The 43,715-nt window shown below is 59.8% G+C and carries 31 protein-coding genes, 1 tRNA gene and 2 pseudogenes; 12 read left to right on the top strand and 22 right to left on the bottom strand.

Going from position 1 to position 43,715, the window contains the following annotated elements:
• Positions 1–31: 31 nt before the first annotated feature.
• Positions 32–1,456, bottom strand: coding sequence for a Glu/Leu/Phe/Val family dehydrogenase (locus tag ODR01_RS23425; RefSeq protein ID WP_316980138.1), 1,425 nt, complete (start codon positions 1,454–1,456; stop codon positions 32–34).
• A gap of 684 nt (positions 1,457–2,140) precedes the next feature.
• Here ODR01_RS23425 and allB point away from each other — a divergent pair.
• A complete protein-coding gene (gene allB / locus ODR01_RS23420; RefSeq protein WP_316980137.1) occupies positions 2,141–3,553 on the top strand; it encodes an allantoinase AllB in 1,413 nt (470 codons plus the stop codon).
• A 134-nt stretch (positions 3,554–3,687) separates the two neighbouring features.
• Here allB and ODR01_RS23415 read toward each other — a convergent pair whose 3' ends face one another.
• From ODR01_RS23415 to ODR01_RS23395, 5 genes are all read right to left on the bottom strand, one after another.
• Entirely contained in the window at positions 3,688–4,503 is an 816-nt protein-coding gene (locus ODR01_RS23415) for a maleate cis-trans isomerase family protein (RefSeq protein WP_316980136.1), read from the bottom strand.
• A 42-nt stretch (positions 4,504–4,545) separates the two neighbouring features.
• The gene (locus tag ODR01_RS23410; RefSeq protein WP_316980135.1) at positions 4,546–5,832 is read right to left on the bottom strand and encodes a TRAP transporter large permease; all 1,287 of its coding nucleotides are present in this window, start codon (positions 5,830–5,832) and stop codon (positions 4,546–4,548) included.
• 42 nt (positions 5,833–5,874) lie between these two features.
• On the bottom strand, positions 5,875–6,495 hold the full coding sequence (locus tag ODR01_RS23405) for a TRAP transporter small permease subunit (RefSeq protein WP_316980134.1): 621 nt from the start codon (positions 6,493–6,495) through the stop codon (positions 5,875–5,877).
• Between the two features lie 100 nt (positions 6,496–6,595).
• Positions 6,596–7,675, bottom strand: a complete 1,080-nt coding sequence (locus tag ODR01_RS23400; protein ID WP_316980133.1) for a TRAP transporter substrate-binding protein — start codon at positions 7,673–7,675, stop codon at positions 6,596–6,598.
• A gap of 162 nt (positions 7,676–7,837) precedes the next feature.
• Positions 7,838–8,788: a LysR family transcriptional regulator gene (locus tag ODR01_RS23395; RefSeq protein ID WP_316980132.1), complete on the bottom strand. Its 951-nt coding sequence runs from the start codon at positions 8,786–8,788 to the stop codon at positions 7,838–7,840.
• A gap of 127 nt (positions 8,789–8,915) precedes the next feature.
• Between ODR01_RS23395 and ODR01_RS23390 the strand changes: the two genes are divergently transcribed.
• A complete protein-coding gene (locus tag ODR01_RS23390) occupies positions 8,916–9,623 on the top strand; it encodes a ribonuclease activity regulator RraA (protein WP_316980131.1) in 708 nt (235 codons plus the stop codon).
• Between the two features lie 382 nt (positions 9,624–10,005).
• Here ODR01_RS23390 and ODR01_RS23385 read toward each other — a convergent pair whose 3' ends face one another.
• From ODR01_RS23385 to ODR01_RS23365, 5 genes are read right to left on the bottom strand one after another with little or no spacing between them, the layout of a single operon-like run.
• Complete coding sequence (locus ODR01_RS23385; RefSeq protein WP_316980130.1) at positions 10,006–11,262, bottom strand: hydantoinase/carbamoylase family amidase; 1,257 nt, start codon at positions 11,260–11,262, stop codon at positions 10,006–10,008.
• 53 nt (positions 11,263–11,315) lie between these two features.
• Positions 11,316–12,131: a maleate cis-trans isomerase family protein gene (locus ODR01_RS23380; RefSeq protein ID WP_316980129.1), complete on the bottom strand. Its 816-nt coding sequence runs from the start codon at positions 12,129–12,131 to the stop codon at positions 11,316–11,318.
• Positions 12,128–12,919 (bottom strand): HpcH/HpaI aldolase family protein, encoded by a 792-nt coding sequence (locus tag ODR01_RS23375; RefSeq protein WP_316980128.1) that lies wholly within the window; start codon positions 12,917–12,919, stop codon positions 12,128–12,130. The genes ODR01_RS23380 and ODR01_RS23375 overlap by 4 nt, the downstream gene beginning before the upstream one ends.
• Positions 12,920–12,942: 23 nt before the next feature.
• Positions 12,943–13,914 (bottom strand): hydroxyacid dehydrogenase, encoded by a 972-nt coding sequence (locus tag ODR01_RS23370; RefSeq protein WP_316980127.1) that lies wholly within the window; start codon positions 13,912–13,914, stop codon positions 12,943–12,945.
• Complete coding sequence (locus ODR01_RS23365; protein WP_316980126.1) at positions 13,911–14,801, bottom strand: polysaccharide deacetylase family protein; 891 nt, start codon at positions 14,799–14,801, stop codon at positions 13,911–13,913. The genes ODR01_RS23370 and ODR01_RS23365 overlap by 4 nt, the downstream gene beginning before the upstream one ends.
• 489 nt (positions 14,802–15,290) lie before the next feature.
• On the opposite strand from ODR01_RS23365, the gene ODR01_RS23360 reads away from it, so the two are divergent.
• The 4 genes from ODR01_RS23360 (at position 15,291) to ODR01_RS23345 (ending at position 21,977) form a co-directional block, all read left to right on the top strand.
• The gene (locus ODR01_RS23360; protein WP_316980125.1) at positions 15,291–16,943 is read left to right on the top strand and encodes an IS1634 family transposase; all 1,653 of its coding nucleotides are present in this window, start codon (positions 15,291–15,293) and stop codon (positions 16,941–16,943) included.
• 332 nt (positions 16,944–17,275) lie between these two features.
• Positions 17,276–18,241, top strand: coding sequence for a LysR family transcriptional regulator (locus tag ODR01_RS23355; RefSeq protein WP_316980124.1), 966 nt, complete (start codon positions 17,276–17,278; stop codon positions 18,239–18,241).
• Positions 18,242–18,970: 729 nt separating this feature from the next.
• Entirely contained in the window at positions 18,971–19,942 is a 972-nt protein-coding gene (locus ODR01_RS23350; RefSeq protein WP_316980123.1) for a TAXI family TRAP transporter solute-binding subunit, read from the top strand.
• 94 nt (positions 19,943–20,036) lie between these two features.
• Positions 20,037–21,977 (top strand): TRAP transporter permease, encoded by a 1,941-nt coding sequence (locus ODR01_RS23345; RefSeq protein ID WP_316980122.1) that lies wholly within the window; start codon positions 20,037–20,039, stop codon positions 21,975–21,977.
• A gap of 61 nt (positions 21,978–22,038) precedes the next feature.
• On the opposite strand, the pseudogene ODR01_RS23340 reads toward ODR01_RS23345, so the two are convergent.
• The 9 genes and pseudogenes from ODR01_RS23340 to mobF form a co-directional block, all read right to left on the bottom strand.
• Positions 22,039–22,449, bottom strand: a pseudogene (locus tag ODR01_RS23340) (ISL3 family transposase); the annotation flags it as partial.
• A 111-nt stretch (positions 22,450–22,560) separates the two neighbouring features.
• The gene (locus ODR01_RS23335) at positions 22,561–23,478 is read right to left on the bottom strand and encodes a DUF5655 domain-containing protein (protein ID WP_316980121.1); all 918 of its coding nucleotides are present in this window, start codon (positions 23,476–23,478) and stop codon (positions 22,561–22,563) included.
• Positions 23,479–23,536: 58 nt separating this feature from the next.
• Positions 23,537–26,245 carry a DEAD/DEAH box helicase gene (locus ODR01_RS23330; RefSeq protein ID WP_316980120.1) on the bottom strand — a complete coding sequence of 903 codons (2,709 nt, stop codon included), beginning with the start codon at positions 26,243–26,245 and terminating at the stop codon, positions 23,537–23,539.
• Positions 26,242–27,291, bottom strand: a complete 1,050-nt coding sequence (locus ODR01_RS23325; protein WP_316980119.1) for a virulence RhuM family protein — start codon at positions 27,289–27,291, stop codon at positions 26,242–26,244. The genes ODR01_RS23330 and ODR01_RS23325 overlap by 4 nt, the downstream gene beginning before the upstream one ends.
• The gene (locus tag ODR01_RS23320; protein ID WP_316980118.1) at positions 27,288–28,919 is read right to left on the bottom strand and encodes a site-specific DNA-methyltransferase; all 1,632 of its coding nucleotides are present in this window, start codon (positions 28,917–28,919) and stop codon (positions 27,288–27,290) included. The genes ODR01_RS23325 and ODR01_RS23320 overlap by 4 nt, the downstream gene beginning before the upstream one ends.
• 5 nt (positions 28,920–28,924) lie before the next feature.
• Positions 28,925–31,240: an AAA family ATPase gene (locus ODR01_RS23315; RefSeq protein ID WP_316980117.1), complete on the bottom strand. Its 2,316-nt coding sequence runs from the start codon at positions 31,238–31,240 to the stop codon at positions 28,925–28,927.
• The gene (locus ODR01_RS23310; protein ID WP_316980116.1) at positions 31,237–31,422 is read right to left on the bottom strand and encodes a hypothetical protein; all 186 of its coding nucleotides are present in this window, start codon (positions 31,420–31,422) and stop codon (positions 31,237–31,239) included. Before ODR01_RS23310 ends, ODR01_RS23315 begins: the two co-directional genes overlap by 4 nt.
• A complete protein-coding gene (locus ODR01_RS23305; protein ID WP_316980115.1) occupies positions 31,419–34,283 on the bottom strand; it encodes an SNF2-related protein in 2,865 nt (954 codons plus the stop codon). The genes ODR01_RS23310 and ODR01_RS23305 overlap by 4 nt, the downstream gene beginning before the upstream one ends.
• A gap of 171 nt (positions 34,284–34,454) precedes the next feature.
• Positions 34,455–37,100 (bottom strand): MobF family relaxase, encoded by a 2,646-nt coding sequence (gene mobF / locus ODR01_RS23300; RefSeq protein ID WP_316980114.1) that lies wholly within the window; start codon positions 37,098–37,100, stop codon positions 34,455–34,457.
• A 152-nt stretch (positions 37,101–37,252) separates the two neighbouring features.
• Here mobF and ODR01_RS23295 point away from each other — a divergent pair, with 152 nt between their 5' ends.
• The 6 genes and pseudogenes from ODR01_RS23295 to ODR01_RS23270 form a co-directional block, all read left to right on the top strand.
• Positions 37,253–37,720, top strand: a complete 468-nt coding sequence (locus tag ODR01_RS23295; RefSeq protein WP_316980113.1) for a hypothetical protein — start codon at positions 37,253–37,255, stop codon at positions 37,718–37,720.
• Positions 37,721–37,736: 16 nt separating this feature from the next.
• Positions 37,737–38,501, top strand: coding sequence for a hypothetical protein (locus ODR01_RS23290; RefSeq protein ID WP_316980112.1), 765 nt, complete (start codon positions 37,737–37,739; stop codon positions 38,499–38,501).
• Between the two features lie 88 nt (positions 38,502–38,589).
• Positions 38,590–39,396 carry a P-loop NTPase family protein gene (locus ODR01_RS23285; protein WP_316980111.1) on the top strand — a complete coding sequence of 269 codons (807 nt, stop codon included), beginning with the start codon at positions 38,590–38,592 and terminating at the stop codon, positions 39,394–39,396.
• Entirely contained in the window at positions 39,393–40,022 is a 630-nt protein-coding gene (locus tag ODR01_RS23280) for a hypothetical protein (RefSeq protein ID WP_316980110.1), read from the top strand. The genes ODR01_RS23285 and ODR01_RS23280 overlap by 4 nt, the downstream gene beginning before the upstream one ends.
• Positions 40,023–40,025: 3 nt before the next feature.
• Positions 40,026–41,819 (top strand): type IV secretion system DNA-binding domain-containing protein, encoded by a 1,794-nt coding sequence (locus tag ODR01_RS23275; RefSeq protein WP_316980109.1) that lies wholly within the window; start codon positions 40,026–40,028, stop codon positions 41,817–41,819.
• 219 nt (positions 41,820–42,038) lie between these two features.
• Positions 42,039–43,067, top strand: a pseudogene (locus ODR01_RS23270) (recombinase family protein); the annotation flags it as partial.
• 347 nt (positions 43,068–43,414) lie between these two features.
• Here the strand turns inward: ODR01_RS23270 and ODR01_RS23265 are convergent.
• Positions 43,415–43,540: a hypothetical protein gene (locus tag ODR01_RS23265; RefSeq protein ID WP_316980108.1), complete on the bottom strand. Its 126-nt coding sequence runs from the start codon at positions 43,538–43,540 to the stop codon at positions 43,415–43,417.
• A gap of 98 nt (positions 43,541–43,638) precedes the next feature.
• Positions 43,639–43,715 (bottom strand) — tRNA-Met (locus ODR01_RS23260).

Below are 43,715 nucleotides of genomic sequence, written 5' to 3'. Positions count from 1 at the left end.
CTCGAGTCAGAGGGAGGTTTATGTCTGCTGGTTAGATTCCCAAAGCCTTGTAGGCGTCGACCACGCGCTGGATGGCGCTCATGTAGGCGGCGGTGCGGAAATCCCGGACATCGGGACGGCTGTTCATGAGCGTCGTCATCTGGGCATAAGCGGCACGCATCATCTCGTCGAGTCCCGAGCGGATCAGATCCACCTCGCGGCTTCCCTTGACGAAGTCGGCGAGCCTATCGGCGGGAAAAGCCTTTCCCGTCATTTTTTCAAGAATGTCCGCGATCTGTTGGTTACGGGTCTCCTGGCGACGGCGTTCGAGCAGTCCAAATCGCATATGACTGAGATTTTCAACCCATTCGAAATAGCTGACGATTACACCGCCCGCGTTGACGAAAAGGTCCGGCAGAACCGTAATGCCTTTCTCGGCGAGAATCCGGTCCCCATCGAGTGACGTGGGTCCGTTCGCCGCCTCGACCACCAGCGGCGCCGATATCCGCGGCGCATTTTCTGCCGTGATGACATTCTCGATGGCCGCCGGGATAAGAATGTCGCAGCCATCCTCGAGGACAACCGATCCCTTCTCCACGTACTGAGCCCCGGGAAAGCCGGCAATCTTGCCTTTGGCACGGAGGTGTTGGCGCACCTTCTCCACCGGCAGTCCAGTTGCCGAGCGCAGCGCCCCGTCACGCTCGACGATCCCCACAATCAGGCAGCCATCCTCTTCCGACAGGAACTTGGCAGCGTGGTAACCCACATTCCCCAACCCCTGCACGATGACCCGCTTGCCCCTGAGTTCCCCCGAGAGCCCGGTTTTGGCAACGTGGTCAGGGTGACGGAAGAATTCGCGGATGGCGTATTGAACGCCCCGCCCGGTGGCTTCGGTACGACCGTCCACGCCACCGCGCGAGATCGGCTTGCCGGTCACGCAGGCTGCTGCATTGATATCGAGGGGGTTACGCCGGCGGTATTCGTCCGCCATCCAGGCCATCTCGCGCTCGCCGGTCCCCATGTCGGGCGCCGGGACATTCTGGCTGGGGCCGATCAGGTTGCGACGGGCCAGCTCCTGCGTGAAACGCCGGGTGATGCGTTCGAGCTCGTGCTCCTCCCAAGCCGCCGGATCGATCTTGAGAGCCCCCTTCGAACCGCCGAACGGAATGTCCACGAGAGCGCATTTGTAGGTCATGAGCGCCGCCAGGGCCTCGACCTCCTCCTGGTCGACGTCCAGGGCATAGCGGATGCCCCCCTTCACCGGATCGAAATGCTCGCTGTGCACGGCACGCCAGCCGACGAAGCTGTGCATGCAGCCCCGCAGACGCACGCCGAAACGCACCATGTAGACCGAATTGCACTGCCGGATCCGTTCCTGGAGCCCCTCTTCCATCGGACAAAGCGCGGCCGCCCGCGCATACATCCCGTCAACACTCTGCAGAAATGAACTCGACGTCTCTCGTGTCGTGATGGTCACGATTCTTCACCTTTTGGCTTCTTTGTTTGAGGATATACATCAACACACTCGGGCCGGCGGCTCGACAAGCGATCAAATGATCGTTCAGTCAGAATCCATAGCTTCCACAATAAATTTTATTAATTATAATAAAATACAATAATTATTTCCAGCGCCCCCATCTGAGATGCTGCTTTGATTGCTAAGTCATAATACGAAACATCGTTAATCGATTGATTTAGATTTATCACCTTTTCTTTCCATATTGCATCATGTTAAGATTGTGCCAACCAAGATCAATCTAGTCAAATACTATGTTTGCATCGCAGTATAACCAAACGCTTTGGCCGCAGTCCGTCTTGAGGTTGAGGTGATGGCTCGACCCGACAGGCATGGACATGCGGGAGACCACATGGGTGCGCACGTGGAAGAATGGGACGCTGGCGGATGGTCGGCGTCAGCACCTTCCACATTCCTGTCATTTGCGAAATCAATTCAATGGCACCGGTGGAGCAGGGCCCAATTCTTCCACCACTTTCCATAGCGCGACCATGATCGGCTACCTCTTCACCCCGTTCCCACGAAGCGGGACCTTGATAGGTCTAAACAAGAAGTCGGCCGTCGAAAAATGATCCCCCCAATTCAATAACCCTTGTGACGTTACCCGGCGGCCATACCCGCAAATTAGGATAAAGGCAGAAATCAATGAAGAAAGCTGATCTGGTTATCCGTAATGGGATAGTCATATCGCCAAACTCCGCTGTTCAGGCAGACGTGGCAATTCGTGACGGCAGGATCGTCGCCATCGGCGAGGACGATGCATTTCCCAAGGGGCTCACGGAATTGGATGCCGCCGGCAAATACCTGATTCCCGGGGCAATCGACAGCCATGTCCACTTCCGGGACCCCGGCCACACCGACAAGGAGAACTGGGAGACGGGGTCGGCTGCCGCGATAGTGGGAGGTGTGACTACGGTGCTGGACATGCCCAACACCGTCCCCCATACGGGAACCGTGGAGGGCCTGCTGACCAAACGGGAGATAGCGAGCAGCCGATCCTACGCGGACTTTGGTCTTTACGGCCTGTTGGATGAATCGAGCATCGACCATCTCGAGGCCCTCATTGCAGCGGGAGTGCCGGGATTCAAGTGCTTCATGTGCAATACGACCGGCAGCCTGCCCTCGCCAAGCGACGGAGCGATGCTCGAGGGGTTCGAGATCATTGCTCGCCATGGGGTCCGCTGCAGCGTCCATGCGGAGAATGCCTCGATTGTCGAACACCGCAGCAATCGCCTGCGGGCCGCCGGACGCACCGACGCCCTATCCCACCTCGCGGCCCGTCCGGCGGTCTGCGCCATCGAGGCGGTTGGCCGCGCCATCACCTTTGCCGAGTGGACAGGCGCCAGATTGCACATTGCCCATAAGAGCTCGAAGGACGCTCTTCCTCTAATTCGTGACGCTAAGGCGAGGGGTGTCGATATCACCGTCGAGACTTGCCCTCACTACCTCCTCATGGACAGCCGGGACGTCGAGCGGTGGGGAGGCGTGCTACGTGTCAATCCGCCGATCCGCGAGGAAGGACACGCCGCCGCGTTGTGGCAAGCCCTGAAGGACGGCGTGATCGATATGATCTCGACGGACCACGCGCCGCACACGTCGGGTGGGAAAAACGATCCGAACATTTGGAACTGCTGCTGCGGCATTACCGGTGTTGAACTGCAAATGCCACTTATGCTGACCGAGGTGAACCGGGGTCGCATGACCATCAACGATTATGTTCGCTGGTCGGCGGTCAATCCGGCTAAAGCATGGGGCCTCTTCCCGCGCAAGGGCATTCTGCAGGTAGGGTCAGACGCCGATATCGTGGTCGTCGATATGGGGTTGTCGGACGTCATCGACCAAACACGGCTACACTCGAAGCAAAAATTCACGCCGTGGCACGGATCCACGACAACCGGCAAGCCGATCCACACCATTCTGCGCGGGCAGGTGATCGTGCGGAATGGTGAGCTGGTGATGCAGCCTGGATGTGGAAGGGAGGTGCAACCGCGGATGCCCCCTCCCGCGCCGCGCAATCAGGACAAGACCCTAGAGGCGGTTACGAGGGCACCTGTGTAGCGGTCTCGCCTCGGACAGATGCCCGCCTTGGTCGGGTTTCTCCCTCGCGTGGCTCGCCCCCGCGCGACCGTTGGCAGGTCATTCGGCCGGGAACATGCGAGAATACCCCGTGCCGAACTTTCAGGCCGGCGGCCTCAGCATTCCCTCAACAACCGGCCGAAACCTTCGATCCGATCCTTCAGGCCGGCCATTCTGAGGCTCAGCCAGAAGGTTGCCAGATTGCTGCTAACGACCGGCTTGCCGATTTCGGCCTCCAACGCCTCGATCGTCACAACGGTCGGCAGGTTGGTGCAACTCAAAAAAACCAGATCGGCGTCAACGCGATCAACCAGGCGAACCAGGCGGAACAGCGATTCCGGCGGCACCCGCCCGATGCCGCGTCGTTCCTCCTGCGTTTCACCAAGGTTGAGGCCATACTCGCTAACGACCCGAAACCCCTCTTCGGCAAAGCATTTGACCTCGCTTTCGTTCTGGAACCGAACATACGGAGTGCCCATGGCAATCCGTTTCGCCCCCAGCGCCTTGAAGGCCTCGAAGATGGCCGTTGTCGTCGTCAAGGAAGGAATACCGCCCGAGGCTTTCGTGACCATCTCCTCCAATCGGTGGCGCGAAGTCAGGAACGACCCGGACGTGCATCCCCAGGCGATCACGTCGACCTCGGCCGTGCCGAGTTGAGCCGCCGCCTCCGCCGTCTTGTCATGCATCTCATCAAAAGCCTTCTGGGTTGTCTTCCCCAAGGTCAGCAACCGCGCGGTGTGAATCGACACCCCTGCCGGAGCCATCCGGTAGAATTCCGGCTCGTTGGCTGTGTTGGTCGACGGGACGATCAGACCGATCTTCGCCCGATAGCCGTACGGACTGTACATCTGGACGGCCTTCATCGTCGTTCCCGCGATCCGTGCCGGCTCCACGCCGAGTCCTCCAGGCAATCGGGTATTGCGTTGTTTCATGCTCACCTCCGACGAGGACGACGTGGCGTCGTCACTGTTTGCTTAGCGGTAGAACAGCTTGGGGAGATAGAGAGCAATGTCGTCATTGATCAACAGCATCGCAATCATCGCCAGCAAGGCACACAGATACGGTAGGATCCCGATAGTTACGTCGTTCAGCGCCCCCCTCCCGCGGACACCCTGGACAACGTACACATTAATCCCAACGGGTGGGGTGATCAGCGCGGTCTCGCACATCAGCATGACGACCACCCCGAACCACACGGGATCGAATCCCAGCGCAAACACTACTGGGCCGATGACGGGAACGGTCAGGATCATCATGGCAAGGGCGTCCATGAACATGCCCAGCAGCATGTACATGCAGATGATCATGATCATGGTCTGGCCCGGGGACCAGCCTAGGTTGGCGATCATCCGGTTGACGGCGCCCACCAATCCGATTGCCGCCAGGACGAAATTGAGGAAATGGGCCATCAGGATGATGAGAAGGAGCATGCCGGTCGTGCGCATGGTTCCTTTGATCGCCTCTTTGAGCATCGCCAGGCTCAGCTTTCGATAAACATGAGCCAGCACCAGGGCTCCCAGCACCCCGAGCGCCGCCGCCTCGGTCGGGGTTGCCAGCCCCATATAGATCGATCCCACCACCAGCATGAAGATGAACAGTGGGGGCAGAAGATTAACCAAGCTGCGGAACCGGGTCGGCCAGTCAGTGTGTTCGCGCACGCCGCCCCACTCGGGGCGAACCAAACACGCGATCAGGATCACGGCCATGAAGAAAAAAGCGAGGAGGAATCCGGGGATGATCCCCGCGAGGTAGAGTTGCGGAATCGAGGTATCCGTCAGAAACCCATAAATGATCATGTTGATCGATGGCGGAATCAGAATTCCCAGTGTTCCTCCCGCCGCAATACTGCCCAGGAACAGTCTTTCATTGTATTTTCGTTTGAAAATTTCAGGAATGGCCAGCACACTGATCGTCGCCGCGGTAGCGACGCTCGATCCGGAATTTGCGGCGAACATGGTACTGGCACCGATGTTGGCGTGCATCAGGCCGCCGGGAAGCCAGCCCAGCCAATGGGTCATTGCGGCGTACATCCGCGCCGCGATCCCTGAACGGACGAGGACCTCGCCGAGGAAGACGAACAACGGAATGGGAAGCAGGGTAAATGAATGGGCATGCGTCCAAAAGACCTCACCCATCACCTGATAGAATCCGAAGTGGGAATACGATTGATCGAGAATGATCCCCAACCACCCCATCACCGCGCTCACCGGAAGCGCCAGTGCCAGTAAAATTACGATGGCTAGAACGGCAGTACCGAGCATTTCTCCAGACGTCCTTCTTTTCGATAGCCAACCGGCGGGCAGTCAGCTTCTTGCTTGTTCCGCTTCTGCGCGCGCCGTTTCGACATCATCGCGCGTCTCTTCATGGATCGAAGGCGCTGCCGCCATCGCCTCCACCGCCTTCATGTCGCCCCGAAGCAGAGCGAGGACCGAGCGCGTGAGGACGATCCAAATATTGAGCGCGAAAAGCCACAGCCCCATCATCCAAAACACCTGCGGAATCCAGAGCGGCGTGCGCAGCGGCGTGTTGGATTGGGCTCCGATACGGACGGTCTCGGCCAGCACTCCCCAAGCCTGATAGCTCAGCAGGGTGAAAATGATCGCCATCGACAGCAGGGCGACGATATCGAGAATCCGCTGGATGCCGGACGGGAGGTGCAGATAGAGGGCATCGACCCTCACGTGGGCCCGCCTGAATAAAGCGTAAGAAAAGGCCCAGACCGTGAATACGGCAAAAAAGTAGCCCGAGATCTCGTCCACCCCTTGCAGCGATTGGTTAAGAGTCTTGCGAATTACAACCTCGACCGCGACCAGCAGGCAGCACACGATCAGCAATCCGCCCCCAACATAGATCAAGGCAGTCGACAGACGTTCAAGCTGGCACCAGCAGCGGCTCAAAAAGCGATCAAACAATGATTCGGTCATCTCTCAATCTCGGCGGGAACCTCACCGGAAGGGGTCGGGGGGCAGGCGTGCCCCCCGACAGGCCTTCAAGCAAGTTTCATTCCAACCTCTCTCGGGTGGATTATTTCTTTGCCTTGGCCTGCACGCCGAGTGCCTTGCCCGCCGCGGTATTCCAGGCAGACGTACATTCAGCGCCACACCGCTTCGCGAATTCCGGGAGAGCGGCTTCTTCCAGCGCCCGCTTGCGAATTGCATCATCGCTGTCCGTGTACGGCACCAGTTTGATGTTGTAGCGAGTGACGCTTTCCTTGGATCCCCAGGAACAACGGCTGTCTCCGGTCGAACACCAGATTCCCTGATCATCGCTTTCGCGCGCCAGATCCCAGGCCCGGGCGATCATGACATTCTGGATCTTGTCGGTCAGGAAATCCTGGACATTTTTGCCAAGTCGATCCCAAGACTTCTGATTGATGACCACGGTCATCATCGCCCAGCCGAAGTTAATGGGATAGAGGTGACTCGTGACCTCCGGCCACTTGCCGATATTCCCCGACAACAGGCCCGTGACGGCGCAATCGATGACCTTGCGCTGAAGCGACGCCGGAACTTCCGTGGCGGGCATAGTTACCGGCGACCCTCCGAGCGCGACGACGAAATCGGCCTGGGTGGTCGCGAAAACCCGAACCTTCTTACCCTTGAGATCCCCGATGCCCGAGATCGGGGTGCTGCACCAGAGCCCCTGCTGGCCCAACGGGAAATAACCAAGAACGCGGAGTCCCACCCGTTTGAGCATGATGTCGTTGACCACCGGCCCATAAGCGGTGGTTACCGCTCCGAGGGCTTCTACATTGGGGACGGCGCCGGCAAGATCGAAACCGTCGAGTTCGGGGACTTCCCCGGACGCATAGCCCATAACGATGATCCCAAGGTCGGCCACACCCATCTTCAACAGCCGAAAGACCTCGGATCCCGACAAGCCCAACTCGGTAATACTGGCCAAGTCCGGCTGTATGGCTCCGTTCGAGAGCTTCGGCAGTTCTTCGTCCCAGAACGGCTTGACGATCAGGTGCCAAGCCACGCCCCGCGACTGCGGACCGATCACCTTCAGTTTAACATCTGGTAAATTCTGAGCAGAACTTGCGGCACTAAATAGCCAAGCCGCAAATATTGACAGTATAGCTGTCGAAATTTTTGCTTTCATGAGCAACTCCCAATACATATGTACTTCGTCAAGAGATCGACACTTAGAGAATTGTTATAATATATAACATACTATAAACAGTATCAAGACACGACAATCCGATCAAATATTATATCTGTATCCAAGTATAACCAAACGTTTTGCCCCGATCGGCCATCGGCATCACCGGTCTGCGGCATCGCCGCTCAGCCCCACCCGGAACTCGCTCCGCATGCACTCGCAAAACTGATCCGCGAATATGCGCGCCAAGCCGGTCGCCTCGCCGCCCGGTGGAAATAGCGTCGAAAAGGTGTACGGGATGCGGGGCCGGAAACGCCGGCAAACGACCTTGTCATCGGCAAATTCAAGGGCCGTGAATGGATCGACGATGGCGACGCCCATTCCCTGCCCTACCATCGAGCAGGCAGACCACGGATAGCGAACCTGGATCCGCGGCAAGAACCCGGGGCATTCGGCGCACAACACCGACAGGATTTCCATGTGGAGAATACTGTTGGGCCCCAGGACGATAACCGGAAGTTTGCACAGGTCGCTGGCATTCACTTCCTCTCTGGCCGCGAGATCCATGTCGCAGTGGACGATGCAGACCGCTTCGGTTTCTGGAAGCGGCTTAACCTCGATCATCGGTCGCTCGGATCCGACGTAGGCAAAGCCGATGTCGTATTGGTTTTTCTCCACCAGGTCGGCAATCGCCACAGAGGTGTCTGAATGCAGAACAATGCTGACATCGGGATAGCGGTCGAGAAACAACCTGAGGACCCTCGGGATGAATCCCTGTACCAGGCTCGGCATCCCGGCAATCCGCAGATGGTGCGCCCGCTGATTGCGAAGCAATGTGGCGGTTTCGCGGAGGTGGTCACTGGCGGTGAAAAACCGCGCGACCTCGCGGAATACCACCTTCGCCTCCTCGGTGGGGACCACCAGATTCCCCTTCCGATGAAAGAGGGTCAGGCCGATATCCTCTTCGAAAGAACGGACCAGCCGGCTGACCGCCGGTTGCGATATGCACAACAGCGCGCTGGCAGCCGTCATGCCTCCGGTCATCATCACGGCTCGAAATGCCGAGATCTGACGCGGGTTGAGCGGGCGGAGAAAAGTTTCAGCACATTCCATGCCCCGCCCCCTGAATACCCAATAGGCATAAATGCATACGGAAACTCGATTTGACTTTCCGTGAGGACCTCCACCTAGATGACCTCGTGTTCGCACCTAAACAGACGACTAATCCAGGAGAACAACCGTGGATAATTCTCAGACTATCGAAAAGCTGTATGGGATCACGACCGCGACGATCATCGCCGCCCTGATGAAACGCGGAATCCGACGGGCCGTGATGAAGGGAGTCATGCCGATGGTTCCATCGACACAAAAATGCGTCGGCCCCGCCTTCACCATGCGAAACATTCCCATCCGCGAAGACAAGGGGGGCGCGGAAAAGCTTGGAGATCCGAAGTATCCTCAACGGGTTATGCTCGAAACCGCGCCGGCGGGCAGCATCGTGGTCATGGACTGCATGGGCGAACCCGGGAGCGCGATGGCGGGCGACCTGATGGCCGCCCGGCTGAAGGTGCGCGGGATCGCCGGTCTGGTCGGCGACGGCGGCATGCGCGATGTCACCGAAACGGCGACCATCGGGTTCCCAATCTACTGCAAGGGTCCCACCCCCTACCCATCCACCAACGCCTTTCTCGCGCATGAGTTGCAATGTCCGATCGCATGCGGGACCGTCGCCGTCTATCCCGGCGATATCATCGTCGCCGATGGCGATGGCGTAGTCGTCATCCCGGCGCATCTTGCCGCCGAGATCGCCACGGAAAGCGAACGTCAGGAGAAAGTCGAAGCGTTCTGTAAGGAAAAGTTGCTGGAAGGACGCCCGATGCCGGGCACCTACCCGCCGTCCGAGGCAACGATGCGCGAATTCGAGGAATGGCTTAAAGCGGGCCATTGAGTTCACCAAGTTGACCTTACCATTTCTCCAGAACATCCAAAGCCGCCGCTTTGGCCGGTATGCCGACGGGGGAGCGACACTCCATTTCGGCAAATGCCCACTCGCCCGGCACCCGGATCGGTTCCGATCCGGGCCGGCCCAGCGCGGGGATAGGGATTGCCGCCAAGCACCGGCTCACGGCCGCCCCAGGATGACTTGGGGCGGTCGAGGATATGGAGAAATGGGCGTGAGCCGTGTGTTTCTTCCCCCATGAACCTGGCCCGAAAAAAGACATCGGCTCCAATGGCCGCGCCCTCTGCCGCGACAGCGGGAGCCTTCAGGAAACTGCCACAGATTTCCCGTCGCCGTACTTCCGGAACGAGGGTGCGGCCATCAGTCATTGTCATCCCCTGACCAACCGCCAACGATCGACCGGGGCCGCCAAGGTCTCGGCCAATACCGTCAAGGCATGATCGAAGTCGGACATGTCCATCGCCTCGTCGGGATTATGGCTGCCGTTTTCATTACGGATGAAGAGCATGGCCGTCGGGATGCCGACCTGCGTGAAGGTCGCGGCATCATGGCCGGCCCCGCTGGCCATGACCCTGTATGACGTGGTCGTCGTCTCAGCCGCCGCGATCAGCATCTCCTGCAAGGGGCCGGACATCACGGCCGGACTGCTCCCGGTCAGGAGCCCCAGCTCGAAGCGAACATTGCGCCGCTCGCCGATTTCATTGACCATCGGATCAATGAGGGTGCGCACCTCGTCGAGAACGGCCTGATCCTGGCTGCGGACATCGAGGCAGATGTGCATCTCGCCAGCGACTTTAGAAAATCCGTGCTGTTGGGGATCGGTCATCAATTCGCCGAAAGTAACGGTCAGGTCGCGCCCTCGAGCGAGGAAATCCTCCCATAGTTCGTCCATGCGGACAACGAACTCGCCGGTGGCGGCCGCAGCATCGCGCCGGTATTCGCGCGGCATGGCACCGGAATGGGCATAGGCGCCCACACAGGTCGCATTGCGATAGCGGAAGCTGCCCCGGATGCCGGTCACGACGCCAAGCGGAATGCCGGCATTGACGAGCACCGGCGCCTGTTCGATGTGCGGCTCGAAGTAGGCGACGACCCGCTTCCTGTCGATCAGGCTGGCACCACGCTTGACGGCCTCCGGATCGAACCCCTCGTCGCGCATGTGCTCGGCCAGTGTCTTGCCTGTGTCGCTCCGCTTCAGGCTGTCGACGACCGATGGATCGAGGATGCCCAGCGCCGACTTGCTGCCGAGATAGCTGTAGGGGAACCAGCAGCTCTCTTCGGCCCGCATCACCAGCACCGTCAGATCGAACGGGGGTTTGCGTCCGGCGGCATGAAAGATGGCTTGGGCAGCAACCCCGGCAACCACCCCGGCGGCGCCATCGTAATTGCCGCCATGGGACACGGTATCGATGTGAGATGCCACCAGGATCTGCCCGGAGCGATCCTCACCCGGCAGGGTGATGAACAGATTGCCTGCGGCATCATGGGCGACCTCGACACCAAACCCGGCCGTTGCCTCGATCATCAGGGCGTGGGCCATGCGCTCACCCTCGCCATAGGACTTGCGGGTGACGCCCGGGGGATCGGCACTTTCGCGCGCCAGTTTGTCGAACAGCCGGCGGGCCAAGGCCTGACCCGCCGCCAAGTGTTCTGGTTTCCAAGCCATCATAACGACTACCGTCAGTATCGTTCGAGAAGTGAGCCGAACCGTTCGAGGCGATCCCTCAGCCCCATCGTCCGCATGGCATTCCAGAAGGTCGACAAGTTGCTGGTGATGACCGGCTTACCGACCTCCTTCTCCAAATCGGCGATCATTTCGATGGTGGCCATGTTGGTACAGCTCAGGAAGATCACGTCGGCCTCGGGCCGATCGACGTAGCGCACCAGGCGCGACAGCGATTCGGGCGGCACGCGGCCAATCCCACGCCGCTCCTCCTGCGTCTCACCCAGTTTCAGGCCGTGCCATGCAACGACCTCGATGCCGGTCTTCTCGATCAGCCGGACCTCCTCCTTGTTGACGAAGTCGACATAGGGCGTCCCGAGGGAAATCCGCTTGGCCCCCATGGCAGACAACGCCGCCAAAACCGAACCGAAGGTGGTGATGGCCGGAACCCCCGCCACCTTGGTCATGCTGGCTTCGAGCTGCTGGCGCGGGATGATGACCGAACCCGAAGTACACCCCCACGCAATTACGTCGACCTCGGCGGTCGCCAATTCGGCCGCCGCCCTTTCGGTCTCGGCCCCCATGGCGTGATAGGACTCGACCGTTGCCTTGCCGAGCAACTTGATGCGGGCCGTATGGATCGACACCCCGTTCGGCGCCATCCTATAGAACTCGGGCTCGTTGACGGTATTAGTCGACGGCACGATGAGCCCGATCTTCCCGCGAAAGCCGTAGGGACTGTACATCTGGACGGCTTTCATCGTGGTGCCGGCAATTCGTTCGGGCGGGACCCCGCACCCGCGAATGACAGGGATCTCGGCATTCGAGATCATCTTCCGCGTCCTCCAATCTCCATCAATTTCGGCACCGCGGCCTTGGCGGTGTTGAACACCATCGCAGCATCATTCTGGTAAGGCAGCCAGCGCGCGCCTTGCGCCACCCGCTTCTCCGCCATCTCCGGGTTCTGACAGCTGGTTCCGTAAGCCACGCCGTTGGCCTTGCAGATCGCGAAGATCTTCTCGGTGGCCTCGATCATCTTGGGGTGGTTCAATTGCCCGGGGATGCCCAAATCCTGCGAAAGATCGTCGGGGCCGATGAAGATAGCATCCACCCCCGGAACCTTGCAGATGGCATCCAGATTGTCGATGCCGACCTGGCTCTCGATCATGGCAACCAGCATCGTCTCCTCATTGATGTGCCAAGTTATCTCGGCGGCGTCTCCGGCCGAGTAGTCGGTGTGGGGGCCGCGCAGGTTCATCGGCCGGTTGCCCATCGGGTAATACTTCGTCGCCTTAACGATCGCCGCCATCTGCTCGGCGGTATCGATGGACGGCAGCAGCAGTCCTTGGGCACCGGCATCGAGCGGCCGCGTCATGTCATGCGGCTTGATGGTTCCGGTCGGACGCACGAACGGAACGATCCCGGCCTCGCGGGCCAGCATGACCAGGCCACCGACGGTTTCCATGTTGAAATCGGTATGCTCCATCTCGACGATGACGAAGTCGAAGCCACAGGCGGCAAAGATCTTCACCACCCGCGGATGCGGGCACAGGGTGATCCACGTGCCAAACGCCGGCTTGTCAGCCTTGAGCAGGGCCTTGACGGAATTGCTCTTGATCATTGATTTTTCCTCCTGGCTTCTTTTTATCGGCGTCTGTCCCACACGGTGGGATTGACGAGATATGGCGGTCTGATTCCCTTCAGGACCTGAATCACCTGTTCGGCGGTCTGCACGGCTGTCCGTTCCAGACATTCCTCGGTAGCGCCCCCGATGTGTGGCGACAAGACCAGGCGATCGGTCTTGGCGTAGGGATGTTCGACGGCCAGCGGCTCCTTCTCGAACGTATCCATGGCGGCGCCGCGCAACTGCTTGTCTTCCAGCGCCTCGATCAGGGCATCTGCGTCGACCAGCGCGCCGCGCGCTGTATTGACGAGCATTGCCCCCTTCTTCATCCCGTACAGACGATCCCGGTTCATGATGGTCCGGGTTTCCGGGGTGAGTTGCAGATGCAGGGACACGATATCGGCCTGATCGAGAGCGGCATCGAGGTCGTCCACCTTTTCCGCACCGGCGGCGGCGAGGACGCTGGCATCCAGATACGGGTCATAGGCCAACACCCGCATGGCAAAGGCGGCCTTGGCGATTTCGGCGGTCCGGCAGCCGATGCGGCCGAAGCCGACCACCAACAGGGTCTTGCCCTGAAGTTCGACGAAATCGCGAGCATAGCGGTAGTCGTAGTTGCCTGCGCGCACCGCCCGGTCGGCCTCGCGGGTCCGCCGTGCGATGGCCAGCATCTGGCTGATGGCAAACTCGGCCACCGACTGCACATTTCCGTAGGGCGTGAAGATGATGGGCAAGCCGATCTCGGTGGCGTGGGCCACATCGACCGGGTCGGTCCCGATGCCGTGATTACCGAGAACCTTGAGGTCCGGGGCCGCATCCATCGCCGCGCGGTTCAGCCCCGCGTTACGGGTAATCGCCGCAACCGCCGGAACGATCTCCTTGGCGACCGTCTCCATGTCGGGCTTGCTGGCCTGACACACGGTTAACCCCGCATCTTCAAGAAGGGCTATGCCGCTTGCATGAATTGGCTGGATCAAAAGACACAAACTCATCGATTCGAGTCCTTTCCTTCATCGAAAATCAGCTTTGCTTCGCTGGGGCGGGTCAGAACGCCGCCGTTGCGAACCACGTGGTCGAAAAAGCCTTTGAGTCTGTCGACATAGTCCTGCCGTCCCACCGACGCCGTATGGAACAGGCACTGGACGATCTGGGCCCGTCCCTCGGCTGCTGCCCGGTCGCGAACGATGACCCATATGCGTTTCAGGTTGTCGAGATTGGACTGTTCGATGTGCAGGATGTTGGTATAGCCCGTCCCCTGCCCGTCGCATCCCATGGGAATTTCGAATACCTTGGAGGCGCTGTCATTTGCGGCGCACGGATCATCCGGCTGGTAGTAGCCGGAAAACTTTGCGTTGACCCAAACGGCTTCCCTCGTCGGCTCGTTCAGACCGGGCAAACAGGACAGATCGATGAAAATGCCGTGCTCTTCCAGGAGGGCATTCATGAACGGCGCGTAAGCATAGTGGCCGCCACGATAGCTGGAAAACGGCAGGGCGGCGGCCTCCAGCTTGCGGCAACAGAGAGCAAACATCTCGCGCACGTGATCGACCTCGCCGAAGCGAACGCCGACGCCCTTGACCTCCTCGTGCAAATGGACGGCGATTTCGGCGCCCCTGGCCACGCCGGAACGGTAGATGTCGACGAAAGGCGCCTCATAGAACGCCTCACGGCAATAAATTCCGGAGTGGGGCGTCAACACATAGCGGCCATCGGTCAGCTCGTTCATAAGGCCGACCAACCGATCGGTCTCGCCGATGCTCTGCTCAATTTTCGGCGGGTCAACCCGGTAGCCCCGTCCCGGATCGAATGGCGCGAAAGTCAGCCAATTCACATCGATCACGGGGACCAAGTAAACCCGAGCCTGTTCGATTCCAGGCATGACAGCCACACTCCCAACCGTTGCCCCAGAGATTCGATTACAACACCGGGAGATTGATTAGTTAATTTGATTTTGTTCATAGATTATTCCAAAAAATCATATAATCCGGACATCGGAATGCTTGTGCATTCAGGCCCGATCGTGCATGCCGATGGACGTAAGGGCTCATGGCTGGCAGACGGCGGCCTAGGCGGCGGGACTCCGGGAAGATCATCGTGGGATTTGAAGGCCCGATCGGAGAGCCCATTGCCGCGCCTGCACGGCTGGACACTTCCGCTGCTGGATATTTTCGAGCCGGTTCAGGTCAAGCCCAACTTCCGCAGTTTGAGGATTTGCGCGAGCTGGAAGGCGCAGGAATGCTGGGGTTTGGTGCGGACAGATCGGTTTGTGGTGCTAAATTAGAGAGGTTCTATGCCGTTGTCTTCGGCATGATTCCTTGGCTCTCTCATCTCTGTCGTGGTGTCCTGGATCAAAGCAGGATGCCGCGCCATGTTCGTCCGCGCCAAGAAGATCGGTGGCTACGAGTACCTTTACCTCGTGGAGAACGCCCGCGAGGGCGGGCGCCATGTGCAGCGCGTCATCAAGGCGCTGGGGCGGCGCGATGAGGTCGAAGCCTCTGGACTGCTGGATTCGCTGATCACTTCGGCGGCGCGCCATTCCCGGCGCTCGATCGTACTGTCGAGCTACTACAAGGGCGAGTTGCCGGAGCTGAAGCGGCTCAGCATCGGGCCCGACCTGATGTTCGGCCGGCTGTGGCAGGAGTTGGGCTGCCGCGACGTCCTGCGCGAACTGCTGGCGGGGCGCAATTTCGGCTTCGATGTCGAGCGGGCCGTCTATCTGGCGGTGCTGCACCGGCTCATGGTGTCGGGCTCCGACCGCCACGCCGACGGATGGCGCCATGCCGTCCGGGTGCCCGGCGCCGACGGGCTCGACCTCGATCACGCCTACAAGGCGATGGCCTGGCTCGGCGAAGGCGTCGGCGACGGCCATTTCATGACGGACGCGATCGAGGAGACGCTGTACCGATACCGCCAGCCGCTGCTCGGCGAGGTGTCGGTGGCCTTCTTCGACACCACCAGTCTCTGGTTCGAGGGCAAGGGCGGCACCCGCCTGGGCCGGCGCGGCCATTCCAAGGATTATAGGCCCCACCTCAACCAGGTGGTGCTCGGCATCGTGCTCGACGGCGACGACCGGCCGATCGCCTCCTTCCTGGTACCCGGCAACACCGCAGACGTCACCCTGCTGGTGCCGGTGGTCAGCCGCCTCAAGGAGCGCTTCGGCGTCGTCCACGCCTGCGTCGTCGCTGATCGCGGCATGATCTCGGCCGCCACCATCGCCGACCTCGAAGCGCGCGGCATCGAGTACATCCTGGGCGTGCGTGAGCGTTCGGTCCGCGAGATTCGCCAAGACGTCCTCGATGACGACGGCGCGGCGGTGCCACTGACCATCCCACGCCAGAAGGGAGAGACCCAACTCGACATCAAGGACGTCACCATCGCCAAGCGCCGCTACGTGCTCGCCCGCAACGAGGAAGAGGCCAGGAAAGACGCCGAAGCGAGAGCCGACATTCTCGCCGGGCTGGAGCGCAAGCTCGCCCAGGGCGACAAGGCGCTGGTCGGCAACGCCGGCTTCCGCCGCTTCCTCGCCGAGCCCAAGGGCGGCGGCTTCACCATCGACGAGGCCAAGGTCGAGGCGGATGCCCGCTTCGACGGCCTGTTCGTGCTGCGTACCAACACCAAGCTATCGGCCCTGCAGGTGGTCCTGCGCTATCGCAACTTGCTGGCGGTGGAGGATGCCTTCAGGGCCGCCAAGGCGCTGCTCGCCACCCGTCCCATCTTCCACAAAACCGACGCCGCCATCCGCGGCCACATCTTCGTCTCCTTCCTCGCCCTGGTGCTGAGAAAGGAGCTGTTCGACCGTCTCGCGGTACGCCGCCTGAAGGGCCTCGAATGGCAGCGCATCGTCGACGATCTCGTCGACCTGAGCGAGGTCGAGGTCGAGCAGGACGGCCGCCGCGCCCTCCTCAGAACCGCGCCGGGGCCGACTATCGATCCCGTTTGCCGCGCCGCCGGCATCACCCTCCCGCCCGTCTTCCAGGAGATTCCCGCCTCCAAAACGCCGTCCGAAACCTGTGGTGCCTAAATCAATGCGCGGCTCGTAGCGTATTGGAACGTCAATGTTTTCTGTCGAGTACCGCGGAAGTTGGGTCAAGGCATTGGCGCGCAGGGACCGGAAGATGTAGTGGAGGATAGTATCGTCGGGTCTCGCCCCGCCGTCAGCGTTCTCTGGTTTTCCCGGACGCCTGCTTCGCCACGATCTCCGTCGACGGGATTGGAAATTTTCAAGATGTCCCCGGGCCGCCGGCGTCCCGGGAGGTGTCGGCGGGGGCCATTCCCTGATCATCGATCACGGCATGGCGCTATTGATATTTTTGTTCGATTAATCTAATCGTTTATCCTATGAATCCGAATGATGTGAACCTTCGACACGTCAGGGCATTTATCACCGTCGCCAAGAAGCACAGCTTTGTCGCTGCGTCGGAAGCGCTCAACATCTCGCAGCCGGCGCTCAGCCACTGCATTCGCCAGCTTGAGTCGCGTCTGGGGGGTCAATTGCTCCAGCGCACCACCCGGCGCGTGAGGCTGACGCCGGTCGGAGAAAAGTTTCTACCCCACGCCCAGCATCTGGTCACCCAGTTCGACACCGTCATGTCGGACATTGAAGACCTGCTCTTGCGGCGTCGCGGGCATGTGGTAGCCGCCTGCCTTGCATCCATTGCCTTCCGATTGATGCCCGTGGTCATGGCAAAGATGAAAGCCACCTATCCAGGCATCGCCGTCGGCATCCGTGACGAAAACAACCATGGGGCCATCGAGAGCGTGCTGTCCGGCAAGGCGGATTTTGCGATTGCCAGCCAGACCCAACCGAGCCCCGACCTTCGCGCCGCCCCGTTGGCATCGGACGACTTTCGGCTCGTGTGTCGGGCCGACCACCCCCTGGCTCGCCGGAAAATCGTCCGCTGGAAGGATGTCCAGCGTTATCCGGTCATCCTGATGGGGGAGGACACCGGTATCCGACATCTGCTGAATCCGATCCTACTCCAACATGACATATACCTTGACGTTGTGGCGGAAGCTTCGCACCTGTCCACCGTCAACGGTTTGGTCGAGGAAGGAATCGGCGTGACGTTGCTGGCAGGGCTGATGTTGCCCCGTGAGGACAAGGGACTGCTTGTCCATAGGTCGCTGGAACCTCCGATCATCAATCGGACCATCCATATCCTGTGGCGCAACGGAACACGCATTTCGCCGGCGGCGCAGGCTTTGATCGAAACCATAACCGCAGTCCTGGTCGATCCCCAGGCTCTCAACAAATGGCCCCACGTCGAGTGGCATGCCAAGTCCTGGACCAAGGAAACATTCTCCGGCTGGATCTGCTGACTAAGTTGCACGACAACCTGAGCCGGGAGGCCCCCGTGTCCTACGCCGGTTGATGCGGGGTTTTCGAGCGGCTGTTCTTGTCCCGCCTCGTCTCATGGCGGACATCGAACCCGGATCCCGAAAAGCCGCGTCGTAGGTCCGCAGCTTCTCGGTCACTGCCGTGGGTCGGCGGAATGCCCCTCCTCGATATCTCCGGAACTCGTCGTAAAACGACAATACAACCACATAGCATGTTTGATGATTCCGGCTGGAAAGCGATAATGTTTGAAAGAAACCGTGTTCGTCCGCCTCGTCCAGTGCGTTAAATCTCGACAATTGCCTTAAATTTAGCCCGTATAGTGACAACAATGCCACCACGACAGTCCATGTATGCCATTTCTGCATAAATCGATAATATCATTGTATTTGACTTAATTGACAGGGGTTTCCACACTGCCATCGATGGTCGATTGGTAGACGATGCCTGCATTCGCGATTATTTCAATAAACCGATTTCGCAGGGGGAACATTTCTCCCCCCTGAATTCCTCTCGGAACTCTTCCAATCGAGCCGTCCGTGGCGACCTCGGTTCTTTTTTGGGAACGGCCGCGACCACGAAACCGCGCGATGAGTTGTGATCACCGTCCGGAAAGCGGGATCTGACGCCACGCACACGAGGGCACGAGGGGTCGTCCCAGTGGCGTCCGTTGGATTGCGCGTCAACCCATACCATGATGAGGAGAATGGCAAATGCGGAAATCAGACTGGGCCGCCAAGGCGGTTGGGGCCATTGCGGCAATGGGCCTTTGCGCCTCGCAGGCCGTTGCCGGCGACTTCGCCTTTATCAATATCGCCACCGCCAGCACGTCGGGATCTTACTACCCGGCCGGCTTGGCGATGTCGAAGTTGATCAACGACAAGCTGGGCGTCCGCGCGTCGGCCCAGGCATCGGCGGGCTCCGTCGAGAACGTGTCCCTGTTGCGCAACAAGGAAGCCAACATGGGCATCATCCAGAGCAACGTGGTTCGCGATGCCCTGAAGGGCGACAACAATTTCAAGAGCAAGCCCTATACAGACATGGTTGTGCTGGCGCCGTTGTTCGTCAATACCGACCATATTCTGATCCGCAAGGGAGCAAATATCGCGTCACTGGCCGACATCAAGGGCAAACGGTGGGCCGTGGGGTCGGTCGGCAGCGGCACGACCCTATCCAACCTGGCTATCCTGTCCGGGGCCGGCTACACCTTCAACGACATCAAAGTCGAATACCTTGGCCAGACCGAGGCATTGGCCGCCCTGCAGAACGGCATCATCGACGGCGCCGACCTGACCTCGGGTGTGCCCTTCTCACAAATGGAGCAGACACGGATCTCAGAGAAGGATGATCTTGTCCTCTATTCAATGACCGAGGCCGAGCAAAAGTCGGTGGTCGAGAACAGCGGTTGGAAATCGCCCGAGACGATTCCCGCCAACACTTACAGCAACCAACCGACGCCGATCCGCACCGTATCGCATCTGGCGTTGATCATGGTGCCCAAGGAGATGCCGGACAAACTGGCCTTCGACATCCTCGATGCCATGAACAAAAATATGGGCCAGCTACGTCAGGCGCATAGCGCCTTCAGTACCTTGGACCTGGCGACCGCCCTGCCCAAGATTGAAGCCCTCAAGTTCCCGCTGCATCCGGGCGCCACAAAATTCTTTGCCAGCATCAATAAGTGAAGCTGCGCGCCACCCAATCAGATTCCCTACCTTGCACCCCTGCGGTTGCCCGCCCAAGGGCACGGCAACCGCAGGGCCGCAGCGGAGAATGACATTGTCTTCCCAGACCGATAACGAATCGTCGTGGATCGACCGGCTTGGCGTCCTTGATCTCGAGGGTACCGGCCGCTCCTTATCCGGGATCCATGCCTGGATTGTCGCCACGCTGGCCGTCGCGCTCGCGGTCTTTATCCTACTCATCAACAGCTTCCTGCTGATCGATGTGATGAAGCGGAGCAGCCTGTTTCTCAGTCTACTGCTGGCGCTGGTTTTTCTGTCGCACCCTTTGCGCAAGACGACCGGGCGCGCGGATAATCCGGCGGCATTCGATTACATTCTCGCCGCCGCCGGAATGGCCTGCGGCCTTTACCTGATCCTCATCTACGACCGGTTCGCGACAACTCTTGAGATGACCGCACTGGATATGGTTGTCGGCACGGCGGCGGTCATCTTGTCGCTGGAAGCCGGGCGGCGGTGCCTCGGATGGTGGCTGCCGGCCCTGTGCGTACTCTTCATTCTGTACGCTCTCTACGGCAAGATGCTGCCCTCCCCGCTCGGTCATTTCGGGGTACGGCCGGAGCGTTTCATCTACCGCATGTTCATGGTCAGCGAGGGATTGTTCGGCACGATTTTCCAGATCGCGCAATCCTACATCGGCTTGTTCGTTCTGTTTGGCGCCTTCCTGGTGGCGACCGGCGCGACCGACGTTCTGGCCCGCCTTGGATTGTCCGTCTCGGGGCGTTACGCGGGAGGCCCGGCCAAGGTCGCGGTCGTGGCAAGCGCGCTGACCGGGATGATTTCGGGATCGGCAGCCGCCAATGTGGCAACCACCGGCACGATGACGATCCCGATGATGAAGCGGGTCGGGTTCATGCCGCATTTTGCTGGCGCCGTGGAATCCATCGCCTCGACCGGCGGCCTGATCACGCCGCCGATCATGGGTGCCGCCGCCTTTCTGATGGTCGAGTTCATCGGCGTCCCGTACCTTGACATCATTACCGCCGCGATCCTCCCAGCCCTGCTGTACTATGGATCGCTGATGGCGGTCATTCACTTCCGCGCCGTCAAACGCGGCATCCGCGGGTTGCCGGCCAACGAGATTCCGTCGCTGAAATCGGTGGTGTTTGGCGAAGGCTACCTTCTTCTGCCGCTAGTGATTCTGATCATCGCCCTGCTGGCCGGCTACACCCCCATCTTCGCGGCGCTGTTCAGTATTGCCGCCATCTTCGTCGTCAGCTTCTTCAAATCGGCATCGCGGCTAACGCCGCTCCGCCTGCTGAACGCCCTGATGAAGGGTGGAGCTTCCCTGATCGGAGTCAGCATGGCCTGCATGGTGGCCGGCATCATCGTCGGCGTGGTGTCGATGACGGGCGTCGCCGAAGTCTTCACTAGCTACATTGAGGCGTGGTCGCAAGGCCACCTGCTCGTCGCCCTGGTGTTGACCGCGCTGGCGGCCATTCTACTTAGTTGCGCGTTGCCGGCGACGGCCGTGTACATTGTAGTAGCGGTAACCATCGCCCCGTCCCTGATCAAGATGGGGGCACCCCCGCTGTCGGCACACTTCTTCGTGTTCTGGTATGGCGCGCTGTCGAACATCACGCCTCCCGTGGCGATTGCCTGCTTCACGGCGGCAGGGATCGCCGGTGCCAATCCCGGCAAGATCGCCTTCACCGCGCTGCGGATGGCGTTGCCCGCTTTCCTGATCTCGTTCCTTCTGGTCTACTATCCCTCCCTGCTGTTCGTGAACTGGACGTGGACCGAGTTAGGCTTGGTCCTGATCTATTGCGTGGTCGGCATCGGCGCCTACGTGCTGGCCACCGAAGGATATTTCCTAGACCAACTGCGACTGTGGGAGCGTGTGGTATTTCTGGTATGCTCCGCTCTCTGCCTGTTGGCGCCGGGTGCCCACTGGATTGGCAACATCGGCTTCCTCCTGACCATTGGTTTAGCTGCCCGCTGCGTGGTCAGGTTCCGTCGGCGCTCTCTCCAGGTGTGAATACGTGCGCAGCGCCGGCTCTGACGCAATCTTGATGGTGTTTGTGCTAGCCGGGATGATGCCGCATCGATTTGCGGACGGCATCGAGGAAGGCACGGCTGGCGTTCTCCATCAGGTGCCAGCGATCGGCGACCTGGGTCGCCCGCGGCAGTGTCTTGGCTGCCGCCAGGGCATAGCCGCCACCTCGATCGCGCGCAACGATCTCGATCTGAGGCTGGCCAGAAAGCCAATCCTGCGCCGACGCCGGTTCGCGATCCGGCAAGAGTGCGATCGCCTTGCGCCGTTCGAGATCGCAGATGATCGTCCCATAGCGTTGGTTGCGCCGCCACGCCCAATCATCGATCCCGATCACCGTCGGCGGGACGAAGCCGGGGCTGCCGTACCTCCGCACGACCCGCAGCAGCGTGTCGTTGCTCACGGGCAGCATCAGCCGCCGGGCGAAGTTCGCCGCCGAGTGGCCCCCCAAGGCAACCAGCCATTCTGATCTTGATCGCTACGAATACACGGGACTTCCTCGGCGACCTCCCGTTCCATAATTGGGCTGCCAGCAAGCTCAATATTCTTCCGTCTTGCATGTGAGCAATCACGACGCCTCGTAACTCTTGTCAAGCAGGGGCTTCGCCCGCTCGAAGTCGCCCATGTCTCGGATGGTGATTTCGAGGTCTCCGGTTCCGAAGTGCCCAATCTCCCGAACGTCACGTGTGAAGCCGTCGATCAGTTCAATGGTGTCCGGATCCACCTTCACAAAAACGAGTAAGTTCCGCGTCCGGGTATGAACTTCGACACACGCAAAATTCTTGATCCGGCGAAACGCGAAGTAGTTCTGTAGGGTCTTGGCCTGAACGTCATCCCCCAACGCAACAAGGTAAGACTTGAGAGCTTCGTAGCGGTCTGCCAGCTCGCGGTCTGCGTGAGCCAAGGCCTCTGATACTGTCCGCGGGCGGCCTTTCTGTCCGCCATTGGCCGGCACCGTCATCAACGCTCCCGTCTGCTCGCTGGTGGTCGCATTCACCAAATCCAACAGCAGCAGGCCATCGCCATACCGCCGATAACGAATGAGTTCGATGTTGCGGTTCATCTGCTTGACCGCGTGCTCGTCGTATTTCGTGAAATCGCCAGCAATACAAATGAGCCGTGGGGCCGACCATTCGACCGCCTGGGCGACATCGCGGCCAAATTTTTCCATTACCAGCCACTCGAAGTCGCGTTTATGGCTCATCAGCCAGTCGAGATAGTACAGGCCTTGGTTGACGACGTTTTCATTGGTCGAACGCTTGTACTCAATGATGACTGGACACCCGTTTTCATCGATGCCGAGGGTGTCCATGCGACCGCCATGCTCGGCACCCGTCGAAAATTCCGAGGCCAGGAAGCGGACACCGAGAAAGACTTCGAGGTTTCGTTCGATGATGGATTGGAGCGACTTTTCCAATGCGACCGACGCGCCCTCCAGTTCGATAACCTCATTCGTGTCGACGCGGAAAAGTTTGATATCGCTCATTGGAACGCTCCCACGGGCTTTTTGTCATATTTGTAGAAGCCAAAAGGCAGCGATGGCTTCAGCCGCACTTAACAATAAACCGCCCTTCCAGCCCTGCGAGCGTCATGTTCTCGGCGATAGCGTCGTGCGGAATAAGCAGGTACTTCCAAGGCTTGCCACCGTAGCTACGGGCGTGATCGCTGGCGTGGCGGCACCACTTCACGGCCGCATCCCGCTTGGCCAGAACCTCTTCCTCCGTCATTTGGTTGGCGGCCTTCGGCTCCAGCATGTAGATCACGTCGGCCGTCTCGGCGACGAAATCAGGCTGGTATTCCGGATGATCGGCACCCCGCTTGTAGAAAATCTGGAACTGCCCTTTGGCGGGCCTGAACCACTTCAGTGCTTCCCTTTCTAAAATGACCGACATCTTGCGCTCGGCATCCGACTGGAACTTCTGCACCCCATACAGGCACTTCTCAAAGCCGCCAAAAAGGTATTTGGCCATGTTGCTCTTGTCGGCGGGCGAGGTGCGGAAGTCCAGTGGCGGCTCGCTTGCCGATGTGGTAAACGCGCTCGGCTTCAACTCGGTGAAGCCCCTGCTCACTACCACCTCGTAGTCGACAGCCTCTTCCCAGTAGTGTTCCTGCATCTGCACGTGGACGAAGGCTGCAAGCGGCTTCTGGTACATACGCAGCACTCGCCGCGCATCCCCCTCCGAAAGATAGCCCAGAAAATGCGCGGTAACCTGGCGCGCGAGGTCATAGAGAAGGTCGGCATGTTCATCATAGGCAATGTCGTCGAAATCGACCAAGCCACTGACGACATAATCCTCCAGCCGGTTTTCCTCGATGCTTCCTTGCCCCAAGCCGATAATTTCCAGGCGGTTGGTCCGCAGATGCTGAACCCACAACTCCTCGGATGGGGCCTGGTAGTTGATCTTCGATAGATCCAGGGTGAACGGCTTAAAGCCAGACCGGACCTCGCCCTTCGGCACCACCAGGATGCGTGGAATGTCGATGGTCTGCTGGACTACCAGGTCCGTGGTCCTGGCCACCACCGCCGCTATATCGGGCCTGCATACTCCTTCCAGGTCCAACTGCGCTGGGCGGTATTGCGCCGCCACCTCTCGCAGGACCGCTTCCCGGACGTCCGGATTCTGGAGATAGGTCACGCTGGGCAGTTTGCCGGGTTGGTTCTCCAGCTTGCGTATCACCGCGTAGGCGATCTGCGCAACCTTTTGCTCCTCGGACGTTTTGAAGGCCGGAGCCTCGCCGTCGGAAACCACGCTCGTACTCGCCGTCATCTGTTCGGGATGGAAACCCAGCTTGGTGGCCAGTCGCGACTGTGACACCACGGTCGCCGTCTTCTGTTGAAGTTCCTCCGGCGCCAGGATCACCTGCTGGAGGCGGATGGTCGAGTTGGGCCGATTGGCCTCCTCGACGATTTCCTGAAACCGGTCGTGAGCGACGATGTTCAGCCGGTCGACAGAGCTGACGCCCGTCCGCCGACCAAAGGGCAGGCGCAAGCCCCGGCCGATCGACTGCTCGATCAAGGTGCGCGCATTGGCTGCCCGCAAGGGCACGATGGTATAGAGGTTGGTGACGTCCCAACCTTCCTTCAGCATGTTGACGTGGATGACGATCTCGGTCGGTTCGGAGGTCAGCTCCACCTTCAGCAGCCGCTCGATCATCTCGTCTTCCTCGGCGCCTGTCCTGCTGGAATCGACCTGGATCACTTTGTGGGCATAGCGACCGTCGAAAAACTTCTCCGACTGAATCAACTGCATGAGCTGGCCAGCATGGGTAGTGTCCCGCGCGATGACCAGCACGAACGGCTTGACGATGGGGTTGCCGGTCTCGCGGGCGTAGGTTTCCAGTTCGACCTTGACGCCTTCATGCAAACGAACTCCGTCCTCCAGCTTCAGGCGTTCGATCTCGTCCACCGCCATGCCGGCGGGGTTGAAATCCTTGCGAGTGACCACCGCCGGCTCCTTGACGAAGCCGTCGGCCATGGCGCGGCCCAGGGGATAATCGAGGATGACGTTCTTGAATGCCACCGCACCCCGATTGGTCTCGATGAAGGGCGTGGCAGTCAACTCCAGCCCCAGTACCGGCTTAAGCTCGTTGATGGCGCGCACCCCAGCGGACGCCCGATATCGGTGGGACTCGTCCATCAAAAGAACGAGGTCGGGTAGGCCTGCTAGATAGTCGAAGTAGCTCTCGCCGATATATTCGGACAGCCGCTTGATGCGGGGCGACCGGCCACCCCGGACCTCGGAGTTGATCTTCGAGATATTGAAAATGTTGATGTGCACGCCCGAATAGAACAGGTCGGAAGAACGGTCATATTGAGCGCGCGCGCCTCGTGTCTCGTAGTTGTCGCCGGTAATCACTTCGGGCACGTCGGTGGCAAACTCGGCGATACCCTTGAACACGTATTTGGGTGTGTTCGGCGTGAAATCGGCGATCAGCTTGTTGTAGATGGTCAGGTTCGGTGCCAGGACGAAGAAGTTGTCGATACCATGCGCCAAGTGCAGATAGGTGATGAAGGCGCCCATGAGGCGGGTCTTGCCGACACCGGTGGCCAGCGCGAAACAGAGGGATGGAAAGTCACGCTCGAAATCGGTAACGGTCGGGAACTCGGCCTTAATGGCCTCCAGCGCCTCTGCCGCGTCGGTGGCCTTGTGCGGTGGGATAATTTCGGTGATGCGGTCGAGGATTTCCAACGATTGGCGCTGGGGTGGACGCAGGCTGAGGCGGCCGGCAATGGCATTCACATGATGGTTCATCGCTTGCCCCTCCCCTTCTTGGCCGGAGCCAAGCGCCGATGGCGCGTCGTCGCCGCCTTTTCTGCGATGTGTTTGAGTTCCTCCAGTTCGTCGGCGTCCTCCGACGCCCGGCGTTCCGCTTCCTTCCGCTTGGCGTCGAACACCTCATAGCGTTCGTGGGCGATCTGCTCGGCCTGCCTGGCCGATATCCGGCCGGCCGTGCGCAGAAGCGGCAGTTCGTTGGCCTTCAGGAATCCGTCAAGGATGGTTTCCCATTCACCCAGTTGGATTTCCTGGCGGCGCGTCGTGCGCAATTCGGCGGTATCCAGGAACATGGTGACGATCAGGTTCAGTTCCTTGATCTCGGCCTCACCCAGATAGTTCTTGGCTGTCGTCACGTCGGCCTTGCGGACCCGGCCGCCCTTCCAACTGGTCAGGCCCATGTTGGAGGCGTTTGCGTCGGCTCGCGCCGCGATCAGTTCCGCCGCCGTATGATGGGTCACGGCATGAAGCATCTTGTTCTGGATGATGGCGTAGAAAGTCTGAACCGAGTCGGCCTTGGCGTCGTAATCGACACTCAAGGCCAGGATGTCGCGGACCTTCTGGTAGAACCGAGCTTCCGAGGCACGGATGTCCCGGATGCGCTCCAAAAGTTCGTCGAAATAGTCGAACTTCGGGTCCTTCAGGCGTTCGTCGTTCATGACGAAGCCCTTGACGAGGTACTCCCTCAGCACCGTCGTCGCCCAGCGCCGGAACTGGATGCCGCGCTCGGAGCGCACCCGATAGCCAACAGCCAGGATCACTTCCAGGTTATAGGTCTTCAGGTTGCGTTGAACCTGTCGTGCGCCTTCTGTGCGAACTTGTAAGAGTTCCTTACAAGTTGCCGTTTCAGCCAGTTCCTTGTCGGCATAGATGGCCTTGATGAGTTGGGTGATGGCCTGGGGCGACGTCTGGAACAGCTCGGCCATTTCGCCCTGAGTCAGCCAGACGGTATCGTCGACAATCCGAAGCTGGATCTCGGTGGTACCATCCTCCGTGATATAGAGGATCAACTCGCCGGCACTCATCGTTTGGTCCCCCCGTCATCGCCGAATAGATCCTGCTGGCCCGGCTTGGTCGGCGCCTTGGGTAGGTTCTCGATCCTCAGGCTGTAGTCATCTTGGCCCCATTCACAGCGACTGCGGATGTGATTGGGTATCTTCTTGACGGTAAGATTTGGCCAGCGATCCGCCGCCCCCCGAAAAGCGGCACATAAGACAAGAAGACTGCGATCCGACCCCACCTCGTCGCTCAATTGTTGGAGTTGATCGGACCCCAGGGTCTGCGTGGTGACGTAGATGAAGTCCCGCTCGGTCGAATGCCCTTGCTGCCAGTAGACTGCATCGCTGGGTGCGTAGGTAAAATTCTCCAGCTTGCACAGGGCCTCGGCCAACATTTCGGCGTTGTAGGCCTTGCTGACAACCTCGCGGCCCCACTTATCCTGGTCCAAAAGTGAGGGCGCCAAGCGGAAATAGCGGAATCCACCGCCCCCCTGCCAGCCGACGACCTCGGTGATACCTCCCTTGTCATCGCCGTCGATAACTTTCTTCAAACGCGGGATGATATGGGTATGGCAGTGCTCGCCCAACTCCACCATGATCCAACGCCGCCCCATCTTATGGGCGACGGCACCGGTAGTACCGGAGCCAGCGAAGGAGTCGAGTACAAGGTCACCGGGATTGGTGGCGATATCGATGATTCGTTTCAATAGTCTCTCAGGTTTCGGCGTATCAAATGCATTTTCCTTTCCGAACAGAGCATGAATTTCTTTCTTCGCCTCGTCGTTGTGGCCGACGTCTTCATGAGGCCACCACGTAGAAGGCACCAATCCTTCAACCTCAGACAGATACCGAATGAGCCGAGGGACCCCATTTCCATCTTGGCCAAACCAAAATCTTCCCTCAGAACGAAGGCGCAAATATTCTGGCTCAAGTGTCGCCCAGTGGCGCCCTTCGGGGGGATAATGCTTCTGCCCTTTTGGTCCTTCAATACAGTACATCTGATTGGGGCGCCATCCAGCGCCCGTGAAAGAAATCGATTGCCACGGCCCACGAGGGTCATTGTTAGGATTTCTATATGCCGATTTTGTTTTTTCTTCGTACTGCAACCTATTTCTTCCCAACTTGAATGAGTCAGGATTTCTAGCATAGACTAAAATATGATCGTGCGCATTTCCAATCGCAGAATTATTATCGCGAGCGTAGCGTTTTTGCCAAACAATATTTGCCGTAAAATTCGCTCTACCAAATATTTCATCGCACATAACTTTAAGATAATGTGCCTCATTATCATCTATTGTAATCCAAAGAGATCCATTATCTGATAGTAGTTTCATAATTATTTCAAGACGGTCATGCATCAGCGACAACCAAAGCGAATGCTCTATCCCGTCATCGTAATGCTCAAAAGCGCTGCCGGTGTTATAGGGAGGGTCGATGAAAACGCATTTCACCATGCCCGCGAACTCCTGCTCAAGCGCCTTCAAGGCAAGCAGATTGTCGCCAAAGATCAGGCGGTTGTCGAAGATGTCGCCGTCATTTACACGAGTAGCCGCGTGGTAGGACCTCTCCGAGTCCTCCAGTAGGATGCGCGGCTCCAGCCGGGGCCGGTCCCCCTTGCCGATCCATGTCAGTTCAAGTTTCGGTTTCTTGCTCATGAGCCTCAGCTTGGCCTGATTAAAGGGTGTAACCGGCGTGAGTCGGCGCTTGTCGCCCAGTGGGTGCCCGACCTCTTGCTGCTGGGCCAGCCATCCTCGGGATGCGTCAACGCATCCATCAACGTGACGACGTACCCCGCGAATTTGAGTGCGTCGGCCTCCAGCAACTCGAACGAAATCTCCCTGAAATGCGCCCCGAAGACGTTGCGCGCCTGTGCGATGCGTTCGAGTTCGTCGAGAATGGGCTTCAATTCGACGACCCGCACGATCGGCGCGCCGCTCGCGGCCTTCTCGTCCCGGATCTCCGCTTTCAGGGCTTCACGAAGTTTCTTTCCAATGGCCGGCAGCAGATCGCCCAGCGTGTAGGCGTTGCCGGAACGCCGGGGAACACTGCACTCGTACTTCTGAGTCAGGTAGTCCAGAGCGGCCTCAAGAATTACTCCCGACTTGCCGCAGATCGCTTGGACATCCGGGGAGGCATCCGCCAGCAACTTCTTCAGCCGATCAAGCTCGGGGAGGCTGTTGGTCACCCGCAGGCCCCGAGGCAAATCCCAGCCGGTAAGTTCGACGAACTGGCACTGCCCATTCTTGAGCCACCCCCACCGGAATTTTTCGCGCCACGGCCGGTAATGCGTCGTGACGATGCAGTGCCGGAATTTTTGACTGTACTCGTAGATCGCCTCGATCACCCGCTCGACGTGCGGTTCGTCCACGCTTCCGATCACGTCATCAAGGACGAGAATCGTTTGGTCGGGCTGAGCGCGTAGCGCCAAAGCCAGAAACACGCACAGGCCAAGCGTGTCCAGGTGCGACTGGCTGAAGTAGGCCTGCGGAGGGGCTTTTTGGGAGCAGAACTCGGAGCCGAGGTTGAGCGACGCACGGCGAACCGGATCGAGCTGAAGGCTTATTTTCTTGAGTCCCTCTCCGGGATGGATGGCTTCGTAAAGGTCTCCAACATCGTCCGCGATTCCACTGATGAGCTTGTCCGTGAAGGATTGTCGCTCTTCGATGATCGCTGCATGTGCTTTTTCGACGCGGGGGATTTGCGTCTCAAGCTGTTTTTGGATTTTAAGATTCTCAAGATATTGGTCGACTGCCCTCTTGAGCGCGACGGCGAATCTCTTTTCTCCCTGCCATTCCTCCTCGATGGTCTTCCATGCTGGCGACAGGTCTTCGTTGGCGGTCAGCCACAATGCCAGACTTTCAATATCTTCAGGAGGCGGGGTCGTCGGGAGCTTGAACATCGCGGGCCAAATATGCCCGCTTTGCGTGTCTATATATGCGGCTTTTTCACGCCCGTAACGCTCGATCAAGCTGGCAACGGCGTGCTGCCGCATCTCGTGCACCTGACGGCATGTGGTCAGTTTCCCGTTGACCTCGGTCAAAGTGGCGAAGTTTGCGAGTTTTTCTTCGAGGCGCTCGGCAAGACCTACGATATTTTCCGGACTGTCGCATAACGGGCAAGTGGCCGTCGCGGGGTGGTCGTGGAGGAACTTGGCCCCGGCCTGCATAAGGTCCAGAAGTTCGCCCGCTCCGCTGCCGGCCTGAGCGATTGCGGCCTCTACAGCCGCCGTTGCCTCACTCAAGGCGGCCTTTGAGATATCCAGGTTCTTCTTGGCTTCCTGGTGTTGGGTCGGAAAGCCATCGAGATTCTGGAACGCGGAGCGCAGCTTCCCGATAGCGCCGATATTCGCGTCAAGCTCTTGTTGGGGAGCGGCCAATCTTGCCCGTGCCCACGCTAGCGAGGAATCGGCCGATGGCTTCCCGGCCTGTTCGTAAAACCCGTCCAACGCCTTCAAATTCTCGCCGAGGGCAGTGACGCAATCGGCCTGCCGCCTCTTTAGGGAATCGATGAGCTTCTTCAGTTCTGCCTCTGAGGCCTCCACCCCGTCGATATCAATGAACCGCTTAATTTCCTCATATCTCTTGGCTGGCTGTGCCTCGACGATTCTGAGAATTTGATTGCGGCGCAAAACGCCTACTCGCGGACGTTGGTTCTCGGGAACAACGCTGACCTTCTTGCCTTGCACCGTTCCCGAACAGGAGCCGGAAGCCGTTTCGAGCGAAACGGAGACGGCGCGGCCTTCACTCCCGACCGTTGGCCAGAATTTGTCGAGCTGCGCCCCCAGACCTTTTTCTTCCAGCGAACCAACACGCCCCTCGGCGAGAAACTCGAACGCGTCGCACAGGGTAGTCTTACCGGTCCCGTTTTCGCCGTAGACCAGCGTTAGCCTCTTTCCCTTCTCGAACTCCAGCTTGAACGGCGTCGAGGCACCGCGGAACGCCGAAAGCGTGATGGCCTTCAAAGGAGAGGTCGTCATTTCTCGTCTCCTTCCCGCGAAGCCAAGTCAATATCCAGATTCCAATCACTTTCCTTCATCGTGCCTGCGGCAATCTTTGCGGCAAGCTGGTCGCGCTTCTCCGCGCGAAGAAGCCCTTCTTTAACGAGGCGATCAACGATTAGTGCTGCGAGTTTCTGAGCCGGTTTTTCCCCGTCTGTCATTGAAGCCTCCATCGAACTGTGAAGAGGGCTTGGCAGGTAACATTCTGCGCCAGCTTGGCCTCGATCTCCGCAATCAGTTCCTCCCGCCGCTTGTCTACCTCGTCCTGAGCGTCGAAAAGGGTACGGCGCTTCTGGTTGCGCAGCGATTCAAGCGCTTTGATCTGCTTTTGGCCGGCCAGCTTTTCCTCAAGTGTCAGGGCCGTGGTGGCGGCACGCCGGGCTTCCTTGATCTGACGGTCCATTTCCTTGATCTCACGCTCCAGGCCAACCTTCAGGTCGTCGGCCCAACTGTCCAACTTGTCGGCCTCCGCCGCGAAAAACTTGGCGTTGCGCTCCGAGATACCGCGTTGAATATCCTTCTGCCGACGCTGAATGATGGAATCCAGGGCACGCGAAACGTCCACCGGGGTTTCTAGGCTCAAACCGTCCCGGCCGGGAACGGTCAGTAGACGCTGCAGGGCATCCTCGCTGACAGTGGTGCCCGAATCGCTCACCCCGGCAAACAGAAGATGATCCTCGATCTGATCGAGGGCCTCGACGGTAAAGAGAGTGAGGACGAGCCAGCCGGCCTGCCCACGCAAGGGCTCCAACACGCTGATCTTGCCCTCGTGACTGTTCAGGTCGAATCGAATGTCGGCAACCGGCAGGTCGCGACCCTTGGCCCGGGCGACGATGGCCTCGGCCAACGGATGATTGAGGCGATACAGATGGGCTTCGCCCGAACGGCGTGGCAGTTCATAGCGCCCCAGCGCAATTTCCCTGGCGCAATCCGGGAATGGACACGCGTTCAGGTGGAACGAAGAGCCGTCGATAAATTCGGCACTGCCGTCCAACTCTTGGCGGGTCAGGCGCATGAGCAGTTGTTCGAAGCGATTAAGATAGGCTCTCGATTCTTGATCCCGGATCTTCAGCTTTTCTCGCACCTCGTCGTCGAAATTTTCCAGCAACTGCTGCCGGGTGCGGGTCATGGCCTGGTCGATCTCCAGGTTGAGTTCGAGCTGGAGCTGGTCGAAAGCGGTCTTGATTTCCTCGGGCTGCCGGCACTTCTGGTAGATGCCGGCGATGCGCTTCTCGAAATCGACGCCGGATTCGATAGCCCCCAACACTTCGTCGCTGGCGCCGAACACACCCTCGAAAAGCTGGAATTTCTCGGACAGCAGCTGGAAGACTCGCTGGTCGGCCTCGTTTTTGCGGTTGAGGAAGTTTACGACCACCACGTCGTGTTTCTGGCCGTAGCGATGGCAACGGCCGATACGCTGCTCAATACGTTGCGGATTCCAGGGCAGATCGTAGTTCACCACGAGGGAACAGAACTGAAGGTTGATGCCTTCGGCACCGGCCTCGGTGGCGATCATGATCCGCCCCTCCTCGCGAAAGTAATCCACGAGTGCGGAACGCATGTCGGCGGTGCGCGATCCGGTCACGCGGTCGGTACCGTCATGCCGGACCTTCCAGGCAGCGTAGATCTGCTTGGATCGATCATCCGTGTTCGAGCCGTTGAACAAAACAATGCCGTCGGTGAATGGGCTGTCGGCCAGAAGGCGGAGCAAGTAGTCCTGGGTCCGCCTAGACTCGGTAAAGATGATGGCCTTCTCGGCGGCCCCGATGTCCTTGGCCTTCTTGAAGGCCGCAGTCAACGCCTTGAGTAGAGCCTTTCCCTTTTCGTTATGCTGGATCGACAGCGCCAGTCGCGTAAAGTCCTCAAGATCGGCGATTTCCGCCTCGATGGCCTTCTGATCGGCTTCGGACAGGGGCTCGGGAGCCTCATCCTCGGTCCATTCGTCGGCTGTCTCGTCAAGCGCCTCGTAGTCCTGGTCAAGCTCCTCTTCGAGCGAGTGGGCAGTTTCGTGTTGGCGGAGCTTGTTCTTGAGGCGCGTGGAAAGAGTCGTGAGCGCCCCAGCAATGGCGAAGCTGCTTGATGCCAGCAATTTGCGCAACACCAACGTCATCAGAGACCGCTGGCTGGTAGGCAAGGCTTGCAGATTAGCGCGCTGGAGATAATCGGAAACCAAGTGATAGAGCCGATCCTCGCTTTCGTCGGGCGTGAACTCCTCCACCAGCGGCAAGCGCCGCGTGAAGGGAACATAGGCGGTAACCTGGCGGCGCAGGGTGCGATGGCAGATAGGCTTCAGCCGTTCCTTAAGGATACGGAATGTCCGTTCATGGCTGATGTTGATGAACTGCTCGCGGAAGCTTTTGAGATCGCCGAAGGTATGCTCGTCGATGAAGCTGACGAGGCCGTACAGTTCGAGCAGGGAGTTCTGGAGCGGCGTCGCGGTCAGTAACAGTTTTTGCGCGTGCGCCAGCGCCCCTTTGAGGGTGTTGGCAATGACGTTCGACGGCTTATAGACGTTCCGCAGGCGGTGAGCCTCGTCGATGACGATCAGATCCCAGGGTACGGAGTTGACGTCGGAAGCCTTGTTGCGGGCAAATTGGTAGGAGCAGATGACAATGGCATTCCTGATCTCGAACGGCCGGATATTGCCCTGCTTCTGGGCTTCCTTGTAGGAGCGGGATTCCAGAATCGCGCACGGCAGGAAGAACTTCTCGTTCATTTCCTGGTGCCACTGCTTGCGGAGATTCGAGGGGGCGATGATGAGGATGCGCCTCTTCCTCTCCGCCCACTTCTGCGAGATGACGAGACCGGCCTCGATGGTTTTCCCAAGACCGACCTCGTCAGCCAGGACTGCGCCTTTCGACAAGGGCGAACGGAAGGCAAAGAGAGCGGCGTCAACCTGATGCGGGTTCAGATCGACCTGCGCGCCAGCCACGGCGCCTGCAAGCTTCTCGTCGCTGTCTGAGGAACAGCGTCGAGTCAGTTCATAGGCGAAATATTTTGCATGGTAGGCGGTTAGCTCCATCCCCCGCTTTGTCCCCCTCGAGCGCCTACTCGCCCGGCCCCACTACTGGTCGCGCCGGTAGGCCAAGATTTCCTCGCCGTGATGATGGCTTAGACCACTTCGACGTTTGGAGCGATTTTCTACCCCGCCGTCAGATTTGACAACCGGGCAGTGCAATTCTGAGTAAAGCTCCTACTGGGCAAGCTCAATTTGTGGAAGGTGAGTTCGCATCGCGGTTTTGTGCTGAATAAGGTCCAACTGAGAGCCCCTGCCCGGTTGGCCCTTATTCAAGAAATCCCGCGTGCTGGTTTTCGTCTGAGCCTGCGCCCAAGCCTCCGAAAGATGCTCCCTTAACCGCTCCTCGGGTATGACTGCGCGTGCCGAATCTCTCAATGCCATCCGCGATCGCACAGCCTTCCCTACGCCTTCTTGATCCACATAGATCACGCAATCGTCCCGTGCCCTGCTCGCCGCCACGTAGATCTCGTTGCGCTTCATCGTATGGTCGGCAACGACGAAGGTGGAATCGACGGTCGCCCCTTGGGCGCTGTATACCGTCACGGCGTAGGCATGCGCCAGCGGCGCCCGGCCGGCATCATCCGCAATTTCGGTTGTCGCAACCCTAATCACACGACCGCGAACCGCAACGGATAGCGTGGCTCCCGATTTTGTCGGACTGATGCTTGTCACGATACCGGTGGTTCCGTTGATGACGCCAAGCGCATCGATTCGCTTCCTGAACATGATCTGATCACCAGGGGCGAGGGGAAGATCGAAAGGCCGGCCGGCCGCATCGATAGCTTGGATCGTATGGTCCTTGCCCTTGATTCGCCCCGTCTCGCGAAGATGATGGCGCATCTCGGCGTTGAGGGCGGCGACTTGCCTGTTCGTTCGCGCCATGACCATCGCCGTCTTGTCTGGCCTCACGTCTTTGGTGGCCTTCCAGTCCGCAACCGCCGTTTGGACGGCCTCTGTCTCGTTCCCGCACCACCGCAAGGCCTTTTTCTCTTCGAATGCGGCAATTGCCTTGTCCGCTCGCCCCAAGGATAGATCGCCGACCGCCTTTCGCGCCCATTCTTGGCGCTGCCTGACAATGGTGTCGATACGGACAACCCCCACCTGCTCGGCGACCAGCCGCAACCCCGGACCGGCGCCGATGGCCTGGAGCTGGCGCTGATCGCCGGTCAAGATAACCTTCGCCTGCGCCTTCTCGGCAGCCTTTAGGATCTGGAGCATCTGGCGGGATGATAGCTGGCCCGCCTCGTCGACGATCAGGACCGTATGGTGATCCAGAAACGGCTTGCCGACCCCGTTGGCGGCCAGCCAGGCGTCGGTGGCCTTCGATTCGATGGAGAGGTCGTCGCCCAACTGGTTGGCCATCCGCCATGCGGTCGAGGTACCGATGACCCGATATCCCTTCTGGTGGTAGGCCTCGGCAACCGTCCGCAGGGCATGGGTTTTCCCGGCGCCGGCCGAACCTTCCATGACCGCGATATCCGCGCCTTCCGTCACGAACCTCACGGCATCCCTCTGTTCCTCGGACAGGTTGCCGACCCGCAAGTGCGCTTCAACGTCGTGCGGGGACAGCCGATGGCGATAGACGTTGCTACCTCGCTGCGCCGTCTCGACCAGCACCTGTTCCGTCTGAACCATCTCACTGGTGGAATAGACGGGAAGGCCGAGTTCGTCCCGGCCAACCTCGACCACATCCCCCTCCCTCAACAGGTCGGCGACGGCATGTTCGATGTCGTGGACGGACTTGCCGGAAACCAGAGCCGCATCGGCAATAGCCTGATACAGAGCTTCCATCCGGAACACCGCCTCGTGTTCGGTGAGCTTGCGCGGGATCTCCCTCAATCGAGCGGCAAAGTCCGTAGCACCCTTCTCAGGCGCCGCCAGCCCCTGCCCGTTCATGCAGGCCGCAATCTCCCGTTCGGACAAGCCGAGGGCCTCGGCTTCCTTCGTCCATCGATCGTGACGATCCTCGGCCGTCTCGTCCTGCGCCAATTTGGCGCGACGGCTCGCCTTAGTTACCGCTGATGCCAGCGCCTGGGCGTCTTTGGTTTCCAGTCCTCGGCCTTTGAGCTCATCCTCGATTACGCCTCGGCGTGAGCTGAAGTGATCCCTGACGGATTGCGGGATGCCGGCGATCTCAAACAGGCCGTTTGCGGCGCGCTCGATGCCTAACCCAAGCTTCCCCTGGAGCTCATGGGCCAACTCGGCTCGGTAGATCGCGCCAGCCGCCATTTTCCATTTGAAGAAATGCCGACCGTCCAGGGCACCCCAAGTTCCGTCCTCCCGCTTTGCGACATTGAAGACCACCGAATGAGTATGGAGCTGCGGATCGCTGGCGATGCTGCCGTCCTCGCGCTCCGTCGGCCTGGCCTCGCCGTGCTGGAACGTTGCAGCCAAGAACCTCACCTTTTCCAGGGTGACCCCGCCCTTACCTCGCCGGGCATAACCGGCCTGCTCCTGAAGAACGTCGAGAGCAGCGCGCGCCGCCTTCTCCTGGGCCGCCTCGATCGTGGTTTGGATATTGGAGTCGGCTACGGCCCAAAGAACCGACACCGACTTGGGCGCGGAGAACGTCAAGTCGTAACCACCGACGCGCTCGGACTTGAGGGATCGGTTGTCCTGGCCGAGCGGAACGCCGTCGGGATCGGCCCCGCCATGAAGGTGCCGGAAGATGTTGGCGTCGACCCTTCCGCCGTTCTTAAGACCGAAGGTGGCGGCCGGTGCATACCATTTCCCGGACGGTTCCTTGCCGCCGGTGTAGTACTCCGCCTGCTCATCCAGATAGTAGTCGGCCGCTGTGCCGACCCCGACCGTGCAAACCATGATGGCCTCCATCGCTGAAAAAAGAGGCCCTCCTATTTGCACGCTCCGGAGCCGAAGGCCCGGAGTAATGATTATGGCCAAATATCCGACAGCTTACCGGCCCTGCATCGGAGGTGCACAGGTGTGGTGGAAACAAAAAGAAACGCTTCTCTTTGTTGCGTTTCGTTTCGCTCTATGACAACATTTTCTCTATGGATAAAGCGACGGCAGAACGGCGAGCGGCAGAAATCGCCAGGGACATCGAGGGGCCCTTGGGGCGCATCCCTTTGGAACGTGTCTTCTTAAGGCATATAGATTTCTTCAGCGACCTCAAGACGGCCGGGGTGACCTGGCCGCAAATTGTCGCTCTGCTCGGTCGCGCCGGAATTACGCGGAAGGACGGCCTGCCGCTGGCGGCTGGCCAAGTTCGTGCGACGATTTCCCGGATTCTCTCGCCTAGAGATCCGGAGAAACCACCTGCCGCGCAGACGGCCAAAAAAATTGCAGCCTGCACACCATCATCAACTCTGGCACAGCGAACAGGTCAACCGGGGCAAACCGGGCATCACCAGAAAGAAGATCCAAAAACGCTTGGTGGCCTACGAGATAAAATGATAAGGGCTTTGAAATCCCGCCAGTAGAGGAAATGTAAATAGTATGGAGTACATCGGATATTTTGCAGATTTTTCCAAATACGTGTCTATTCCTTTATTATTGGCATTTCTGATTTATATCCTATATTTTCATCGCGGCGTGATTAAGAGACAATTTTTGAGGACCCCCGACTTCGAGGTCGATGCTCTCCATGTTGGCCAGCAATCGGGGATCTCTATCGATTTCTCTCAGCGAATGCTTGCCTATTCCGACGGGTGTCGATTTCAGCTCTTTTCTGCTTCCGACATACACGATAGCGGCCACCGTTGGATTGACGTTTTTGATGAACACGGAAATCGCCGTGAAAAGAACCACGAAGTTTGGATTCTGACGAATTGCAATGACTACCCCGAACTCAGCGTCGGGTTCTGGCGAAGATCAAATGCCCAGCGGTGCATGATCTCCCTGCGCAAGTTGGAGCAAACCCAGAACGATTTTGATCGGGAGCACACGCCGTCTGATATCGCGCTTACCACATTGCTTGAAAAAGCTGGCTATTCTCACTCCGACGCTAAAAAAAGCATAAGGAATCAGCGGATTAAAAAAGCCATCGAACTGCTGCACCGTAAGAACGAGCAGCGCCCAGAGGCCAACCAATGGCCAAGCACAACGCTAATTGCAGCACTAAAACCGCTGTTTGGACGGCGGGAGAATGAACCGGACGACATAGGATATACGGAAGGAACCTTGGGAAGGATGGTCTCGGAGACCCTGAAGGAAATTCGGGAAAGCGACAAAAACAAATTAAAATCAAAGGGTAAGAAGTAGCCATTCGGCCCATACTAGTTACCATTTCCCCTCTTTCATCGGCTCCGTCACCGTCTCCTCTCCCGCTCATGGGAGAGGAGATATCTTCATGTCATCCAACCAACTCCTGGTCGTCGCGTCCGGCAAGGGGGGCATCGGCAAGAGCCTCCTGTCGCTGGCGATCGCCGACCTGTTCGACCTGAACGACCGACCGTTACGGCTTTTTCAACTCGACGATCAACAGCGCCTTGAGAAGGCCGTCGGCCACAGCGTCGTCAGCCTCGATATCCAGACCCTCAAGCTCGCCCGCCGCGACCCGACGGCGATCACTAAGGTCTTCGACCCGTTGTATCGGGGGATCGAAGCCTTGGTCGGCTCCACGGACACCCTGCTTCTCGACGTCGGCGCCACCCAGATCGGCAATCTTACCGACTACGCCGGCTTGATCGATCTGGAGGAAGACCTCCGTATGTTCGGCCTCACTGGATACGTTTTCATCCCGGCCGTCGCCGAGCCGGAGAGCCTCCGACAAGCCTGCCGGGCCATCCAACAATTCCGCTCCACGCTGCCGTCCCTGACGCCTGTCTTCGTCGAGAACCTTAGAGACGGCCGCCTCGAAGACCTGTCGACGGCCTCGCAGGCCGGCCAGCTCTACGCCGAAGACCTGATGCCCCTTCTCGACGGCCTGACACGCATTTCGATGCCGCTGATCGAAGCCGGCTCCTGGCGGCCCTTCGAACAGAACCATTGCCGGTTGATCGGCGTCGGCACGATGGAGATCCCGGAGATCATGGATCTCACCGGCCTGTCGCGTCCCGAGGCCAAACTGGCACGCGGCGACGTATTGGCCTTCTTTGCCCAGATGGAGGAGGAACTGAGCCGGCTCCTTCCGTTCGGAGAGGAGGTCGAACCATGACCGCGGGCGATCGCAAGGCCCGCAGTTTGATGGCTCAAGCCTCCCAAGACCTCCAGCAGGGCCGTACCGAACTTCTGAGCGCGCTCAAGCGCGTCCCGGTCTCGGACCTGCACAACACCGACCCGACGCTGTTTGCCCGGCTGACGCCCCAACAGCGAGCGGAGCTCTTCTCCAAGGTCGCCCAACAGGGCCACCCAACGACGCAGATCGGCTCCCCCAGGCACAGAAGTCCCGATCCGGCTGGTCCATCTGCCGTTCGGCGCCTGTGGAACCGACTTCCCTTGCCCGGGCGGTGCCAGCTCATCGGGCTCCTCACCGCCTCCATCCTGGCCGGCGGCGGCCTGGCGGCGCTCGCCCACGAGCATCAACTCACCGCCTACGTCACCTCGCCGTCGTCGCTCCCATCCGACGTCGCGACATGGCCCGACTGCCGGCGCCTGACGCTGGCGAGCGATGGCTGCACCTACGTCGTCAAGAAGGGTCTTTCGTGGGACCAGGCGGCACAAGCCCTCGGCCAAAACCCGCGAGAGCTTAAGACCGTCAACCACCATCTCGCCGGCCGCTCGTCGCTCTATCGCGGCGATCAACTCATCGTCTGGCGCGACCGCATTCGACTGGAGAACTAGCCCATGACCGACTACGCCCCGCAACTCGAACGCAAACCGGCTTGGCCCGTCGCCCTCAACACCCTGACGTCGACCCTCGTTGCCGGCGGCATCGCCGCCTGGGCCGGATTCGTGGCCGCACCGCCAACCGGCTGGTACGCCGATCAACCCTTCACCCCCTCGATCACCTGGCTTCGGGAGCTCTTCAGTTCCGCCGGCACCGATGCCGTAACGGCGGAGCCGGTGTTCCGGCTCCTCCAGCACCCCGCGTCCATTGTCTGGAGGACGATCGATACCATCGACAGCTTCGACCTCATCGTCCCCCTCACCTTCCGATTGGTTGTCATCGTCGGCGTCGCCCTCATCACCGCCGTCATCGTCGGCCTCTATGCCTACCGGGGATTGGACAAGGTCGACCGTCTCAAGCACATCCGGGGTCGCCGCTTGCTCAAAGGCGCCATGGCCATCCGCCAGGCCCGACACGCGCAGCGCAAGTCGATTAGCAAGTCCGGGCGAGGGATCGATGTCGCCCCTCGCATCCCGATCAGCCTGGAGACGGAGACCAAGCATTTCCTGTTGGTCGGCGCCTCAGGCGGCGGCAAAACCCAAACGCTGCTCTTCTGGATCGATCAGCTTTTGCGCGATGGCGCCAAGATCCTCATTCACGACACCAAGGGGGACATGACGGCCTCGCTCCCCGATGACGATTTCATCCTGCTCGCCCCGCACGATGCCCGCTCCTGGGCATGGCAAATCGCCAAAGACTGCCAAGGCCTGGCAGCAGCCCGCGAACTCGCCGGCCGCCTCATCCCCGCCGGCCGGGAGCCCATGTGGACGAACGGCGCCCGCGAGATCCTCACGGGCGTTATCCGCTACCTTCAACTTCGGCATGGCGACCAATGGGACTGGCGGCATCTGCGCGATACGGCCTTCTCCTCGCCCTTGGATTTGCAGGCCTTGCTGATGGACACCCATCCGGAGGGCGCCCGACTTGTGGAAGTCGATGAGAAGGGTATTCCGCACAAGACCTCCTTCAGCTTCCTGGTCACCCTGTGGTCAAGCATCGGCTCCATCGTCAGCCCCCTGGCGGCGGCCTGGAGCGACATTCCCGAAGAACGTCGGGTCTCGCTCACGGCGTGGCTCAACGACGAAGGGGCGAAGCGACGCACCTTCGTCCTGCAACGCTCATCGGAGTTCTCAGACCTCTCGGAAGCCTGGATCGGCGCCGCTGTCCAACTGATGGCCAACTATGCGGCCAGCGCCGGATTCGGCGATTCGCCTTCCCGCCGGATCTGGTTGGTACTGGATGAGTTCGCCCAATTGGGCAAGCTCAAGGGGTTCCAGCAATTCCTCGAAGTCGGCCGCTCACGCGGTATCCGCTGCGCTCTGGGCGTCCAGGATCTCGAACAGCTTTCCGAGCTCTATGGCCCGGAAGCCCGCAAGACCTGGCTCAACACGATCGAGACCAAGATCATCTGCCGAATGAACGCCGGCCCTTCAGCCAAGTTCATCGCCGAAGAACTGATCGGACAGCGGGAGGTTTCGTGGACGGAGAAGACGGTTACCTGGTCGCCGGGGAGCTTGCGGGAGAAGCGCGGAAGCACGCGGAGCGTCAACAAGCAAGTCCGGACAGCCGTCGTCCCCGTCGTCCTGCCGGACTTCCTGGAGCGTGACCTCGGCCTGGTCGAGACCGGGGGAGAGACCAAGATTCGCGCCCTGCTTTTGACCGGCGGCAACCTCTATCAGGCCGATTGGCCGATCACCATTTGGCCGGAGCGGCGCCCGGCCGCCAAGCCGGCCGCCTGGACGGTGGCCTAGGTCTCCGATGAAGCCGCGCCAGCCCATCGTGGCCGGTTCCCCTCGAATGCCTCTGCCGGGTTATCCTCGCGAGGCGGTCGAGCCCTTGGTGGAACTGGTTCGCCTGCTGGCGCGGCAATCGGCCCGCGAGTATTACCGCTCCCGGCTCTCCCCTCGGTCCGTTGACAACGTCGATGGGTCGGATTCTACTAACCCGGAGGTCAAGGAAGGGAGTTGACGATGCGCGCCGTGATCTATGCCCGATATTCTTCGGATCAACAGCGCGCCGCCTCCATCGAGGATCAGATCCGCCTCTGCGCCGAACATGTCGGGCGCCTCGGCGCCGACCTCATTCAGTCCTATACCGACTATGCCTTAAGCGGCGCCACGCTCAATCGCCCCGGCATCCAATCCCTCCTTCACGATTGCCAGACCGGCACCATCCATATCGTCGTTGCCGAAGCGCTCGATCGTCTGAGCCGCGATCAGGAAGACGTCGCCGGCATTTTCAAGCGGCTCTCCTTCCACAACGTCAAGCTCATCACCCTTTCCGAAGGCGAGATCAACGAGCTGCACGTCGGCCTCAAGGGCACGATGAACAGCCTCTTTCTCAAAGACCTCGCCGCCAAGACTCGGCGCGGTCTGCGCGGACGGGTGGAACAGGGCAAGAGCGGCGGTGGCAACGCGTACGGTTATGACGTGGTCACCAAGCTGGCCGCCGACGGCACGCCTCTTCGCGGCGATCGGACCATCAACGATACGGAAGCCTCGATCGTCGTTGCGATCTTCACGCAATACGCCCAAGGCGAGAGCCCGCGGGCAATCGCTCAGAAGCTAAACCGGGGCGGCGTTCCCGGCCCGCAGGGGAGTACCTGGGGGCCCTCCACCCTCAATGGCAACGCAGCGCGCGGTACCGGCATCCTCAATAACGAGCTCTATATCGGACGGCTGGTCTGGAACCGCCTGCGCTATATGAAGGACCCCGAGACCGGCAAGCGGGTCTCCCGCCTCAACCCTGAGGCGGATTGGATCGTTAAGGACGTCCCGGACCTTCGCATCGTTCCCCAGGATCTCTGGGATCGGGTAAAGGCTCGCCAGATTGGTGTCGCCAAGTCGCACAAGGACACCGAGGCCCGCCCCTTCTGGAACCGACGCCGGCCCCGCTATCTCTTTTCTGGAATGATCAAGTGCGGCTGTTGCGGCGGCGGGTTCTCGATGATCGGCGAACGTTTGCTCGGCTGTTCGACGGCCCGCAACAAGGGAACCTGCAACAACCGCCTGACGATCCGGCGCGACGTCCTGGAAGCCCATGTCCTCGATGGCCTGCGCCATCACCTGATGGACCCGGGCCTTTTCGAAGAATACTGCGCGGAGTTCACCCGCGAGCTCAATCTCCTGCATCGGCGTGAACAGGATGCGCGGGCATCCCTGGAACGGGACCTGGAGAAGGTCAATCGCGGCATTCGCCGCATCATCGAAGCCATTAAGGATGGTGTCCCGGCTTCATCGATCAAAGACGAGATGATCGCCCTCGAAGCGCGCAAGCAAGACCTGACGGCTCGACTGCAAGCGGCGCCCGAAGAGAAGCCGCTCATCCATCCAGGCTTGGCCAAGCTCTACCGTCGCAAGGTCGCCGACCTCACCGAGGCCTTGAACAGCGACGAGACCCGCACCGAGGCGGCCGAGCTGATCCGCTCGCTCATCGAGGCGATCGTCCTGGTTCCGGAGGACGGGGCGCTCAAGGTCGATCTCAAGGGCGCCCTCGCCGGCATTCTTCAGCTTTGCGCGGACGACAAAAACCCCTCGCGGTTTTCGCCGGAGGGGTTATTGCAATTGAAGCTGGTTGCGGGGGCAGGATTTGAACCTGCGACCTTCAGGTTATGAGCCTGACGAGCTACCGGGCTGCTCCACCCCGCG

Origin of the sequence: Shumkonia mesophila, assembly GCF_026163695.1 — a bacterium.
In the GTDB taxonomy this organism is placed as follows: Bacteria; Pseudomonadota; Alphaproteobacteria; order Rhodospirillales; family Shumkoniaceae; genus Shumkonia; species Shumkonia mesophila.
Note: the sequence above shows the minus strand (reverse complement) of the source record. Positions and strands in the feature narration are given on the sequence as shown.

Bases quoted from the DNA above. Each gene is read 5' to 3' on its own strand.
- allB (WP_316980137.1), top strand. From the start codon at position 2,141: ATGAAGAAAGCTGATCTGGTTATCCGTAATGGGATAGTCATATCGCCA.
- ODR01_RS23415 (WP_316980136.1), bottom strand. From the start codon at position 4,503: ATGAAACAACGCAATACCCGATTGCCTGGAGGACTCGGCGTGGAGCCG.
- ODR01_RS23410 (WP_316980135.1), bottom strand. From the start codon at position 5,832: ATGCTCGGTACTGCCGTTCTAGCCATCGTAATTTTACTGGCACTGGCG.
- ODR01_RS23405 (WP_316980134.1), bottom strand. From the start codon at position 6,495: ATGACCGAATCATTGTTTGATCGCTTTTTGAGCCGCTGCTGGTGCCAG.
- ODR01_RS23400 (WP_316980133.1), bottom strand. From the start codon at position 7,675: ATGAAAGCAAAAATTTCGACAGCTATACTGTCAATATTTGCGGCTTGG.
- ODR01_RS23395 (WP_316980132.1), bottom strand. From the start codon at position 8,788: ATGGAATGTGCTGAAACTTTTCTCCGCCCGCTCAACCCGCGTCAGATC.
- ODR01_RS23380 (WP_316980129.1), bottom strand. From the start codon at position 12,131: ATGATCTCGAATGCCGAGATCCCTGTCATTCGCGGGTGCGGGGTCCCG.
- ODR01_RS23375 (WP_316980128.1), bottom strand. From the start codon at position 12,919: ATGATCAAGAGCAATTCCGTCAAGGCCCTGCTCAAGGCTGACAAGCCG.
- ODR01_RS23370 (WP_316980127.1), bottom strand. From the start codon at position 13,914: ATGAGTTTGTGTCTTTTGATCCAGCCAATTCATGCAAGCGGCATAGCC.
- ODR01_RS23365 (WP_316980126.1), bottom strand. From the start codon at position 14,801: ATGCCTGGAATCGAACAGGCTCGGGTTTACTTGGTCCCCGTGATCGAT.
- ODR01_RS23360 (WP_316980125.1), top strand. From the start codon at position 15,291: ATGTTCGTCCGCGCCAAGAAGATCGGTGGCTACGAGTACCTTTACCTC.
- ODR01_RS23350 (WP_316980123.1), top strand. From the start codon at position 18,971: ATGCGGAAATCAGACTGGGCCGCCAAGGCGGTTGGGGCCATTGCGGCA.
- ODR01_RS23335 (WP_316980121.1), bottom strand. From the start codon at position 23,478: ATGAGCGATATCAAACTTTTCCGCGTCGACACGAATGAGGTTATCGAA.
- ODR01_RS23330 (WP_316980120.1), bottom strand. From the start codon at position 26,245: ATGAACCATCATGTGAATGCCATTGCCGGCCGCCTCAGCCTGCGTCCA.
- ODR01_RS23325 (WP_316980119.1), bottom strand. From the start codon at position 27,291: ATGAGTGCCGGCGAGTTGATCCTCTATATCACGGAGGATGGTACCACC.
- ODR01_RS23320 (WP_316980118.1), bottom strand. From the start codon at position 28,919: ATGAGCAAGAAACCGAAACTTGAACTGACATGGATCGGCAAGGGGGAC.
- ODR01_RS23315 (WP_316980117.1), bottom strand. From the start codon at position 31,240: ATGACGACCTCTCCTTTGAAGGCCATCACGCTTTCGGCGTTCCGCGGT.
- ODR01_RS23310 (WP_316980116.1), bottom strand. From the start codon at position 31,422: ATGACAGACGGGGAAAAACCGGCTCAGAAACTCGCAGCACTAATCGTT.
- ODR01_RS23305 (WP_316980115.1), bottom strand. From the start codon at position 34,283: ATGGAGCTAACCGCCTACCATGCAAAATATTTCGCCTATGAACTGACT.
- mobF (WP_316980114.1), bottom strand. From the start codon at position 37,100: ATGGTTTGCACGGTCGGGGTCGGCACAGCGGCCGACTACTATCTGGAT.
- ODR01_RS23290 (WP_316980112.1), top strand. From the start codon at position 37,737: ATGGAGTACATCGGATATTTTGCAGATTTTTCCAAATACGTGTCTATT.
- ODR01_RS23285 (WP_316980111.1), top strand. From the start codon at position 38,590: ATGTCATCCAACCAACTCCTGGTCGTCGCGTCCGGCAAGGGGGGCATC.
- ODR01_RS23280 (WP_316980110.1), top strand. From the start codon at position 39,393: ATGACCGCGGGCGATCGCAAGGCCCGCAGTTTGATGGCTCAAGCCTCC.
- ODR01_RS23275 (WP_316980109.1), top strand. From the start codon at position 40,026: ATGACCGACTACGCCCCGCAACTCGAACGCAAACCGGCTTGGCCCGTC.